The organism is Bradyrhizobium brasilense, assembly GCF_029714345.1.
In the GTDB taxonomy this organism is placed as follows: Bacteria; Pseudomonadota; Alphaproteobacteria; order Rhizobiales; family Xanthobacteraceae; genus Bradyrhizobium; species Bradyrhizobium australafricanum.
Window position 1 is genome coordinate 8,294,397 of the sequence record NZ_CP121669.1, and the last position, 56,296, is coordinate 8,350,692.

The window sequence follows — 56,296 nt, forward strand, 5'->3', positions numbered from 1 at the left end:
GCGTCAGGATCAAGCGGACGATGTTGACAAAACTGCTGCGTGGGAAACCGTAGACGATCGGATCGGACATCCGTTTTCTCCTTTCTGATTGGTCTCAGCGCCAGAACGGCTTGGAGGCCTCGCGCAGCGCCTGCTCGCGCGTCAGGCCGAGATCGCGAAGCAGATGCGGGTCGTCGGCAATCGCGCGTAGCGCCATGCGCTGAAACGGCCGGTCGAGCAAGCTCCACCATCCGGGGCGCGGAGCACCTGGCGACGTTCCTGAGCTGAATTGATGAAGTGGTGTGGCCGGGTCCGCGGCGGGCACCGGCGGGATCGACCGAGTATCGGTTAAAAGGACGGACACGACAGGCTCCAAATTGCTTGAAATGCTTCACTGGAGCTGTTCAATAATCGTGCGGGGCGGTTTCCCGCAAAGCATCGTTTCTCGTGCCTGCCCTAATTTTTCTCATGAAGTCGTGCGATGCGCCCACGCCTGCCGCCACTCAATGCCCTGAAGGTCTTCGAGGCCGCCGCGCGCCACGAGAGTTTTACGCGCGCGGCCGAAGAGCTTTGTGTCACGCAGGGTGCCGTCAGCCATCAGGTGAAAGCACTGGAAGCGGAGCTCGCGATAAAGCTCTTCAACCGCGAGCGCCAGCGCCTGATCATCACCGAGGCCGGGCGCGACTATCTCGCTGTCGTGCGCGACGCGCTCGACCGCATCGCCATCGGCACCGAGCGGCTGTTGCAACGGCAGAATACCGGCGTGCTGACCGTATCGACGTCGCCGGATTTTGCGGCGAAATGGCTGGTGCACCGGCTCGGCCACTTTGTTGAGGCGCATAGCGGCATCGACCTGCGCGTCTCCGCCACGCTGCACCACGTCGACTTCGCGCGCGAGGAAGTGGATCTCGCGGTGCGCCATGGCGACGGCAACTGGCCGGGGCTTGACGCGGTGCGGCTGAGCCCGGAGCGGCTATTTGCGGTGTGCAGCCCAAAGCTATTGTCCGGCAAGCGACGCCTGAGCAACCCCGCTGACATCCTGAAATTTCCGCTGATCCATATGGACAGTCGCGCCGACTGGAAGAACTGGCTTGAGGAAGCGGGACTTGACGATGCTGCCGCCACGCATGGCCCGGTCCTCAATCGCGCCAGCATGGTGATTGATGCCGCCATCAATGGGCAAGGCATTGCGCTCGCGCGCACCACGCTGGCGGCGTGGGACCTCATCAACGGCCATCTGGCGCGGCCGTTTCCGCAGTCGCTGCCATTGTCGAAGACCTACTGGATCCTCTGCCCGAAGGCGACCGCAAGCCTGCCGAAGATCGTGACGTTTCGCGATTGGTTGCTCTCGGAGGCCGCAAGCGACCTGCGCAGGCTTAGAAAGCTCGGCGGAACCTCTCATCGACTGAAGTGAGTGCCGGCAGGCTTCCAAACACAGGGAACGGCCCCGCGGCCCTCGGGATTGTCGTGGGACGCACCACCCACCATGCATGGAGCCCGATCATTGCTGCAGCTGTACAGGTCGGCGACCTCCGATTGGCGGAGCATCGGCGCCGAAGTGCCGTCCGAGGTCATCTGGATCGATCTGCTCGATCCTACGGAGGACGAAAAGCAGTTCGTCGAGCGCGCGCTCGACATCCGCGTCCCGTCCGAGCGATCGTTGAGCGAGATCGAGGCGTCGAGCCGCCTGATCACCGATCATGACCGGCTCTATCTGAGCTCGCCGGCGGTGCGGCTCGACGACAACAACGAAGCCGAGATCACCAACATCGGTTTCGTGATCGGCCCAAAGGTGCTGGTCACGGTGCGGTTCGCGCAGCTGACCACGTTCGACGACGTCATGAAGCGGATCGGCACTGACAAGAGCCTGCAAAACGGCATGTGCGTGTTCACCGCGCTGCTCGAGGCCATGATCGATCGCGGCGCCGACGTGCTGGAGCACCTCGGCGCCAAGACCGACAGGCTGTCGCGGGGCGTCTTCAAGGGCGGCCTGGTGCGGAGCAAGCGTCCGGTGCGCTCCAGCCGCAGGTTGCGCGAGGCGCTGGAGAACATCGGCGAGCTCGCCGATCGCCTGGCGAAGGCGCGCGACGTGCTGCTCGGCGTCGGCCGGGTCGCGAGCTTCGCCGATGACGTCGGCAATGAATGGATCACGTCGGCATCGAAGCGCCGGCTCGAGGCTGTCACCAAGGACGTCGCCTCGCTCGGCGACTACGAGACCCGGCTGTCGGACAAGATCCAGCTGCTGCTGGACGCCGTGCTCGGCTTCATCAACATCCAGCAGAACGACCTGTTCAAGATCTTGACCATCGTGTCGGTGGTCGGCGTTCCCCCGACCATCCTGGTCGGGGTCTGGGGCATGAATTTCAAGGAGATGCCGGAGCTGAGCTGGACCTTCGGCTATCCCTTGGCCTGGGCCGCGATCATCGCCAGCGGCATCCTGCCGGTGCTCTGGTTCAAGCGGCACGGCTGGTTCGATTAAAACAAGCGAAGTTGAAACGCCGCCGCGTTATCCGCGTTGAGAACCTGCCTGCGCGTCTATAAATCTGAAGCTGCCCCACCCGCCCCTGTGGCGCGGTCATCCCCCACCGAAGAGTTCAGCCTATGCGCCCCCACATCATCTGCCACATGGGCACGTCGATCGACGGCCGGCTTCATCTCAGCCGCTTCACCAAGGCCGCCGCCGGGATTCCGGCCGACGTGCTGCGTTCGCACTACGAACGGATCCATGACGGCTTCGATGCCGATGGATGGATCATCGGCCGCGTCACCATGAACGAGATGGCCAAGGGAACGGAGCGGCATATCGCCAACCCACTGAGGCTACCGCGCGAGGCGCATCTCGGCAACCGTAACGGCCGCAAGCTTGCTGTCGGCATCGATCCGTCGGGCCGCGTGCATTTCGGCAAGGACAATGTCGGCGGCGATCACGCCGTCGCGGTGCTCGGCGAACAGGTGTCCGACGCGCATCTCGCCGAGCTGCGCGAGGACGGTGCGTCCTACATCTTTGCAGGCACGAAGGGCGACGACCTGCCGGGCGCCATGGCGCAGCTCGCGTCGCTGTTCGGCGCCAGGACACTACTGCTCGAAGGCGGCGGCGGGATCAACGGCGCCTTCCTGAAGCATGGGCTGATCGACGAGTTCAGCACGCTGATCTTTCCGGCGGTCGACGGCGTCGCCGGCTCGCAAAGCATCGTCGACTATCACGGCTCCGACGGCGACCGCCCCGGCGCCGGACAATCGCTCCGGCTCACTCATTGCGAGACACTGGAAGGCGGCATGGTCTGGCTGCGTCACGCGGTGGAGCGCGCGCCGGATTAAGCGCGCCTACGGCTTGGGATTCTCCACCCAGCCGGTCCGGCATGCAGCAACGAAAAACGCGACGCCGCGCGCGACATGGGCGTCGATCTCGGGATCGAGCGCCTTCAGGTCGACCTCAAACAGCGCCCGGAGCAGCATCGGCACCGCGATGATGTCGAGGAACATCCGCGCCGTCGTCGGCAGGTGTTCGGGCGCGAAGGCCGGCAGCTTGCCGAGCTGGTCGGATTGCGTCAGGTCGCGCAGCAGGTGAATGCCGAGCTCGGTGCTGAGCGCGCGCGCCCTGCGGTTGACGTTGGCGGCGAGATCCGGGAAGCGGTGCGCCTCCGCGATGGCGAGCCGCATCAAGCCGATCCGGTCGGCATCGAAGCCCCAATGCAGCAGGGTCGAGGCAACGCTGGTGAGGCGCTCCTCGATGGTCGCGCCGACCGGCGGATCGGCCTTGAACTCGGCGATGCGTGCCAGGATGTCCCGCGTCACCACTTCCGTGAACAGCGCCCGCTTGTCGCAGAAGCGCGCATAAATCGTCCGCTTGCCGGAGCGCGCGACTTCCGCGATCTCATCGATGCTCGCGCCCTCGAACCCGCGCTGCAGAAACACCCGGCGCGCGGCGTCGAGGATGCGTGCATCGACCTCGCCGGCGAGCTCCTTCGGCGGCCGGCCGGCGCGCACCTCGACCGGCCTGGTTTTCGGTACGCGCGGCTTCTTCAGGGTGCTGGTGGTCATCGCATCGACCCGGGTTCGATGGGCCGGTCAGGCCGGCAGTATTAGGCAATATAGCCTTATCACATCTAGTTGTAAATAGAACGATACAGTTCCGTTTCTATTGACGACGCGCTGCGGCAGGACTATTTGCCGCATAGAACGGAACGGTTCCGTTCCTTTTTGCGAAGGCCTTGCAGACCTCGCCTGACAGCAGGAGCCGCCATCATGTTTGAAGACACTGTTTTGGAGCGCGACCAACCGGGGCATGAGGGTATCGAGGGGGCGTCCTCGGCTCCGGCCTCCCATGAGCCTGACCGGCCCTCGGTCACCGCACGGGCTCCGGCGCAGGAGCATCCCGCGGGCAAGCAACCCGCCCCGCCGGCAACAATCCCGCCCGAGGTCATCGGCAAGACAACACGGCGCAGCTTTCTCCGCCGCCGTCCGGTCGTCTCCGCGATCGGCGCCGTGCTGCTCGCCGCAGCCATTGGCGGCGGCTATCTCTACATGGACTACAGCGCGCATTTCGAATCCACCGACGACGCCTTCATCGCCGCGCGTCAGTCGGCGCTGGCGCCGAAGATCTCCGGCTACATCACAGCCGTCCCGGTCACCGACAACCAGCATGTCGCGGCCGGCGACGTGATCGCCCGGCTCGACGACCGCGACTATCGCGTCGCGCTGGCGCAGGCCGAGGCGCAGGTCGCGGCCGCGCGCGCCAGCATCGAGAATGTCGATGCGCAGCTCGACGTGCAGCAGGCGCAGATTGCTGCCAACCAGGCGCAGGTCGACCAAGCGCAGGCGGCGCTGGTTTTCGCCCAGCAGCAGGCGACGCGCTACCAGCATCTGGAGCAATCCGGCTACGGCACCGTGCAGAATTCCGAGCAGTTCACCTCGCAGCTGCATCAGCAGCAGGCTGCGCTGCTGAGCGCGCAGGCGACGCTCAACCTCGCACAGCGCCAGGTCGAGTCGCTGAAGGCGCAGCGCAAGAGCGCGGTCGCCAACCTCGCCCAGGCCGAGGCGCAGCGCGACCAGGCCAAGCTCAATCTGTCCTATACGACGGTCACCGCCGCCCAGCCGGGCCGCGTCGTCAACCTGTCGGCCGCGGTCGGCCAGTTCGCCCAGGCCGGCACCAACCTCACGATGTTCGTGCCCGACCAGACCTGGGTCACCGCGAACTTCAAGGAGATCCAGCTCGACAAGATGCGGCCGGGCGAGAAGGTGACGATGAAGATCGACGCCTATCCCGGACGCACCATCCAGGGCCATGTCGAGAGCGTGCAGCCGGGCTCCGGCACCGCGTTCTCGCTGCTGCCGGCGCAGAACGCCACCGGCAACTACGTCAAGATCGTGCAGCGCGTGCCGGTGAAGATCGTGATGGACAACCCACCGGCCGACGTCGCGCTCGGCCCGGGCATGTCCGTCGTGCCGACGGTGCGGATCAATCCCGCGCCGTCCCTGTTCGAGCGCCTTGAGAAGTCGAGCCTCGGGAGGCTGTGATGAGTGCCGCCGCCATCGACGCCAAAGGCTTTTCGACTCCGAAGGTCACCGTCAATCCCTGGCTGATCGCCATCGTGGTCGCGCTCGCGAGCTTCATGGAGGTGCTCGACACCACCATCGCCAACGTCGCGCTGCCCTATATCGCCGGCGGCATGGGCGTGAGCGAGGACGAGGCCTCCTGGGTGGTCACCACCTATCTGGTGTCCAACGCCATCATCCTGACCGCCTCCGGCTTTCTCGCCCGCACGCTCGGGCGCAAGACGTTCTTCGTGATCTGCCTCGGCATCTTCACGGTCAGCTCGATCCTGTGCGGTTTTGCGCCCAATCTGAACGCGCTGCTGCTGTTCCGTATCCTGCAGGGTCTTGGCGGCGGCGGCATGGTGCCGGTTGCGCAATCGATTCTCGCCGACGCCTTCCCGCCGGCCAAGCGCGGGCAGGCGTTCGCGGTGTTCGGCATTGCCGTCGTGGTGGCGCCGGTGGTCGGGCCGACGCTCGGCGGCTGGCTGTCCGACAACCTCTCCTGGCACTGGTGCTTCCTGATCAACGCGCCGGTCGGCGTGTTCGCGATCGCGCTGATCGCGGCCGTGCTGCAGGAGCCCGCGACCGCGAAAGCCAAGGGGGCGCAGCCCCAGGACAACAGGTTCGACTTCATCGGCTTCGCGCTGGTCGCGACATTCCTCGGCGCGCTCGAGGTGGTGCTCGACCGCGGCCTCGAGGACGACTGGTTCGCCTCGCCCTTCATCATCACTTTTGCAGTGATCTGCGCCGCGGCGTTCGTGCTGATGATCCCGTGGGAGATGACCCGGCGCAATCCGATGATCGACCTGCGCATGGTCGCAACCCGGCAGTTCGGCGCCTGCTTCCTGGTGATGCTGGCGACCGGCGCCATCCTGCTCGCGACCACGCAATTCTTGCCGCAGCTGGTGCAGCAGGATTTCGGCTACACCGCGACCTGGGCCGGCCTCGTGCTCTCGCCCGGCGGCGTCGTCACCATGATGATGATGTTCGTGGTCGGCCGGCTCGCCGCCAGGGTGCAGCCGAAATACCTGATCGTTGCCGGCGCGCTGGTGATCGCCGCCTCGATGTACAGCATGACCAACGTCTACGGCGATCTCGGCTTCTGGTTCATGGCGCGCTCGCGCATGCTGATCGGCGTCGGCCTGCCGCTGATCTTCGTGCCGATCATGGCGGCGTCCTATGACGGCATTCCCGCTGGGAAGACCGACCAGGCCTCCGCGCTGATCAACGCGGCGCGCAACACCGGTGGCTCGATCGGCGTCTCGATCGTGTCCAACGTGCTGACGCATCGCCAGCAATTCCACCAGAGCCGGCTGGTCGAGCAGGTGACGCCGTCCAGTCCGCAATACCAGGACACGCTGCACCAGATCACCGACTTCTTCGTCGCCCAGGGCAGTTCGCTGGCGCAGGCGCACAGTCAGGCGATCCAGTGGATCGGGCAGCAGGTGCAGACTCAGGCCTCGTTCCTGTCCTACATGGATGCGTTCTGGGTCCTGATGCTGATCTCGCTCTCCGCCATCCCGCTGGCGCTGACCTTGCGCAAGGTCAAGCTCGGCGGCCCCGCTCCCATGGGTCATTGATCCCGGCGCGGGCATGGATGCGCTACGGCAGAATGCAGGCGTGGCGCGGCCGCGCTATCGACCGGACAGGTCCGCGCGCCACGCGCGGGCCTTCGCGGTCGTCTCCTCGACGAAACGCGTCTTGCCGTTGCGATAGGCCGCGATGTCCTCTCTCGAGGAGGCAGCAAGGGACTGCTTGATATCCGCGTAGGCGCGGGCCGCCTCGGGGTGCGCGCGAAGATAGTCGCGAAACACCAGCAGCGTTTCCCAGCGCGGATTGGATGGCTCCATCAGGTGCAGATGATGGGTCCACGGGCCCGGAGGACCCTTGCGGAAGAACAACTCGCCGGGCAGCCACGCCGCGTATTCCGGTATGTAGTTGTAGCCGAGCGCCTCGATCGGCTTGATGCAGCATTCCCGCGCCTCCGCGAGGCCGGGGACACCGACCATCAGGTCGATGATCGGCTTCGACGGCAAGCCCGCAACCGCGGTGCTGCCGACATGCTCGATGGCCAGGGCCTGCGAGCCGAGCGCGTGCTCGATCCTCGCGCGCTCCGTCTCGAACATGGCTGGCCAGTTGGGGTCATAGTCCAGGACAACGATTGGCCCGGCGCCGTATTTCTCCATGGCACACCCTGATTGCTTGCCGCGAAGTCCCCTTCGCGAGTCAATCAAACCATGATGGGGCTAGGTTCGACCAGAGGCCCGCCGCCGGTGGCCGCGCCACCACAGGCCGAAGGCGATGGTGACCGCAGCGGCCAGCGAGAACCAGGTGATGGCGTACTGCATGTGGTCGTCCTTCAGCCGCACCTTGAGCGGTCCGGGCTTCGGCGTGCCGCTGTCGGGCACCGGCGCCTCGAGGTCGATATAGAACGGTGCGACCTGGCCCCAGCCGAGCGCCTGCGCCATCGCGCGATGGTCGCGCACGAACCACAGCCGCTTCGCCGGATCTTCCTTCGGCGTCAGCCGGCCCGGCGGCTCGGGAAAGCGGATATAGCCCGTCAGCTCAACCGGCGCGCCGGTGACGAGGCGGCCGACGACGCGGTCCTCGAAGGCGCGATCCTGCATCGTGTTCTGAACAAAGCCGGTATTGATCACGACGGTCTCGCCGCTGGCGAGCTTCGCCGGCAGCAACGCCCAGGTGCCGGGACCCGAAATGTCGTCCCGCACCGCGGAGCCGGAGCTAAACACCATCGCGTCGGGCTGCTTCGCATAGGTCGCGGTCAGGGTGACGCGGCGGAATTCATCCTTGGCGGAGGTCAGCGTCGGCCATGCCGACGGCGGCGGCAGCGCCTCGGTCGGCGAGGCCAGCCGCGCCTCGAGCGCTGCGATCAGCGCGTGCTTGTCGACCCGGCGCTGCAATTGCCAGAAACCGAGGGCGATAAACACCGCGATCAGGATCAACGTGAAAATGCCGAAGCCGGCCGCGCTCGGCCGGCGCGTCGTCACATCATTCATTTCGGGTCGCGCTCGATCAATTGGCCTTCGGCGGCCTTGTGGTGGAATTGCAGCGCGATCAGAAGTGCCTTCATCGATCGTAGCGGCAGGATCGTGGTGACCAGGATCAACGGCAGCCACAGCGCGGCATGCACCCAGAACGGCGGCTGGTACTTCACCTCGACGATCAGCGCCGCCGCGACCACGATGGCGCCGGCCAGCATGATGACGAAGATCGCCGGCCCGTCGCCGGAATCGATGAAGGCGAAGTCGAGGCCGCAGGCCTGGCAGCGCGGCGCCAGCGTCAGGAAGCCGGAATAGAGCTTGCCCTTGCCGCAGCGCGGGCAGCGGCAGGCGATGCCGCGCAGTGCGCTCTCAGTGACGGTCGGCGGGGTATCGGTCATTTGGCTCCTTCCCCTCTCCCCTTGTGGGAGAGGGTGGCGAAATCGAGCGGAGCGAGATGTAGCCGGGTGAGGGGTCTGTCTCCGCGGATGGAGACCCCTCATCCGGCGCGGATTACATCCGCGCCACCTTCTCCCACAAGGGGAGAAGGAAAACAAAAAGGGCGGCCATTCGGCCGCCCCCTCTTAGCACGTCGGCCGGCAATTAGTGTGCGCCGTGGGCCATCGTCTCGGCGCCGTGGCCCCAGACGTAGATGCAGATGAACAGGAACAGCCAGACCACGTCGACGAAGTGCCAGTACCAGGCGGCAAACTCGAAGCCGAGGTGCTGCTTCGGCGTGAAGTGGCCGGCATAGGCGCGGATCAGGCAGACCAGCAGGAAGATGGTGCCGACCAGCACGTGGAAGCCGTGGAACCCGGTCGCCATGAAGAAGGTCGCGCCATAGACGTTGCCGCCGAACGAGAACGTCGCATGGGCGTACTCATAGGCCTGCACGCAGGTGAAGAGGGCACCGAGGATCACGGTGAGGATCAGGCCCTGCTTGAGACCCTGGCGGTCGTTCTCCAGCAGCGCATGGTGCGCCCAAGTGACCGTGGTGCCGGAGGTCAGGAGCAGCAGCGTGTTGAGCAGCGGCAGATGCCAGGGATCGAAGGTCTCGATGCCGTGCGGCGGCCAGGTACCGGGAACGGAGCAGGCGCCCATCGCCGTGCCGGCGCCGCAGCCGAACACCGCATCGCGCGTGGCATGCACCGCGTCGGCCGGGAACAGCGCCGCATTGAAGAAGGCCCAGAACCAGGCGACGAAGAACATCACCTCGGAGGCGATGAACAGGATCATGCCGTAGCGGTGGCTGATCTGCACCACGCGGGTGTGGTCGCCCTTGTACTGGGCTTCCTTGATCACGTCGCCCCACCAACTCGCCATCGTGTAGAGCACGCCGATGGTGCCGACGCCGAACACGATCGGGGCCGCGGAGAACATGTGGTGCATCCAGCCGATCGCGCCGAACGCCATGATGAAGGCCGAGATCGAGCCGACCACCGGCCACGGGCTCGGGTCGACGAGATGATAGTCGTGATGCTTGACTTGCGCCTCAGCCATTGCCGTCTCTCCATTCGCGTGCCGCAAGGCACGTCTTAAATCTTAAATTCCAAAACTAGCCGCCCTTGCGCTGCTCCGCCTCGCCCGCCGCCACGGGCTTTGGCGCGGCGTCGCGCACGGGGAAGAAGGTGTAGGACAGGGTGATCGTCTTCAGCGTGTCGTTCTCGCTGTCCTTGGCCAGCGCCGGATCGACATAGAACACCACGGCCATCTCGCGCTTTTCGCCCGGCGCCATGGTCTGTTCGGTGAAGCAGAAGCAGTTGATCTTCTGGAAATAGGCGCCGACCGTCAGCGGCGCGACATTGTAGGACGCCTGGCCGGTGGTGGTGCGCGCCGACTGGTTGGTGACGGTGTAGTAGACCGTGACCACCTGGCCGATCTTGACGTCGATCGTGTTCTGCTCCGGCTCGAACTTCCAGGGCAGGCCCGGCGCGACGTTGGAATCGAAGCTGACCGAAATGGTGCGCGCGAGCGGCGCATCCGAAGGCACCGAGGTCGCGACCTGAGTGGTGCCGTTGAAGCCGGTGGTGCGGCAGAACCAGTTGTAGAACGGCACGGCGGCGTAGGATGCGCCGACCATCAGCACCACGACGAAGCCGCAGATCGAGGCAACCACGGCGTCGCGCGTCAGCGTGCGGCGCGTGACCTTGGCGCCCTCACCCTGCTGCGGTCCCTGGTTGGCCATCTCACTCACAGCGGCCGCACCAGCACGGCCGGCCCCTTGACCAGGGTGACGGCGAAGAACAGCACGACCAGGATGCCGAGCGCGAGCGCGATGGCGATCGAGCGCTGGCGGCGGCTCTTGAGCTGCGCCTCGGTGAGGACGATGCCTTCTGGTTCGCGTTTCTCGTCCATTGATATCCCATGCGCCCCCATCTCGCCCCCGGCTCCCTATCCGATGAAGACAGGCGCAATCGCGCGGACCACGACCTCGGCGAGGAGGACGGCAAACAGCGCGAACAGATAGAGGATCGAGAAGGCAAACAGCCGGCGCGTGGCGCGGTTGGCAGCCGTACCCTCGCGGCGGCGATAGACTTCGATGGCCAGCCACAGCATGCCGGCGCCGAGCACCAGCGAGGTGACGCCGTAGATCGCGTCGAAATAGCCGAGCGGCCACGGCGCCAGCGCGATCGCGACCAGCACGATGGTGTAGAGCAGAATCTGCAGCCGGGTCGCGTCGGGACCGGCGACCACCGGCAGCATCGGGATGCCGGCGCGGGCATAGTCGTCGCTGCGAAACAGCGCCAGCGCCCAGAAGTGCGGCGGAGTCCAGAAGAAGATGATCAGGAACAGCAGGATCGGCTCGACCGAGAGCGATCCGGTCGCGGCGGCCCAAGCCACCACCGGCGGCAAGGCACCGGCGGCGCCGCCGATCACGATGTTCTGCGCGGTCCAGCGCTTCAGCCACATCGTGTAGACCACGGCATAGAAGAAGATGGTGAAGGCAAGCAGCGCGCCCGCCACCCAGTTGACCAGGATGCCGAGCGTCATCACCGAGAAGAAGGCGAGCGTGATGCCGAACGCGGCCGCCTCGGTCTGCGTGATGCGGCCGCGCGGGATCGGCCGGTTGGCGGTGCGCGTCATCAGCGCGTCGACGTCGCCCTCATAGGCCATGTTGAGCGCGCCGGAGGCGCCGGCGCCAACCGCGATGCACAGGATCGAGGTGAATGCCAGCACCGGATGCACGTGCACTGGCGCGATCATCAGCCCGACCAGCGCGGTGAAGATCACCAGCGACATCACGCGCGGCTTCAACAGCGCGATGTAGTCGCCCACTTCGGCCTCGGAAATCCGGGGCAGCTCGATGGCGTTGTGATCGACAACCGACAAGATCAGGTCTCGCTTCTCTCAAAAGGCGCGGCGCACCCTTAAAGTGCGCCGCGTTGTCGTGGACTTACTGCACGCGGGGCAGCACTTCGAACTGGTGGAATGGCGGCGGCGAGGTCAGCGTCCACTCCAGCGTGGTCGCACCGGCGCCCCACGGATTGTTCGCGGCCTGCTCCTTGCGGACGAAGGCATCGATCACGCCGTAGATGAAGATCAAGACGCCGATGCCGGAGATGTACGAGCCCCAGGAGGAGATCAGGTTCCAGCCGGCGAACGCATCCGGATAGTCGACATAACGGCGCGGCATGCCCGACAGGCCGAGGAAGTGCTGCGGGAAGAACACCAGGTTGACGCCGACGAAGGTGAACCAGAAGTGCAGCTTGGCGACACGCTCCGAGTACATGTAGCCGAACATCTTCGGGAACCAGTAGTACCAGCCGGCGAAGATGCCGAACACGGCGCCGAGCGACAGCACGTAGTGGAAGTGCGCCACCACGTAGTAGGTGTCCTGCAGCACGCGGTCGACGCCGGCATTGGCTAGCACGACGCCCGTGACGCCGCCGACGGTGAACAAGAAGATGAAGCCGATCGCCCAGATCATCGGCGCCTTGAACTCGATCGAGCCGCCCCACATCGTGGCGATCCACGAGAAGATCTTCACGCCGGTCGGCACCGCGATCACCATCGTGGCGGCGACGAAATAGGCCTGCGTCGCCGAGGACATGCCGACGGTGTACATGTGGTGCGCCCACACCACGAAGCCGATGCCGCCGATCGCGACCATGGCGTAGGCCATGCCGAGATAGCCGAACACGGGCTTGCGCGAGAAGGTGGAGACGATTTGGCTGATCATGCCGAAGGCGGGCAGGATCAGGATGTACACTTCGGGGTGGCCGAAGAACCAGAACAGATGCTGGAACAGCACCGGGTCGCCGCCGCCGTCAGCCGCAAAGAAGGTGGTGCCGAAATTGCGGTCGGTCAGCAGCATGGTGATCGCACCGGCGAGCACCGGCAGCGACAGCAGCAGCAGGAACACGGTAACCAGGATCGACCACACGAACAGCGGCATCTTGTGCAGGGTCATGCCCGGCGCGCGCATGTTGAAGATCGTGGTGATGAAGTTGATGGCGCCGAGGATCGACGAGGCACCCGCGAGATGGAGCGAGAGAATCGCGAAATCGACCGCCGGTCCCGGATGGCCCGAGGTCGACAGTGGCGCATACATGGTCCAGCCCGCGCCGACGCCGTTGGCGCCCGGCTCACCCTCGACGAAGGTGGACATCACCAGCAGCGCGAACGAGGCCGGCAGCAGCCAGAACGAGATGTTGTTCATGCGCGGGAACGCCATGTCCGGCGCGCCGATCATCAGCGGCACCATCCAGTTGCCGAAGCCGCCGATCATCGCCGGCATGACCATGAAGAAGATCATGATCAGGCCGTGCGAGGTCACGAACACGTTATAGGTGTGCGTCTCGTGGAATATCTGGACGCCCGGATACATCAACTCGGCACGGATCGCGATCGACATCGCCGCGCCGATGATGCCCGCGATCACCGCAAAGATCAGGTACATCGTACCGATGTCCTTGTGGTTCGTGGAGTAGAGATAACGCCGCCATCCGGTCGGATGGTGGGCGTGATCATCATGGGCGTGATCGTCGTGTGTCGCTGCGCCTGTCGCCATGTTCAAAATCCTGCCTTGCAGTCCCTCTTGGACCTTGCGGTCCCGTCGCCCTTATTCCATCCGCGCTGTAAGCCGTGAGGCTTACTGCGCCGCCTGACCAGCCGAGGCATAGGAATTCGCCGGGTTGGTCGCAAACTTCTTCTTCGCGCCTTCAACCCAGGTCGCGAATTCCTGGTCGCTGACGACCCTGACCGCGATCGGCATGAAGGCATGGTCCTTGCCGCACAGTTCCGAGCACTGGCCGTAGAACACGCCGGTCTTGGTGGCCTTGAACCAGCTCTCGTTGAGGCGGCCGGGGATCGAGTCGATCTTCACGCCGAAGGCCGGCACCGCGAAGGAGTGGATCACGTCGGCGCCGGTGGTCTGGATCCGCACCACCTTGTTGACCGGGACCACCATCTCGTTGTCGACGCCGAGCAGGCGCGGCTGCTTGTCCTTGTCGAGCAGCGAGTCGAACTCGAACTTGCCGTTATCCGGGTAGGCGTAGGACCAGTACCACTGCTTGCCGGTGACCTTCACCGTGAGGTCCGGCTTCGGCACGTCGAGCTCCAGGAACAGCAGGCGGAACGACGGCACCGCGATGCCGACCAGGATCAGCACCGGGATCAGCGTCCAGGCCACCTCGATCAACGTGTTGTGGGTGGTCCTGGAGGGGACCGGGTTGGCCCTGGCGTTGAACTTCACCACCACGATGATGAGCAGCGCGAGCACGAACAGCGTGATCAGGGTGATCAGCACCAGCAGGAAATTGTGAAACCAGATGATGTTTTCCATCACCGGGGTCACGCCTTCCTGCAGCGTATGCTCCCACGGCGCCGGCTGCCCCATTTCGGCGAAGGCCGATCCCGCGGCGACAGACGCCACACCCGCCACCGCCAACCCCAGCAATTGCCTGCCCAACCGGCCAATCGACATCTTCATGCCGCTCGCGCTCCCTTGCATTATTCCCCAAAGCACCCCCGGCATGTGGCCGAAAATGCAGCACGATCCGCCCTGACAAACGGCCTTCCGGACATACCCGTCTCTGAGTCAAGGTGGGTACGGGAGCCAGATCGCTAGAACGCGTCGAAATCCAGCCTCTCAAACCATAATTCTCCGGCGCTCGCAATGCAGTAGTGGGGCCGAAAGCCATGCGCCTGCGATGAAGCTGCCGCTTGCGATTTTTCCCGCAAAATCAAGCGAAAGCACTTGGACCAATTGTCCATGCCGCTTGACAGGGGGATTACCGGATGTACCCACAGACAGGGCAGCGCACAGGAACCTGATTCGCTGCGGGCTGCCCCAATCCGGCGCGAGAATGGCTTCACGATCGCCTTCAAGGCGCCGTCATTGCGGTATCAGTCGACGCCTGAGCATGATCCAGAAAAGTGGAAACCGGTTTTCCGAAAGATCATGCTCAAACAAGAAGATGAGATCATGATTCGCTTCCGGGAAGCGCATCGTGGCGCGCGTGCTACCGGCGGCCGGACGGCCGGACCGACCGAACATCTATAAGGATCGACCCGGATGGGCGCTTCGAACATTCGTTTGACGATGGCCAGCTGGCTCGGCGGCCACGCGATTCTGGCCCTCTGCCTCGGCCTTTCTGTTGGCCTTTCTCTTAGCCTGACCCAGCCTGCGAACGCGCAAGGCGCGGTGCGCTCGGTCCATGGCGACTGGCAGATTCGCTGCGACACTCCGCCCGGCGCCCAGGCCGAGCAATGCGCGCTGATCCAGAGCGTGGTAGCGGAGGACCGCTCCAACGCCGGCCTCACCGTGATCGTGCTGAAGACCGCCGACCAGAAGAGCCGCCTGATGCGCGTGGTTGCCCCGCTCGGCGTGCTGCTGCCCTCCGGCCTCGGCCTCAAGCTCGACAATCAGGACGTCGGCCGCGCCGGTTTTGTCAGATGCCTGCCCAATGGCTGCGTCGCCGAGGTCGTGATGGACGACAAGCTGCTCGGCCAGCTCAAGAACGCCAAGACCGCGACCTTCATCATCTTCGAGACGCCCGAGGAAGGGATCGGCTTTCCGCTCAGCCTGAATGGCCTGGCGGAGGGGTATGACAAATTGCCCTAGGGGCGCCGAGCGGGACAGGAAAGCGTAGCCCGGATGAAGCGCAGCGCAATCCGGGGCCGCTCTCATCGCGGATTGACCAGTCCCGGATTTCGCTGCGCTTCATCCGGGCTACGCATCTCAGCGGACGCCCGCATAGTAGTCGAACAACCCGCTCGCCTCCGCGGACAGCCAGTCCGCCTCTCCCGTCATGTAGCCTTCGACTTGCCCGGTGATGCCGATCAAAAATGAGATCGGCATGCCGTAGAGCGCGAACGGCGTGTCGACCTCGGCGGCGTCGACGCGCGAGACGAGACCACCGGGATCGAAGCCGATCGCGAGGTGGCGCAGCTTGAGCTGCTTGACGTAGGGCGCGACCGGCGCGCGGTTGCGATCGGTGCTGATAGCGACGACCACGAGATCGCGACGGCCGCTGGCGGCAAGACGGTCCAGCATCGGCAGCTCGGTCCGGCACGCCGCGCACCAGGTGGCCCAGAAGTTCACCAGCACCATCCTGCCTTTGAACTCCGTGAGATCGAGCGCGCCGCCGGCGAGCGCCGGGATCGCGACCGGCGGCACCGGGCGGGCGCCTTCGACCTGCGTGAACTGATGCCGGATGGTGCCGAATTGCGGCGGTCCCGACGCTGCGCGCACAGCTCCGGTGGGCATTGCGAGCGAGGCGCCGGCGCCGATCATTCCGGCAACGACCGCGCGGCGCGTCGGTGCGTGAGCTGACGTCATGACAAGTTCTCCGCTTGGCTTGATGGCCACATCGCTCAGGACCGGATGTAGGACCAGCCGGCTTCCTGCAATTCGATGATGCGCCCGGGCCCGTTCGGCACCAGGTCGACATGATCGAGCAGCACCAGCGGATGTCCCGCGGCGCGCTCCATGCCGAGCTTGGTGGCTTCGCAGACAACCAAGCGGATGTCGGGCGTGAGCCCCCGCACCACCCGCAGCAGATCCTTCACCGGCGAGGTATCGGCGCGCAGCATGTGGACGCCAGCATTGTAGGCGACGACCTCGATCTCGAACGGCTCGTTGCGCTCCCGATAATATTTCGGGAGGTTGAGCGCGGTCGAGATCAGCGCCCGCATCGTGGTCGGGTCGTCGCTGTTGATCGGCAGCACCAGGCGGTGCATGCGCGGCTCCGGCTTGCTGGACTCAGGTTTCTTGGGCTCGGGTTTCGAGACCGCCGCGACCGAACCGGTGAGCAGCATTGTCGCGGCGAACGGCACCGCGAAGGCCAGCACCAGCCCGGTCACGACCATCAGCTTGCGGAGAGAGACGCGCATCGCGCTCACCTCACGGCGCGCTCGCGAGCAGGGCGAACTGGCTACGCTTGGCGTAGGCGACGATCACACTCAATGTCAGCAGCACGAGGGCGGGCACCGGCGAGCCGCCGATCACGAAAAGATGGCTGATGGTGGCGCCGACCATGATGCAGCTCAGCAGCACGCCGCCGAACGCCGCGACCGGGGGCAGCAGGATCAGGATCGCGCCGAGCAACTCCAGCGATCCGGTGAAATAGCGGAACCACTGACCGAGCCCGATATGCTCGAATTCCTCGACCAGCATCGGCACACCGTAGAGCTTGGCGGCGCCAGCGGCGGCAAAGGCCAAAGCGAGCAGTCCCCTGACGACCCAGAGGCTGACGGATTTCCAGCGCGACGGCGCCGCGGCAACTGCAACTGACATTGATGACTCCCGAGTTGTTCGTAAGGCCGGACCGCGGCCACCCGACCGATCGGCGGCTGGCCCGCGGCTTTCGGTGGTCTAAATTCGGGAGTAAGATGAAAAGAACAAGTAGGATGCTTTTTGTGAGGTAGTATGAAAAAACTGACTATTGAGCCTGCCGAGCCTCCGGCGGCGTCCGAGCCGTGCAACGGCGACCTGTCGGCGCAATTTCATCGCGCGCTGTCGGTGCTGGCCGGAAAATGGAAGGGCGACATCCTCTGGCAACTGGTCGAGCGCAAGCGGCGGTTCGGCGAGCTGCGCCAGTCGATCCCCGGCGTGACCCAGCACATGCTGACCACGCAGCTGCGCGATCTCGAGGCCAACGGCCTCGTCAAGCGCACGGTCTATCCCGAGGTGCCGCCCCGGGTTGAGTACGAGATGACGCCGTCCGCCAAGGCGCTCAAGCCGGTGTTCGACGAACTGTACCGCTGGGCACAGGAGCATGGCTTTCCGACCTCGGCGCAGGGCACCGCACAGCCGAAGCCGCAATCGGGCGATGCAGCCGAGCGCGAAGGCCAGCCGTCGAAGGCGGATCGGCGCTCAAGGTGATGACGACAAGGTGAGGACGCCGACGGGGCACTGTGATCGACCGCATAGCCGCAGGCACTCCCGGTTTGCCATCCCAACCACTATCTTTGGTGATCGCCGTCCGGGCCTGAACCGGGACCGGTACAGGTTTCCGGGTTGTAAGATGAGTTTTCCGCTCGTCTCTGCTTCAATCCCCCGAAATCCCTGCTGCGGGTTCCCCACTGGCAATCAGTAGCGCTTCAGGCAAGGATGACGAGGAATCGCCAAGCAATCGCATTGCGTCGGAGTGACCATGACCAATCCCGCCACGACCTCCCTGCTCGACCGCGCCAATCTGGACCGCGATGCTGTCCGCCGCGAGGTGTCGCGCGGCCTTGAAGGCGCCGACGACGGCGAGCTGTTCCTGGAGTTCGGGCAGACCGAGGCGCTGGTGTTCGACAACGGAAGGCTGAAGCAGGCGACCTATGACACCTCGCAGGGCTTTGGCCTGCGCGCGGTCAAGGACGACGCGGTCGGCTATGCGCATTCCTCCGACGTCTCGATCCCGGCGCTGATCCGCGCCGCGGATGCGGTCGCGGCCGTGCGCGGCGGCTATGCCGGCACTTTCGCCGCGGCGCCGGCCCACACCAACATCAAGCTCTATGGCGACGAGAACCCGCTGGATGGCCCCGCGTTCGAGGCAAAAGTAAAACTGCTCGGCGAGATCGACGCCTATGTCAGGGACAAGGACCCGCGGGTGCGTCAGGTCTCGGCCAGCCTCACCGCGACCTGGCAGGTGGTCGAGATCCTGCGGCCCGACGGCGAGAGCTATCGCGACATCCGCCCGCTGGTGCGCGTCAACATCTCCGTCGTCGCCGGCCAGGGCGACCGCCAGGAGAGCGGCAGCAAGGGCTATGGCGGCCGCGAGGGCTATGCGCGCTTCATCGAGACCAAGGCCTGGCGCGACGCCGCCGACGGCGCGCTGCGCGAGGCGCTGGTCAATCTCGAATCGGTGCCGGCGCCCGCCGGCGAGATGGACGTGGTGCTCGGCGCCGGCTGGCCCGGCGTGATGCTGCATGAGGCCGTCGGCCACGGGCTCGAGGGCGACTTCAACCGCAAGCAGACCTCCGCCTTTGCCGGCCTGATGGGCCAGCAGGTCGCGGCCAAGGGCGTCACCGTGGTCGACGACGGCACCATGGCCTCGCGCCGCGGCTCGCTGTCGATCGACGACGAGGGCACGCCGACCAACCGCACCGTGCTGATCGAGGACGGCATTCTGGTCGGCTACATGCAGGACCGCCAGAACGCCCGGCTGATGGGCATGAAGCCGACCGGCAACGGTCGGCGGCAGAGCTATGCCCACGTGCCGATGCCGCGCATGACCAACACCTACATGCTGTCGGGCGACCGCGACCCGGCCGAGATCATCGCCTCGGTGAAGAACGGCATGTACGCCGCCAATTTCGGCGGCGGCCAGGTCGACATCACCTCGGGCAAGTACGTGTTCCAGTGCACCGAGGCCTACAAGATCGAGAACGGCAAGCTCGGCGCGCCGCTGAAGGGCGCCATGCTGATCGGCAACGGACCGACCGATCTCCACAGGATCACCATGATCGGCAACGATCTTGCGCTGGATACGGGAATCGGCACCTGCGGCAAGAACGGCCAGGGCGTGCCGGTCGGCGTCGGCCAGCCGACGCTCAGGATGGAACGGATTACGGTCGGAGGAACGGGCTAGTGAGCAGCGGAAACGAAGTCGTGACGGCCAAGCCGACCAGCTGGCGCGGGCAGGCCGTGCAACTGGCCGCGATCGTGGCCGTCGTGTTCCTCGCCAAGGGCGCGATCGCCGAGCCGTTCTACGTGCCGTCGGGATCGATGGAGCCGACGCTGCTGATCGGCGACGCGCTGGTCGCCTCGAAATATCCCTATGGCTACGGCGCGGCTTCACTGCCGATCCAGATCACGCTGCCGGAAACCGGCCGCGTGTTCGGCGAGACGCCGAAGCGCGGCGACGTCGTCGTGTTCCGCTGGCCGGGCGACCGCTCGCAGGCCTGGGTCAAGCGCGTGGTCGGGCTGCCCGGCGACCGCATCCAGATGCGGCAGGGTCAGCTCTTCATCAACGATCATGCGGCGACGCTGAAGCCCGACGGCACCGGCTTCGCCGAAGACGATCGCGGCGGCGGCGAGGAGGCGTATCGCTATATCGAGACGCTGCCGAACGGCGTCAACCACGCGATCTTCAAGATCCGCGACAACGGCCGGCTCGACAACACCCAAGAGGTGACGGTGCCGCCGGGCAAACTGTTCGTGCTCGGCGACAACCGGGACAATTCCGCCGATAGCCGCGTGCCGGTGCGCGACGGCGGCGTCGGCCTGTTGCCGATCGACAATCTGATCGGCCGCGCCGACGCCGTGGTCGGCTCCTGGGACCTCGGCATCCGCAGCCAGCCAGTCTGGACCTGGCTCTCAGGCTTCCGCCTCGCGCGCTTCTTCACCTCGGTGCAGTAGACGCGTAGCCTGGATGGAGCGCAGCGCAATCCGGGATCTCCCACTCGGCAAGATGTCCCGGATTTCGCTTCGCTCCATCCGGGCTACATTCCTTGCGGGATGATAGTCGTGACCTTCGACGACATCAGGCACATCGCGCTGGCGTGGCCGGAGGTCGAGGATGGCTCTTCCTACGGCACGCCGGCGCTGAAGATGCGCAACAAGATGCTGGTGCGGCTCAAGGAGGACGGCGACAGCCTGGTGATGCCGGGCGTCCCGCCGGAGGAGCGCGACATGCTGGTCGAGCATCAGCCCAAAGTGTTCTACTTCACCGATCACTACCGCGACTACCCGACGGTCCTGATCCGCCTGTCGAAGGCCAAACGTCAGACCGTCGAGCCCTTGCTGCGCCGGCACTGGCGCACGCTGGCGTCGAAGAAGGCGGTCCGGGACTACGACGCGACCGCCTCGTCGTGACGCAGGACGAATTCCTCGCAGCCGCGCTGCGCAACCCGGCCAATCAAGCCATCACCGACGAGCTGTACCGCCTCGGTCTGCCCGATGCGTGGCTGGTCGCCGGCTGCCTGGTGCAGACCGTGTGGAACGTGCTGACCAGCCGGCCGCTCGATCATGGCATCAGCGACCACGACATCTTCTATTTCGATCCGGATACCTCATGGGAGGCCGAGGACGCCGTGATTCGCGAACTCAAGGCACGGCTTGGCCATCTCGGTGTCGCGATCGAGGTGCGCAACCAGGCCCGCGTCCATCTCTGGTATCCCGACAAGCACGGCCTGCCCTACCCGGCGCTGTCGCGTTCGACCGACGGCATCGATCGCTTCCTCACCGAAAACACGCAGATCGGCATCCGCCACACCACGCGCGGCCACGACGTCTATGCGCCGAACGGTTTCGATGATGTCGCCGGCATGATCGTGCGGCCGAACCGGACCGCGAACTTTTCGCCGGCGAACTATGCGACGAAGGCGGCGCGCTGGAAGGCGCTCTGGCCCGAAATCACGGTGCTGGCGGCGGAGTAGCCTGTCGTCGCGTAGCCCGGATGAAGCGCAGCGAAATCCGGGGCAGGCCCATCCGCGGTGAGCGCGGTCCCGGATTGCGCCTCGCTCCATCCGGGCTACAGAATCAACGCACCACGCCCGACGTGAACCCCGCCTTGCGGCGCGGCGGCTTGATCTCTTTCTTCAGGAAGCAATGCGCGTCGCGGCCGGCATAGCCGGGCCGGGCGTAAGTCCATGCGCGGCACTTGTTGTCGGCGGTGCAGGCGGCCTGACAGGCCTCGTCGCCGTCGCTGCTCTTCAGCTCGAAATTCTTGTAGTCGCCGCCGAGGCGGTCGATCGAAGTTTCGATTGCGCCGTTGCGCGGTTCGACCACGCCCGCGCCGCGCACCCCGGAGACGCAGCAGACGTTCTGCACCCGTGGCGGCACGGTGCTCTTCAGCCAGCACACCGCCCCATTATTGGCGTCGGTCGGATAGTTGAAGCTCCAGGCGCGGCAACGGCGGTCACGCTCGCAGGTCAGCGCGCAATCGGCCGGATCGCCCGTCGTCACCGGCGCGTTGAGATAGTCGCCGCCGGGGCGGTCGAAATTGGTCTGCGCCAATGCCGGGCGTGCGACGACCGCGGCCGCAAGAGCCGCAAACACCACCACACACGCCCTAAAGAGGCGGCCTATCTCCATGAGATTGCTTTCAAATTCGCGCAGCCCCGCGCGTTTCGCGGGGCGTCATTTGAACGCCATGAACCTGTACGGCTGATGAACGGCGGGTGCGACACCACCGCCGTTCGCGCGCGCCTCACGCCCGGATTGGGACCGAGCGGGGATTAGAAGGCGTATTCCTGGTAGGCCGGTTCCACCGAGCCCTTCCAGGGACCGTTGAACTTCTCCAGCATCTCCTCCGCCGGCGAGCGGCCGGCCTCGATGATGCGCTCGAGCGGTTCGAGGAAGCGGCTCTCGTCGCGTCCGAGATGATCGATCCGGCCGCGCCGCCGCAATCCGGCATGCGACAGGATCAGGCACTCCTTGGCGATCTCGAACAGATAGCGGTCCTTGATCCGCGACTTGAAGCCGAAACGCGGCACGTCGTCACGCAGCGCCTGCCGCTCCGGCGCGGTCCAGTGGCGGACGATGTCCCAGGCGGCATCGAGGCTGTCATTGTCGTAGAGCAGCCCGACCCAGAACGCCGGCAGCGCCGGCAGCCGGCCCCACGGCACGCCGTCGGCGCCGCGCATTTCGAGGTAACGCTTCAACCGCACCTCGGGGAAGATCGTCGAGAGGTGATTGGCCCAGTCCGACAAGGTCGGGCGCTCGCCCGGGAAGGCGGCATTCTTGCCGGCGAAGAAATCCCGGAACGAGGAGCCGGAGACGTCGATATATTCCTCGCCGCGCTTGACGAAATACATCGGAACGTCGAGCGCGTAGTCGACATAGCGCTCGAACCCCATGCCGTCCTCGAACGCGAACGGCACCATGCCGCTGCGCGCATTGTCGGTGTCGCGCCAGATCTCGGAACGGAACGACAGGAAGCCGTTGGGCTTACCTTCGGTGAACGGCGAGTTGGCGAACAATGCGGTCGCGATTGGCTGCAACGCCAGCGACACGCGCAGCTTCTTCACCATGTCGGCTTCGGAGGAGAAGTCGAGGTTGGTCTGCACCGTGCAGGTCCGGAACATCATGTCGAGGCCGTATTTGCCGACCTTCGGCATGTAGTTTCGCATGATCTTGTAACGCCCCTTGGGCATCACGGGGATCTGCGCGCGCGACCAGGACGGCGTCATGCCGAGGCCGAGGAAGCCGATCCCGAGCGGGGTTGCGATCTCCCGCACCTGCGCCAGATGCGCCATCAATTCCGACTGCGTCTGATGCACGGTTTCGACCGGCGCGCCCGACAATTCGAACTGCCCGCCCGGCTCGAGCGAGATCGCGCCGCCGCCGGTGACGTCATAGAGGCCGATGATGTTGCCGCGCTCCATGATCGGCTCCCAGCCGAGCAAGAGCTTCATGCCCTCGAGCAGCGCGCCGATGCCCTTGGCGCCTTCATAGGGCACGGGCTGATGGCCCTCGAGCGTGAACGGAGTCTTCTCGTGCTCGGTGCCGATCCGGAATTCGGACTCAGGCTTCACGCCGGCTTCAAGCCACGCCACGAGTTCGTCGCGCGACTGCAGCGGCGTCATGTCGATCTGGTCACGCGCCATGGATAATCCAACTCAAGGGCGCTTCGATCGAAGGCGCGCGGTGGCAGGGACATCCGCGCGCCACTACGGCTGCGGATGATGGAATCAGCAATATCATCGGGCAGGCACGCCGTCTCGCGCAGGCGCAGCCTTGCTGTCAGCCTTTGTCTCGTTCTTGACGTCGCCTTTGGCGTCGCCGCAGGCGCAGCCGAGCCGGTCGAGCAGACCGCACAGCCTGGTCGCGTCGGCGTCGGACAATTTGGAGCCGACATGCTTGTCGATCGCGGCGGAATAGGCGTTCCACATCTTCTTCTGCAGCTCGCGTCCAGCCTCGGTGATCTCGACGAACTGGCCGCGCTTGTCGATCTTGCATTCGCGGCGGGCGGCGAGCCCCTCGTCGACCAGCTTGTCGATCAGCCGCGAGGTCGAATATTGCGGGATCAGCATCTGGCGCTCGAGCTCGACCGGGCGCAACTCGCCCGACGGCGCGCGGGACAGCTCGAGCAAGGCGTCATACCAGGCGAGCGGCGGAAAACCGGCCTTCTTCAAATCCTGCTCGACGCAGTCCAGCACCCGGCTCGGCACCCGCATCAGGCGGATCCAGGCGGCCGTCGCCTCGCTCGATAGCTTGCGTTTCATGGTCTAGCTCATAGGGTCCCGGCACCGACTGTACCGCACTGAATGCATCTGCATCAATCTTGACTATTTCATGCAGGCGCATGTAGGCAATCCCTCTCCGGACGCCAAGAACAAGGGAAGGAATACCCCTATGAAGCTTTATTACACCCCCGGTGCCTGCTCCCTCTCCCCCCATATCGCCCTGCTCGAGGCCGGGCTGCCCTACGACCTGGTCAAGGTCGATCTCCGCGCCAAGAAGCTCGAAAACGGCGACGATTTCCTCCAGGTGAACCCCAAGGGCCAGGTGCCGGCGCTGGCGCTGGATACCGGCGAGATGGTCACCGAGGGGCCGATCATCATCCAGATGATCGCCGACAAGGCCGCCGACAAGAAGCTGGCGCCGGCGAGGGACTCCAACGAGCGCTACAAGCTGCTCGAATGGCTGAACTACACCACGACCGAGCTGCACAAGAATCTCGGCCCGATGTTCTCGCCCGTGCTCGCCGACGACGCCAAGGCCTTCTTCAAGGACCGCGCCATGGGCAAGTTCAAATATGTCGAGAGCCAGCTCGCCGGACGCGACTATTTGATGGGCAACCAGTTCACGGTAGCCGACGGCTACCTCTTCACCATGATCATGTGGGCGCAGGACCGGCTCGGCTTCGACCTCTCCGGCCTGCCGAACGTGACGGCCTACAAGGCCCGCGTCGCGGCGCGCCCGAAGGTGCAGGAGGCGCTGAAGAAGGAAGGCCTGCTCAAGGCGGCCTGAGCTCGCGCCGAACAAGGCCGGCCTCGTGGCACCACGCGGCCGGCCCCTTGCCGACAATTTTCGACAGGAAGAAGCTGGCCACGACCCATCTGCTGCCGGGCATGCCGGTCGAGGTGTTTGTCCCAACCACCGAGCGGACGGTGCTCTCCTGTCTGATGAAGCCGCTAGCCAACCGGGTCCATCGCGCCTTCAGCGAGAAATGAACGGTGCAAACCTTCAGGACGTGTTGGAACAAAATCAATTTAATCGGCATTCTACCGATTAAGACTACTTTCGGCTGAGGGCGTGGCCGTCCTTGTTCGAGCGATCCAACTAACCGACTATGACCTGCGGCGCGCCCTCCGCTCCAACTGGTCTAAAAATGTGACGATCGCCTTTACCGTTTTATTGACCAGCACCCTGGTTGGGCTGGCAACCAGTTTGTACTTTCGGGTTTGGACATTGATGCTGGAGTCGCCGCTGGTCGCGGTGCTCGCGGCGATCGTGCTCCAATCCGACGGCTTTTCCTTTGCCACCGGCGCGCCGATCGTCGTCGCCTGTCTCGCTTTCAACCAGTTCGCCTATCTCGCCGGCGCCTTGCTCGCGCCGGAGACTGACGGCTCAATGGCGGAAGAAATTGACGGCCTGCCAGACCGTGGCGGCGAGCACAATATCCGCGGCCAGAACGAGTAGCGCGAGGCCGGCCCATGACGGGCCCTTGCCCCGCAGACGCAGCGGCTTCCGCCACCGCGACGACCGCAGGGAAGACAAGGAATCCTTCACCGCGATCTCCGCGGCACCTTCCTTGAACGCAGAACTCATCGCACGACACCCTCACGCTCATCGTCGCCCCGGCGATCGACGAGCAAGAGTGATGCCAGCAGCGTGGTGCCAGTGGGGAACGAGCGTGGCGGGACTTTGACGCGCATGACCGTCGCGCAACAGGATCAAGTCGGATCGATGACCGACTTGATCCTGCGCGAGTTCGCCCCGGAAGTTTACGCCGCCTGCTTCTTCGGCGGGAAGCGACCGTAGAAGGTTTCGCCCTTGGCGGCCATCTCCTCGAGCAGCTTCGGCGGCGTGAAGCGCGAGCCGTACTTCTTCTCGAAGTCGTGGCAGAGCGCGACGAAGTTCTTGGTGCCCATGAAGTCGATGTAGGACAGCGCACCGCCGGTGAACGGCGCGAAGCCGAAGCCGAGGATCGAGCCGACATCGGCCTCGCGCACGTCGGTGATGACGTGATCCTCGACGGTGCGCGCGGCTTCCACCGCCTGCACCACCAGGAAGCGCTGCTTCAATTCCTCGACGCTGAGCGTGTCGGGATCGAGCTGCTTCGGCTGCAGATTGGCGAGCCCCGGCCACAGGCTCTTCTGGCCCTTGCCCTTCTCGGGATAGTCGTAGAAGCCCTTGCCGTTCTTGCGGCCGAAGCGGCCCTGCTTCTCGACCATCTCGACCATCAGCTTCTTCTGCGCCTGGTCGATCGCGTTGGGGCCGAGATCGGCCTCGGTCGCCTTGGTGATCTTCAGGCCGAGATCGAGCGCGACCTCGTCCTGCAGCGACAGCGGCCCGACCGGCATGCCGGCCATCCTGGCGGTGTTCTCGATCATCGCCGGCGGCACGCCCTCGAGCAGCATCTCGTTGCCCTCGGAGATGTAACGCATCACGCAACGGTTGGCGAAGAAGCCACGGGAGTCGTTCACCACAATGGGCGTCTTGCCGATCGCGCGCACATAGTCGAGCGCGGTCGCCAGCGCGACGTCGCCGGTGTTCTTGCCGAGGATGATCTCGACCAGCATCATCTTCTCGACCGGCGAGAAGAAGTGGATGCCGATGAACTTGCCCTGATCCTTGAACTCCTCGGCCAGCGAATTGATCGGCAGGGTCGAGGTGTTGGAGGCGAAGATCGCGCCCGGCTTCAGCAGCGGCTGCGCCTTGGCATAGGTATCCGCCTTGACCTTGCGATCCTCGAACACCGCCTCGATGACGAGGTCGCAGTCCGAGATCACGTTGTAGTCTGATGTGGCCGAGATCCGCGCCAGGATGGCATCGGCCGCGTCCTGCTTCATCCGTCCCTTGGCGATCAGGCCGTCGACCACGGTCTTAGCGTGGCCCTTGCCCTTGTCGGCGCTTTCCTGGTCGCGATCGACCAGCACGACGTCGATGCCGGCCTGCGCCGAGACATAGCCGACACTGGCGCCCATGAAGCCGGCGCCGATCACGGCGAGCTTCTTGACCTTGGTCGGCGGCACGCCCGCCGGGCGGCGGGCGCCCTTGTTCAGTTCCTGCATCGACAGGAACAGCGAGCGGATCATCGCCGCCGCTTCCTTCGAGCGCAGCACCTTGGTGAAGTAGCGCGACTCGACCCGCAGCGCGGCGTCGATCGGCAGCTGCAGGCCCTCATAGACGCAGCTCATGATGGCGCGCGCGGCCGGATAATTGTCGTAGGTCTCGCGGCGATAGATCGCGTTGCCGGCCGGGAACATCTGCATGCCCATCTTGGAGAAGACGGGGCCGCCGGGCAGCTTGAAGCCCTTCTCGTCCCACGGCGCGACCGCCTTGCCGCCGCCCTTGATCCAGTCCTTGGCGGCCTTGATCAAGTCGGCTGCGGGCACCACGGCGTGAATCAGGTTGAGTGCCTTGGCGCGGGTGAGATTGACCGCCTCACCCTTGAGCAGCAATTGCATCGCGTCCGCCGGCTGCACAAGACGCGGCACGCGCTGGGTGCCGCCGGCGCCGGGGAACAGGCCAACCTTGATCTCGGGCAGGCCGAGCCGGGTCTTCGGGTTCTCGGCCGCGACGCGGTAGTGGCAGGCCAGCGTGATCTCGAAGCCACCGCCGAGCGCAAGCCCGTTGATCGCGGCGACCCACGGCTTGCCCGAGGTCTCGATCGCGCGGAACGACTGCGACATCCGGCGGCTCTGCTCGAACAGCATCTGGTTCGCGGCTTCCTCGCCCTTCTCCTTGAAGAGCTGGGCGTAAGAGCGGTTCATGCCCTCGAGCATCGAGAGGTCGGCGCCGGCGCAGAACGCCTCCTTGGCCGAGGTGATCACGACGCCCTTGATCGCGGCATCGCTGGTCGTCTGCTTGATGATCTCGCCGATCTCCTGGGTCGAGATCTCGTCGAACACGTTCATCGAACGATCAGGGATGTCCCAGGTGACGAGCGCAATGCCGTCGGCGTCGACGTCGAACTTGAAATTCTTGTAAGCCATGTTGCTCGCTCCCCTCGCCTCAGACGCGCTCGATGATGGTGGCGGTGCCCATGCCGCCGCCGATGCACAGCGTCACCAGCGCCGTCTCCTTGTTGGTGCGCTCGAGCTCGTCGAGCACGGTGCCGAGGATCATCGCGCCGGTCGCCCCTAGCGGATGGCCGAGCGCGATCGCGCCGCCGTTGACGTTGATCTTGGCGTTGTCGATATCGAACGCCTGGATGTAGCGCAGCACCACCGAGGCGAAGGCCTCGTTGAGCTCGAACAGGTCGATGTCCGACTTCTTCATGCCGGAGCGCTCGAACAGCTTCTCGGTGACGTCGACCGGGCCGGTCAGCATCATCGCGGGCTCCGAGCCGATATTGGCGAAGGCGCGGATTTTCGCCCGCGGCTTCAACCCGTGCTTGGCGCCCGCCTCCTTGCTGCCGAGCAGCACGGCGCCGGCACCGTCGACGATGCCGGAGGAGTTGCCGGCGTGATGCACGTAGTTGACCTTCTCGACCTCGGGATGCGACTGGATCGCCACCGCGTCGAAGCCGGCCATCGCCGCCATCGCCGCGAAGGACGGCTGCAGCTGCGCCAGCGACTGCATCGTCGTGGTCGGGCGCATGTGCTCGTCCTTGGCGAGGATGGTCAGGCCGTTGACGTCCTTGACCGGCACCACCGACTTGCCGAAGCGGCCCTCGTCCCAGGCCTTGGCCGCGCGCTGCTGGCTCTGCACCGCGTAAGCGTCGACGTCGTCACGCGAGAAACCGTATTTGGTCGCGATCAGATCGGCCGAGATGCCCTGCGGCATGAAATAGGCCGGCACCGCCATCGAGGGATCCATCGGCCAGGCGCCGCCGGAGGCGCCGATGCCGACGCGGCTCATCGATTCCGCGCCGCCACCGATCACGAGCTCATGCTGGCCGCTCATGATCTGGGCTGCGGCGAAGTTCACGGCATCGAGGCCGGAGGCGCAGAAGCGGCTGATCTGCACGCCCGGCACCTTCTCGCCGAGGCCGGCGTTCAGCGCCGCGAAACGGGCGATGTCGGAGCCGGCCTCGCCGACCGGATCGACCACGCCGAGCACGACGTCGTCGACGGAATCCTCGGGAAGATTGTTGCGCTCCTTGAGCGACTTCAGCGGCACCGTGGCAAGCGCCAGCGCGGTGACCTCGTGCAGTGCGCCGTCGGCCTTGCCGCGGCCGCGCGGGGTACGAACGTGATCGTAGATGTATGCCTCAGGCATGACGCCCTCCTTGATATGAGGATCATAATATATACGGAAGGACACGCCGCCGCAGCAGTGCGGCGGCAATTTTTCAAGGCTTTCTTGTTTGACGCGTTTTCTTCACGCGAACCGGTCTCCACTTCGCTGGAAAACGCTTCAGAACGCTTCCGCGGCCAATTCCATCGTGGTGGCGCTGCCGCTCTGGATCCGGGCCAGATGCACGGCGGTCTCCGGCAGCAGCTTCTCCATGAAGAAGCGGCCGGTCACAAGCTTGGTGTTGAGGTAGGGCGTGGTGCCGGCGGCGGCCTTGTCCTGCGCCACCTTGGCCATCTTCGCCCACATATAGCCGAGCGCGACGAGGCCGAACAATTTCATGTAGTCGGTCGCGGCGGCGCCGGCATTGTCGGGCTTGGCCAGCGCGTTCTGCATCAGCCAGCCGGTGGCCTGCTGCAGATGGCCGAGCGCGGTGGAGAGCGGGGTGATGAACGGCTTCATCGCCTCGTCGGCGCCATGCTCCTTGGCAAAAGCGCCGACCTCGCCGAAGAACGCCATCGCGGCACGGCCGCCGTCGCGCGGCAGCTTGCGGCCGACCAGGTCGAGCGCCTGGATGCCGTTGGCGCCCTCATAGATCATCGCGATGCGCGCATCGCGCACGAACTGCTCCATGCCGTGCTCGGCGATGTAGCCATGGCCACCGAACATCTGCTGCGCCGAGACCGTGTTGGCGAACCCGGTGTCGGTCAGGACGCCCTTCAGCACCGGCGTCATCAGGCCCATGTGATCGTCGGCAGCCTGGCGATCCCCAGCGTCGTTGGAGCGGTGCGCGACGTCGCTCTTCAGCGCGGTCCATACCACCATGGCGCGCGCCGCCTCGTTGAAGGCGCGGATGGTGAGCAGCGTGCGGCGCACGTCCGGATGCACGATGATCGGATCGGCCTGCTTCTCGGGTTCCTTCACGCCGGTCAGCGAGCGGCCCTGCAGGCGCTCGCGGGCATAAGCGACCGCGTTCTGATAGGCGACCTCGGACTGCGCGAGGCCCTGCACGGCGACGCCGAGGCGAGCCTCGTTCATCATCACGAACATGCCCTGCATGCCCTTGTTCTCTTCGCCGATCAGCCAGCCGGTGGCGTTGTCGTAGTTCATCACACATGTGGAATTGCCGTGGATGCCCATCTTGTGCTCGATCGAGCCGCAGCTGACGCCGTTGCGCTGCCCGAGCGAGCCGTCGGCATTGACCAGCACCTTCGGCACCACGAACAGCGAGACGCCCTTGATGCCGGCCGGCGCGCCTTCGATGCGCGCCAGCACCAGATGGATGATGTTCTCAGTGAGGTCGTGCTCGCCGGCGGAGATGAATATCTTGGTGCCCGTGATCTTGAAGCTGCCGTCGGCCTGGCGCACCGCCTTGGTGCGGAGCAGGCCGAGATCGGTGCCGCACTGCGGCTCGGTCAGGTTCATGGTGCCGGTCCACTGGCCGGCGACCATCTTCGGCACATAGGTCTGCTTCTGCTCGGGGGTGCCGTGCACCAGGAGCGCCGCGGTCGCGCCCATGGTCAGCCCGCCATACATCGAGAACGCCATGTTGGCGGAGATCTGGAATTCGTTGACCGCCTGCGAGAGCGTCACCGGCAGGCCCTGGCCGCCGAATTCCGTCGGCGCCGAGAGGCCGAGCCAGCCGCCTTCGGCGACCTGCTTGAAGGCATCCTTGAAGCCCTTCGGCGTGGCGACGCTGCCGTCGTCATTGCGCTTGCAGCCTTCGAGATCGCCTGTGCGATTGAGCGGCTGCAGCACCTCTTCGCTGAGCTTGGCGGCCTCGCCGAGGATCGCCTCGCGTACATCGGCCGAGGCATCGGTGAAGCCGGGAAGATTGCCGTAGCGGTCGATCTGGAAAACGTCGTTGAGCAGGAAGCTGACGTCTTCGACGGGGGCTTTGTAGGTTGGCATGCTGGTCTCCCGGCTGGCACGTGGCCGCATGTGCGACGGACGCTGCGCAGCGTGTCCTTGGGTTGTTGGAGCGGACCTTATCCGGTTCCGGAGGTCCGCGGCAGATGCTATCGCGACTGTGATTGCGACGTTGCGCCGCTTTGCTTCATCAACTCCTCGCCCATCATCCGATGCAGCAGGTTGATCGCCTTGAGCGGACGCACCATCACCTTGAAATGCGTGATCCGGCCGTCACCATCGAATGTGATGATGTCGACGCCGTTGAGCTTGATGCCGTCGATCTCGTTCTCGAATTCGAGCACCGCGCCGGTGTCATTGCGCCACTCGCCGAGATACTTGAAGGTCGGGCCGCCGAGCACCTTGGCGGCGCTGGTGAGATATTTGAAGGTGATGTCGCGGCCACGCTGCGGCGTGTGCACGACCGGACTTTCGAACACCGCGTCGGGATGCAGCAGGTCCCACAGAGCGGCGGTGTCGTGGGACTTCATGTAGGCGTACCACTTGTCGAGGCCCGGCTTGCTCATTCGGACGTCTCCTGCGGCGGGGTTAAGAAGCCTGGACATCGGCGCGCGCGACAGGGCGGCACGCCGATCACCATATGCATATTGACGCATATGCACACTAACGCATAAAGTCAAGCGAACTTCAGAATGGCCTTTTGGGGAACTGAGATGGAGGTGGGCGTTGGCACTCGGTGACGCAATCCTTGCCTGCCTCACGGAACGTCCGATGACGGGCTATGAGCTCGCCAAGACGTTCGATGCGTCGATCGGCTTCTTCTGGAAGGCCGACCATCAGCAGATCTACCGGGAGCTCTCGCGGCTGCGCGACAAGGGGCACGTCCAGGGCCGCGAGGTGGTGCAGTCCGGCAAGCCCAACAAGCTGGTCTATACCCTGACCGCCGAAGGCCGCGCGGCGCTGAAGCACTGGGCAGCGCGCCCGAGCGTGCCGCCCTCGATCAAGGATGACCTTCTGGTCCGGCTCTATGCGCTCGACTGCGTCGATATCGAGCCGCTGCGCAACGACCTGATGGCGCGGCTGGAGCATCACCGCGACCGCTATGAGCGCTATGAGCGCCTGCTCAACAAGCGCTTCCCCGACGGCACCGCGCCGCCGGCCGATGTCGGCAAGATGCTCAGTCTGCGCCTCGGCATGCGCCATGAGCGCATGGTGGTGGAATGGTGCGAGGAGGCGCTCGACGCGCTCTCGGCCATGTCCGGCCGCAGCAATGTGCTGCCGCTCGACGACGGCAAGCGCGAAAGCAACGGCTAGAAACAAATCTCCAACCTCCCCTTGAAAAGGGGAGGTCGCTTTGCTCGAAGAGCAAAGCGGGTGGGGATCATCTCTCTCCACACGCAGCAGTGTGTGCGGCTGACCCCCATCCCGACCTTCCCCCTTTCAGGGGGAAGGAGAAGCTTGGCGGCGACACAAGTCGCTGTCCTGATCCGGCGCAACAGGTTCCCGGATTCCCTAACTTTAGCGCCCGTCGGCCGCATTCCTTAACCCGTTATTTACCGTGACGGGAAAAAGTCAGCAGCTGAGGCAGACGCCCGGCGCAGAATTCGATTGTCTCTTAACGGGAATGCGCGGGGAGGCTGCGGGCGCAGGGTGTAGCGCCGGAGTCGGGACCGGACGGAATCATGAATTCGCGCGTATCGTGGAGTGTTGACGGCATCGATCCCTCCGTCCGCGACAGGGCCGAGGCGGCTGCGCGCCGCGCCGGGATGTCGCTGAACGACTGGCTCAACTCCACCGTCGGTGAACCGAGCCCGCCGGATTGGCGCATGGAGCAACGGCAGCCGATGCCGAGCCGGGAAAGCCGCGAGGTCGCCGATATCCACCAGCGGCTCGACGCCATCACCCGGCAGATCGAACAGATTGCAAAGCCATTGACGCGCGCCGAAGCGGTGCGCGCCGAAGTGCCGCGCGGCCAGCCCGCCGTCGCGCGGCAGCTGAACGACGCGATCTCGCGCCTCGATGCCCGGCTGTCGCAGATTTCGCGGCCACAGCCGGCGCGCGAGCCGCAGCCCCAGCCGATGCGTGAATCGCAGATGCAGCGCGAGCCGCAGATGCATGACCGGCAGCTGGAGGAGAGGCTGCGCCAGGCGGAGGCGGTCGAGCGCGCTGCAGCCCAGGTCTATCGCCCCTCGCCGCCACTGAGCCCGGCCTCGTTCGATTTCGCGATCGCGGAGATCGCCGCGCGCCAGAACGAGCTCGACGTATCAGCGCAACGGCAGATGCCGCCGCGCGGCGCGCCGCCGATGCCGCAATCGGCGCCGCCGATGGCCGCCTATGCGCCACCGCCGCCGGCCGGGCCCGACTTCTCCTCGCTCGAGCGTCAGCTGCTCAAGATCACGAGCCAGATCGAGGCGCTGCAGCGGCCCGACCATATTGAACAATCGATCGCGGCCTTCCGCGGCGAGCTTGCGGAGATCCGCCAAGCGATCACCGAGGCGATGCCGCGCCGGGCGATCGAGTCGATCGAGAACGAGATCCGCTCGCTGCATCACCGGATCGATGAGCTCCGCCAGGAGGGCCGCAACGGCCAGGGCCAGGCGATCGCCGGCATCGAACGCGCGCTGTCGGAGATCCGCGAAGCGCTGCGCACGCTCACGCCCGCCGAGCAGCTCACCGGCTACGACGAGGCGATCCGCAATCTCGGCGCCAAGCTCGACATGATCCTGCGCGCCAACGACGATCCGTCGACGGTGCATCAGCTCGAGAGCGCGATCGCCGCGCTGCGCGCGATCGTCTCCAACGTCGCCTCCAACGACGCGCTGCTCCAGCTCTCCGGGGACGTGCATGCGCTGGCCGCGAAGGTCGACCAGCTGTCGCAGATGTCGCGCGCCGAGACCCATGGCGATGCCTTCGCCGGGATCGAGCAGCGCATTGCCGCACTGGCCTCGACGCTGGAGACCCGCGAGCGGCCGGCCGGCTACGACAACACCGATGCCATCGAAGGCGCCCTGCGCTCGCTGTCGGAGCGGATCGACCGCCTGCAGGTCGGCAACGACAGTTCGTCGGCATTCACCCATCTCGAGCAGCGCGTCTCCTATCTGCTCGAGCGCCTGGAGTCCGCCGACCAGCGCTCCGGCAATCTCGGCCGGGTCGAGGAAGCGCTGCATGACATCATGCGGCACCTCGAGGCGCAGCACGCCCACATCGCCTCGCTCGCCGACGCCGCCCGCAACGTCGACACCTCCTCGCCGCAGCCGATGATGGACAGCGGCATCGTCGACATGGTGAAGCGCGAGCTGTCCGACATCCGCTTCAGCCAGTCGGAGACCGACCGCCGCACCCAGGATTCGCTGGAGACCGTTCACAACACGCTCGGCCATGTCGTCGATCGTCTCGCGATGATCGAGAACGATCTGCGTACGGTGCGCACCGCGCCGCCTGCTCCCGCGCCGGCCGAACCGCGGATGGAAGCTCCGCGGATGGAAATGCCGCGCGCGGCGATGTCGCAGCCGATCGCGCAGCCCAAACCTGAAGCGTACAAGCCTGAATCGTACAGGCCCGAATTGCCCAATCCTGCGCTGGCGCAGGAGCACTTCATGTCCGCGCCGCGCGAATTCCATGCCGCGCAGCCGGTCGAGAGCGCGCCGCCGCCGCCGCTGCCGCCGCGCGCGATCAGCGAGATCCTCGAGCCGCATGCGGCGTCCGCACGCGCCGCGATCGCGCCGGACCTGCCGCCGGATCATCCGCTCGAACCGGGCACACGCCCCTCCGGCCGCGTCGCTTCGCCGTCGGAGCGGATCGCGGATTCCGAGCGCGCGATCTCTGATCTTCCCGCCGGCAAGAAGGAGCCGGTCTCGACATCGAGCTTCATCGCCGCCGCGCGCCGCGCCGCGCAGGCCGCTGCCGCGCAACCCGTCAGCGAGAAGGCGGCGCGCGCCGCGAGCAAGGCTGCAGCCAAGGCCAAGGAGAAGGCCGACAAGGCCGCGAAGGCGGCTGCCGCCAAGGCCGGCACGGCCGCGGCCGGCGCGACGGCGACTGGCGCGCCGGAGGCGCAGCCTTCGACCATCACCTCCAAGATCCGTTCGCTGCTGGTCGGCGCGAGCGTGGTCGTGATCCTGCTCTCGACCGCCAAGATGGCGATGAACCTGCTCGACACCAGCTCCGCGCCGCAGGTGCCGGCGATCGAGCACAGCGAGCCGGCCACGCCGCCCATGCAGCCGCCTGCCGAGAATTCCGTCGCGCCCGCCCCGGCTGCGCCGTCCGGCGGACCCGGACCATCAGTGCCCGGGCCGTCGATGACCTCGCCGACCCCGCTCGGCCGCCAGTCCAACAATACTCCGGCGCCGAACACGCTCGACAGCGCGCAGGTGACGATCCCGCCGGCAATCGCGCCCGCACCCGCCGCCGCGCCCGAGCCGACCGCGGCACCAACAGCCGCCGCCAACGACGTCACCGGCACGATTCCGACCGCACCGCCGCTCGGCGGCAAGCTCGCCATGGTCCAGATCCCGGCGGGCGAGAAACTGCCCGACGCGATCGGTGGTCCGGCGCTGCGCAGCGCCGCGATCAAGGGCGATGCGGCCGCGGCCTATGAAGTCGGCGTCCGCTTTGCCGAGGGCAAGGGCGTGACCACCAATGTCGACGAAGCCGCCAAATGGTATGCCCGCGCAGCGCAGGCCGGCGTGGTGCCCGCGATGTTCCGGCTCGGCACTTTCTACGAGAAGGGCCTCAGCGTGAAGCGCGACTTCGATGTGGCGCGACGCTACTACGTGCAGGCCGCCGAGCGCGGCAACGCCAAGGCGATGCACAATCTCGCCGTGCTCGACGCCGATGGCGGCGGCAAGGGCGCCGACTACAAGAGCGCCGCGCAATGGTTCCGCAAGGCGGCCGATCGCGGCGTTGCCGACAGCCAGGTCAATCTCGGCATCCTCTATGCCCGCGGCATCGGTGTCGAACAGAACCTCGCCGAGTCGTTCAAGTGGTTCAGCCTCGCGGCCGCGCAGGGCGACGCCGACGCCGGCCACAAGCGCGACGACATTGCCAAGCGGCTCGACCCGCAGTCGCTGGCCGCAGCGAAGCTGGCGATCCAGACCTTCACCGCCGAGCCGCAGCCGAGCGATGCGGTCAACGTGCCGGCGCCTGCCGGCGGCTGGGACGGCGCGGCCGCGCAGCCCGCCGCGGCGAAGCCGGTCAAGCAACCCTCGAAGCGGACCGCGGCGCTCGCCGCTCCAGCTCACTAGGTTCGAGACGGCTGCGGCGCCTTGACGGCGCCGCTGTCCTATACCTCCGGCCTTCGGCCGTGTAGACAGGCGCGCAGCTCCGCGCCGTCGGCGCACGCGTTCCGGAGGGTCAGGCTTGTCCGTCGACGATCGCCAGGATGATGGAACGGGCCACCGTTCGTCGCCGACAGGTCCCCGCGTTGCGCCGCCGCGGCAGGCGCCGTCTCCATTTGCCCGGCGCCCCGCAGCCCCGCCTCCGCCGACGCCGCAAGGGAACGCGGCATCGCCGCCCCGTGCGTTCCGGTTCTCGCTCTGGTCCATCATCATCTTCGTGCTGCTGTTGTCGAGTGTCGCCATCCAGGCTTACCGGGACCTTTCGACGCCGGGCGCCTGGGACTTCTGGCGCGAGACCTACATCGCGGCCAGCATGACGTCGGCCGTGATTCCCGATGTCGACATCGACGGATCGGGCCGCGGCCGGCGGGCGCTTGCGATCAGCGGCAAGATCGGCTCGGCCAGCGCGAGTTGGTTCCGCGACCGGCTCAGCGAGGCGCGTCTCGCACCAGGCGACGTCGTGCTGCTGTCGTCGCCCGGCGGCGCGCTGAACCAGGCCGCCATCATGGGCGAGGTCATCCGCACGCGCGGGCTCGTCACCGCGGTCGCCACATCAGACGCCTCGGGCAAGCTCCGCCCCGCGTCCTGCGCCAGCGCTTGCGTCCTGGTCTATGCCGGCGGCCAGACCCGCTATGGCATCGCGGGCTCGCGGCTCGGCGTGCATCGCTTCACGACGAGCACGCCCGTCAGCGATCCCCTCGCCGAGGCCCAACGCATCCAGGGCATGGTGCTGGGCTACATGACCAAGATGGGCGTCTCTTCCGGGATCGTCGAGGCGATGTCGCAAACGTCCGATATCCGCTGGCTGAACCCGAAAGAAGCGCTCGCGCTGAACCTGATCACCAAGCCTGTCGATCGGCCGTGAGGCGGCACGGGCGCCATTAATCTGAATTATCAACCACGTCCGCAGACGGCGGCCGAGTGCGGCGAAAAATGCCCCCGGGAGCGGATTCTTTAGTCCCTCCCCCCGCCGAATTCGGTTATGCAAGAACGCGGCAATCGACCCGCGTTCGCCTGCGTCTTGCGCGCCGACCGGATTCGTTCAGCCGGAGAATGCCCGACCAGAACGACATCACGCCGTGATGCGGCCTTGTGCCGAACTCGCGGCGAACCGACAAGAAGCGACGCGCGTGCAGCTCTACCTCCCGATCGCCGACATTCCGGTCAATGTCTTCCTCATCCTGGCGATGGGCGCGGCGGTTGGATTCGTCTCCGGCATGTTCGGGATCGGCGGCGGCTTCCTGATGACGCCGCTGCTGATCTTCGTCGGCATCGCGCCCGCGGTCGCGGTTGCCTCCGTCGCCAGCCACATCGCGGCCTCCTCGTTCTCCGGCGCCATTTCCTATTGGCGCAGACGCGCGATCGATCCGCTGCTGGCGGCGGTGCTGCTGGTCGGAGGCACGCTCGGCACCACGTTCGGGGTGTGGACCTTCACCTTCCTGCGCTCGCTCGGCCAGCTCGACCTGATGATCGCGCTGTCCTACGTCATCCTGCTGACGACGGTCGGTGGGCTGATGTTCTGGGAAGGTTTGCGCGCGATGCTGCGCGTCCGCCGCGGCGGTCCGATCGCGCTGCGCAAGCCCGGCAGCCATGGCTGGATCCACGGCCTGCCGCTGAAAGTCCGCTTCAAGCGCTCCAAGATCTACCTCTCCGTCATCCCGGTGGTCGTGGTCGGACTCGCGATCGGCTTCATCGGCGCCGTGATGGGAATCGGTGGCGGCTTCATCCTGGTGCCGCTGATGATCTATGTGCTGCGGGTACCGACCTCGACCGTGATCGGCACCTCGATGGTGCTGACCCTCGTCACCATGGTGTTCGCAACCATGCTGCACGCAGTGACCAACCATCTGGTCGACGCCGTGCTGGCGCTGATCCTGATGGTCGGCGGCGTCACCGGCGCGCAGTTCGGCGCCCGCGCCGGCCAGAAGATCCGTGGCGAGCATCTGCGCCTGCTGCTCGGCCTGCTCGTGCTCGCGGTCGGCATCCGCTTTGCGGTCGAACTGGTGATCCGGCCGCAGGACCTCTACAGCATCCGCGAAACCGGCGGAGCCCCGCCATGAGGCTGCGCGCGGCGCTCGCGATCATCGGTCTCGCCGCCGCCGGCCTGGCGGCCGCGCCCGCTCATGCCGAGCGGCTGATCGTGTCGGTCTCCAACCACCGCGTCACGGTGACGCCGAACTATTCCGGCGGCGAACTCGTGTTGTTCGGCTCGGTCGAGAAGGACGACAAGACGCCGGCCAATCGCAACAATTACGATCTCGTCGTCACGGTGTCCGGCCCGCGCGCCGACATGGTGACGCGGCGCAAGGAGCGCAAATTCGGCATCTGGATCAACACCGACTCGCGCCAATTCCTGCAGGTGCCGGGCTATCTCGCGCTGTTCTCGAATCGCCCGTTCGACCAGATCGCCTCGCCCGAGGTGCAGCGGCGGCAGCAGCTCGGGCTCAACAACGTGCTGCTGATGCAGCGGGTCGGGCCCGACTATGCCGACGTGGTACCGAACGACCCGTTCCGCAGCGCCTTCGTGCGGCTGCGCTCCGAGCACGGGCTGTACCGTGAGGCGACCTCGGCGGTGACCTTCCTGACCCCAACCCTGTTCCGCACCGGCATTCCGCTGCCGGCGGAGGTGCCGATCGGCACCTATAATGTCGAGATCAAGCTGTTTTCCGACGGCGCGCTGGTGACCAAGGCCGAGACCGCGTTCGAGATCGTCAAGGTCGGCTTCGAGCAATTCGTCGCCACCACCGCGCGGCATAACGGCCTTGTCTACGGCCTGATCACCGCGTTCATGGCGCTGATGACCGGCTGGATGGCCTCGATCGTGTTCCGCAAGGATTGATTTAGCCAGCCCTGCTTTGCAATGCGCTTTCGAACGCGTCGCTGAGGATCGAGAGGCCAAGATCGATCTCGTCGTCGCTGATCGTCAGCGGCGGGGCGATGCGGAATACGCTGCCCATGCCGGGCAACTGAACGATGTTGGTGCTCAGTCCAAGCTGCATGCAGCGCTGAGAGACACGCGTTCCGAGCGCTTCGTCAGGCTCCTTGCTGTAACGGTCGCGCACGATCTCGATGCCTTGCATCAGCCCCCTGCCGCGCACGTCACCGATGCATTCGAACCGGTTCTGGAGTGCGAGGAGCCCATCCCTCAGCCGCGCGCCCGCTATCCTGGCGCGCTCGACCAATCTGTCGCGAAGGATGATCTCGATGACCTTCAGCCCGACCGCGGCCGGCATCGGGTCCGACACATGGGTCGTGTAGAACAGGAAACCACGTTCGTGACAGCGCTCTTCGATCTCGGCGGAGGTGATGACCGCAGCCAGAGGCAGGCCGGCGCCGAGGGTCTTCGACAAGGTCAGGACGTCAGGCACGACGCCGTCGCGCTCGAAAGCGAACATGGCGCCGGTTCTGCCGAGGCCGGTCTGCGCCTCGTCGATGATCAGCAGCATGCCGCGTGCCCGGCACATCTCCTTCAACTCGGCAAGGTAGCCTTCAGGCAGATCGATCAGCCCGCCGGAGCTGAGGATCGGCTCGGCGATCATGCAGGCAAGCGAGCCGGTCGATTGGCGATCGATCAGATCGAAGGCGTAGGCCAGCTCGGCCCGCCAATCGGCCGCGTTGCCGAAGCGCGGGCGATAGGGGTTCGGCGTCGGGATCGCGAGCGAGCCGACCGGCGCCGGACCATAACCCTTGCGGCCGGCCGAATAGGTCGTTCCGGCCGCGCCAGACGTCATGCCGTGCCAGGACTGCGCGAACGCGACGGTCTCGAAGCCGCCGGTGGCGAGCTTGGCCATCTTGATCGCAGCTTCATTCGACTCGCCGCCGGTGCTGAGCAGCATGACGCGATCAAGCCCCGGCGGCAGCAGACCCGCGAGCTGTTCGGCCAGCGCGACGACCGGGCGCGTCAGCATGCCGCTGAAGAGATGGTCGAGCCGTTCGGCATGCTCGCTGATGGTCTGGACGATCTCCGGGTGACCGTGACCGAGCACGGCGCTCATCTGCCCGGACGTGAAATCCAGGATGGCCCGGCCGTCGGCGTCATAGACGAAGGACCCGGAGGCGCGCTCGATGATGACGGGAGCGAACGTCCCGCCATAGCGAATGAGGTGCCGCCGCGCGCGATCCCAAAAGGATTTGTCGTCATTTCCGGCCATGCCCGCTCCTTGCTGCTCGGTTGCAGCGATCAAAGAACCCTCGCACCACATCTTATGCGCGCGCGAGGGCAATGACATTGCGATTTGAGATGCATTTCAGCCCTTCTTCTGCAAACAATTGCGCAAAAGATGGAGAATGCGAAAGAAATGGGAACCGCGATCGTGATTGACGAGATCGACCGAAAAATCCTCGACGTGCTGCAGGTCGAGGGGCGGATCACGAATCTCGAGCTGGCCGAGCGGATCGGCCTCTCGTCCGCCCCCTGCATGCGACGCGTTCGCACGCTCGAAGAGGCCGGCGTCATCAATTCCTATGTGGCGCTGGTGGACCCGACGCGGGTTGGACTCGGATTCGACGTGATCGTCGAGGTCCGTCTCAAGCAACAGAACAGGGAATCCTTCACGCGCTTCGAGCGGAAGGTGATCGACCTTCCGGAGGTCGTCGAATGTTGCATGATTGCCGGCGATTGGGATTACTCGCTAAGAATCGTGTCCTCGGACCTCGCGCGCTATCAATCCTTCATCCTCGACCGCCTCATGCATCCGGACAGCGACATCGCGAGCTACCGCACGACGATCATCCTGCGAAAGGTCAAATCGACGACCAAGATCGATAGCTCGCTGTTCGGCGAGGGTTGAGGAGTTCGAACAAGCTACAGCAGGAAGCCGATCCCCATCGCGATCACGCTGAGCGCCATCGCGCCGGTCGAGAGCCAGCCGAGCCAGTACAGCCATCCGCGGACCACAAAGCGGTCCATGACGTCCCGGCGGCGGGCCATGAACATCAGCAGCACCATCACGGGCACCGCGAGCACGCCGTTGACGACCGCACTCCAGTACAACGCCGCGATCGGATCGATCGGCGTGAAGTTGAGCGCGATGCCGATGCCGCCCGACAGCGCCAGCACCGAATAGAACGCGATCGCCTCCTTCGGCCTGCGCGTCAGCCCGACCCGCCATCGCCGGCCCTCGCCGACCGCATAAGCCGTCGCACCCGCGAGCACCGGAATCGCCAGAAGGCCGGTGCCGACGATGCCGAGCGCGAAGATCACCTCGGCAAACGGCCCGGCGATCGGGCGCAGCGCCTCGGCGGCCTGCGCCGAGGTCTGGATGTCGGTCTTGCCGGTGGCATGCAGCGATGCGGCGGCGGTGACGATGATCGACAATGCGATCAGGTTCGAAAACGCCATGCCGGTGATGGTATCGGCGCGGATGCGCGAGAATTCGTGCTGGGCGCCGTAATGCCGCTCGATCAGCGGATGCTTGGTGACATCGACCCGCTGCTCCTCCGCCTCCTGCGAGGCCTGCCAGAAGAACAGATAGGGCGAGATCGTGGTGCCGAGGATCGCAACGATGGTCGTGAAATAGTCGGCGCTCCAGCTGATGCGCGGCAGCAGCACGCCGGCCAGGGCCTCCATCCACGACACCTTGGCAAAGGCGAGCGCCGCGACATAGGCGAACAGGCTGAGCGTCAGCCATTTCAGGATCGCGACGTAGCGCCGGTAGTTCATGAAGATCTGCGCGGCCACCGAGGTCACGCCGAACAGCACCACATAGAGAATGGCCGGACCGCCGATCAGGAGCTTTGCCGCATCGGCCATGGCCGAGAGGTCGGCCGCGATGTTGATGGTGTTGGCAATCGACAGCAGCGCCACCACGACGGCGAGCAGCCAGCCCGGATAATGCCGGCATACATTGCCCGCGATGCCATGCCCGGTGACACGGCCGACCCGCGCCGAGATCTCCTGGATCGCGCTCATCAGCGGAAACGTCAGCAGCATGGTCCAGCCAATGCCGTAGCCGAGTTGCGCGCCGGCCTGGCTGTAGGTGCCGATCCCCGAAGGGTCGTCGTCGGAAGCGCCGGTGATCAGCCCGGGTCCGAGCGTCTTCAGGACACGGCTGAAACTGAACGGCTGGCGCCGAGGCTTCGCCGCCGGCGCATTGTCATGTTTGTCGTGTGGTGGGATCGTCCCTTGCCGCGTCATGTCCGGTTCCAGCCATCTGACAACGAGCCGGATACCGGCAAGGTTCCTGGGACGAAACCTACGGCTCGATGACCGTGGCGACGCCGGGCTCGAGGATGCGCAGACGGCGGCCGAAGCCGAGCGTATCGAAGCTCGCGCGCAGATCGCTCGCGCTCTGCCGGAAATGCGCCCAGCCGTCGGTATGAACCGGCACGATCACCGCGTCCGCAAAGGCGTGCGCGGTCTCGATCGCGTCATTGGTGTCCATGGTGAGATGGAAGGGGCCGCGGGTTTGCGCGGCGCCGGCGAACGGCAGCACCACGCCGCAGTCGAAGCGTCGCGCGACCTCGGCGACGCCGTCGAACCAGGTGGTGTCGCCGCTGACATAGACCGGACGGCCCGGTTTTGCCGGCTGCACGACGAAGCCGATGACGTCGCCGGACAACGGCTCGATCCCCGCCGGTCCGTGCCGCGCCGGCGTCGCGGTGATGGTGAGGGTCCGGCCGCCCTTTTGCAACTCGGTCGAGGCCCAGGGCGCAAAGCCCTCGGCGTTGCCGCCGAGCCGCCTGGCGCCGGCCTCCGTCGTCAGCACGCGCTTCGCGCGTTTAAGGAAATCCCGGCCGGAATGGTCGAGATTGTCGGAATGCTGGTCGTGGCTCAGCAGCACCGCATCGATCGCGCCGACATCGCGCGCGCCGAGCGCGGGACCCGTCAGCTTCTCCAGTTTCACATGCGGCAATTGATACTCGCCGGGCGCATCGAAGGTCGGATCGGTGAGCAGGCGGAACCCGTCGATCTCGATCAGGGCGGTGGGGCCTCCGATCAGCGTGATGGTGATGCTCACGTCATACTCCTGTTGGGCGCGGCGGCTGCGGGGCGGGTCACCAGGTAAATGCCGAGCGCCACCGGAACGATCCCAAGCAGGTCGCGAAATTCGACATGCTCGCCGAGCACGAGATAGGCGAACAGCATGCCGAGCGGCGGCATCAGGAAGTGATAGGCGCTTGCGGCGGTCGCACCACACATTTTCAGGAGATGAAACCAGAGCAGATAGGCGAGGATCGAGCCGCCGAGCACGAGGAAGGCGAAGGCGCCAGCGAGACGCATGCTGGGCACGATGTCGCTGACGCTGGAGAGCGTGAAGGCGAACGGCATCACCGCAAGGCCGCCGGCCATGTTCTGGATGCCGTTGCCGATCCACAGGCTGCCCTTCGGTGCCAGCAGCTTGAACAGCACGGTGCCGGCGACGATCGAGGCGAGCGAGGCCAGCGTGAACAAGATGCCATGCGGGCTGTCCGATCCGACCGACATGCGATGCCAGACGATGAAGGCGACGCCGACGATGCCGAGCACGAGACCAATCACCTTGCGCAAGGTCATGCTCTCACCGAGGAACAGCGCCGCCAGCATGGCGGTGAACACCGGATTGGCCGAGACGATCAGCGCGCCAAGTCCGGCGGAGACCGTCTTCAGGCCGGTATAGCCGAGGCCGAGATAGAGCGCGTTGTTGGCGACGCCGAGCACGGCGAACACCGCCGCATCGCGCCAGGTGAGATCCCATTGGTCGCGGCGCAGCCAGGAGATGGCGAGGATCAGAACCCCGGCGAGCGAAAACCGCGCGGCGAGCAGGATCAGCGGCGGGCAATCGGTGACGCCGATCTTGCCGGCCACGAAGGCGTAGCTCCAGAGCAGGCAGAACAGGGCAATCAGCAGCGGCAGGGTGTTGAAGCGGGCGCGGGGGGCGGCCATCGAGGTAGCGGCGGACATGGGCGAATTCTCCTTCGGCCATGATCTAGGCCCGCGCCTTGATATTTGGAAATTAAATGATAGACTGGCGTGCAGTGGATTTATAAATGGAGGCTGCGATGCTCGACCTGGAGCTGTTGCGCAGTTTCGTCTCGGTGGTCGATGTCGGCGGCTTCACCCGCGCCGGAGAGCGCGTCCACCGCACGCAGTCGACGGTGAGCCAGCAGATCAAGCGCCTGGAGGAGGATGTCGGCCAGCCGCTGTTGATCCGTAGCGGCAAGGACGTCACCCCGACGGAAGCCGGCGAGCGGCTGTTGACCTATGCGCGGCGGCTATTGTCACTCGCCGAAGAGGCCCGCGACGTGCTCTCGCGCCCCGGCAGCGAAGGCGCGATCCGGATCGGCATCACCGAGGATTTTGCCGCCTACCGGCTGACAAAGCTGCTCGCGACCTTCGCGCGCAGCCATCCGAACTTGCGGCTCGACGTGCGCTCGGGCCAGAGCCTGTTCCTGTACCGCGATCTCGAACGCGGCGATCTCGATCTCGCGCTGATCAAGCGCGCCGCCAATGAGAAGGGCGGTATCGCGGTATGGCCTGAACGCGTGCACTGGGTCACCAGCAAGGGCCACCCGCGCGATACGACGGCCGGCTCGGTTCCGCTGATCGGTTTCGCCTCGGGCTGTCTCTACCGCGCCCGCGCCATCCATGCGCTGGAGAGCGCCGGCCGCAACTGGCACATGGCCTACACCTCCTCCAGCCTCGCCGGCATCCAGGCCGCGGTCGCCGCCGGCCTCGGGCTCAGCATTCTGTCGGAAATGTCGATCCAGGCGGAGCATCGCGTGCTGACCGCAAAGGACGGCTTTGCGCCGATCGACCGCACCGAGGTCGCCCTCGTCGCCGCCCCCGAAGCCAGCCCGGCGACATTGCGGCTGGCGGACAGGCTCGCGGAGTACTGCGAAAGCGTGCAGGCGAAGGCGGCGTAGGGCAAGGTCGCGCAACAATCTCTGCTGCCGTCCCTGCGAAACACGAAAGCAGGGACCCATAACCACCGCATGCAGTAGTGATGCCGCGCTGGGGCCACAGCTTTGCGCAATCTCGAAGAGCGGTAGTTATGGGTCCCGGGTCGCGCGGAGCCTGTCATCGGGCGGCGCTTCGCGCCGACCCGTTGGCTTGCCCGGGACGACACCGAGTGTGTGGTACGCGCCCCTCAATAACACCGCGACGCGACGAACGCGTGGACGCGGTTGTCGCCGAGCACATGGGCCATGAAGCCGGGCGATCCGAATATCCGTGTGAACGCGGCATCGCGGATGCTCAAGCCGCCGGTGTAGGCGCCGAACGCCGGCATCACCGCGCGCTCGCCGTCACAGGCGAAGCAGCGGCGCTCGATCGAGCGGCCGCGGGTCGGCACCCGCGCCTTGGGGTGGAGATGCCCGGCGATCTCGCCGGCTGCGCCGGTCGGCTCATGGCGGAACACGATCGGACCGATCGCGACTTCGGTCGCGACCACGCCGCCGAGATCGGACGGCAGCGCCGGATCGTGATTGCCCGAGATCCAGATCCAGTTGCGCCGCAGCTGCAACGCCGCGAGCGCCTCGCGGTCCGGATCCGACAGCCGCGCATGCGCATCGCGATCGTGAAAGCTGTCGCCGAGCGCGATCACCTGCCGCGGATCGTGCCGCGCGATGACAGCAGCGAGCCGGCTCAGTGTCGCGACCGTGTCGTAGGGCGGCAGCAGCACGCCGCGGCTGGCGAAGCTCGAGCCTTTTTCCAGATGCAGGTCGGAGACCACGAGCAGGCTCTGCTGTTCCCAGAACAGCGCGCCGGAGAAATCCGCGACGAAGCCGACATCCGCCACCGTGACCCTCGAAACGCGCATGTCGTCACCGTCTCGCAAAGCTAGCGCGCTTGCCGTCACGTCCTGTTCCCCAGAGTACCAGCGTTACGTCGTCGCCTCCCGCACGAGTTCCTCGGCCGCCTCGGCCAGAAGCTCGTCGGATGCTTCGCCATAAACTGACTCGCGGCCGATTTCCAGCAGCGCGGGGACGGCAAGCGGAGAAACGTGGTCGAGGTCCTTGTGGGTGATTCGGCCGTGGATGCGCGAAAGCATGTCGCTGAGACGGCGAAGATCGAGCAATCCCGTGGCGGCATCGCCGCGCGCGGCACGCAGCAGCACGTGATCGGCCTGATGTTTTCGCAAAACGTCATAGATCAGGTCGGTCGAGAACAGCACCTGGCGGCGCGACTTTTCCTCGTCGGTGAAGCGGCGCGCAATCAGCCCGGAGATGATGGCGCAGTTGCGGAAGGTCCGCTTCATCAGCGCGGATTCCGCAAGCCACGCCTCGAGGTCATCGCCGAGCATGTCGGGATCGAACAGCGCGTTGAGATCGAGCTTGCCGTGCCGGATCATGAAGGAGAGATCGCCGACGCCCCAGACCGCGAGCGCGTATTCATTGGCGACGAAGCCGAGCGGACGGGCGCGGGCGCGCTCCAGCCGGCGGGTCAGCAGCATGCCGAGCGTCTGATGCGCGAGCCGGCCCTCGAAGGGATAGCAAACCAGATAATGGCTGCCGCCGCGCGGAAAGGTCTCGACCAAGAGCTCGCGCACCGCAGGGACACGCGAGAATTTCCGCTGCAGCGACAGCCAGTCGTGCACCTGATCCGGCAATCCGTTCCAGGCGCGGCTGTTGTCCAGTAGCTTGCGGACGCGTTCGGCAAGATAGGTCGACAGCGGAAACTTGCCGCCCATATAGGACGGCACTTTTGCATCTTTATCATTGGCGCGAGAGACATAGACCTGGTCTTCAACCAAGGCCTCGTAGCGCACCACCTCACCGCCAAACACGAAAGTGTCGCCGGGCACGAGGCCCTCGATGAAGACCTCCTCGATCTCGCCCAGCATCCGGCCGCCGCGCGCGATCGCGCCGGTCGATCCGCCGCTTTTCCCTCGGCCGCCGGCGCGCGAGCGCACCAGCCGCACCTTCAGCATGGTCTCCTCGACGATGGTGCCGACGTTGAGGCGATAGCTCTGCCGCACCTTCGGATTGGTGACGCGCCAGCGGCCCTGCTTGTCCTGCTTGATGCGCGCGAAACGCTCATAGGTCTTCAGCGCGTAGCCGCCGGTGGCGACGAAATCGACGACATCGTCGAAATCGGTGCGTGCGAGCGATGCATAGGGCGCGGCGGTCCTCACCTCATCATAGAGTTCATCGGACAGGAACGGCTTGCCGCAGGCGCAGCCCAGCACGTGCTGGGCCAGCACGTCGAGCGCGCCCGAGCGCAGCGGCGGCGTGTCCTGCGCATTCTCGGCGATGGCGTCGATCGCGACACGGCATTCCAGCACCTCGAAGCGGTTCGCCGGCACCAGCACCGCGCGCGAGGCCTCGTCGAAGCGGTGGTTGGCGCGGCCGATCCGCTGCATCAGCCGCGAGGAGCCTTTCGGCGCGCCGATATTGATGACGAGGTCGACATCGCCCCAATCGACGCCGAGATCGAGCGAGGAGGTGCAGACCACGCCGCGCAGCTTTCCGGCGGCCATCGCGTCCTCGACCTTGCGGCGCTGCGCGACGTCGAGCGAGCCGTGATGCAGCGCGATCGCAAGGCCATCGTCATTCATGCGCCAGAGATCCTGGAACAGCATCTCGGCCTGGCTGCGCGTGTTGACGAACACCAGCGTGGTCTTGTTGCGCTTGATCAGCTCGTAGACCTCGGGCAGCGCGTGGCGCGCGCTGTGGCCCGACCACGGCAGCCGTTCGCGCGTGTCGAGCATCTCGACCACCGGCGGTGCGGCGCCGCCGGCGGTGACGACGTCGGCGGATGCATTCTCGCCCCCCGGCTGCGGCACCAGGAATCGCGCGAGCTGCTCCGGCTCGGCGACGGTCGCCGAGAGACCAATGGCGCGGATCTGCGGCGCGATGGTCCAAAGCCGCGCAAGTCCGAGCGACAGCAGATCGCCGCGCTTGGAGGTGACGAGCGCATGCAGCTCGTCGAGCACGATGCGCTTCAGCGAAGAGAACAGGAACGGCGCGTCGTCGGACGCCAGCAGCAGCGCCAGCTGCTCCGGCGTGGTGAGCAGGATGTCCGGCGGATAGCGCCGCTGCCGCTGCCGCCGCGACACCGGCGTGTCGCCGGTGCGGGTCTCGATCCTGATCGGCAGCCCCATCTCGGCGACCGGCGTCTCCAGATTGCGCGCGATATCGACCGCGAGCGCCTTCAGCGGCGAGATGTAAAGCGTGTGCAGCCCGCCGCTGCGGCGAACACCGCGGCCGGTGGAGATGAGGGCTGGGCGAACCGTCTTCGATTCAATTTCGTCGCTTGCGAGATCGTCGGGCTCCCTCCCCCTGAAAGGGGAGGGTTGGGGTGGGGGTCAGCCGCTCGCTCCGTGCCCGCGGCTGACCCCCACCCGTCCCGCTCGGTTGCGCTAGTGTGCCCCCGAGCGTGCCGACCTCCCCCTTTCAGGGGGAGATGAGCGGACCTATCGCGGTTGAATCCTTCTCCACTCAACTCCACCAGCGTCGGCAAGAACCCCGCCAGCGTCTTGCCCGCTCCGGTGGGTGCGATCAGCAGCGCGGAGCGTTGCTCGCGCGCTTTCGCCAGCAGCGCGAGCTGATGCTCGCGCGGCGACCAGCCGCGTGAAGCAAACCAGTCGCGAAACCGGCGCGGCAGGAGATCGGCCGTTTCCGACGGCGGAACGGAGAAGAGATCGAGCGTCGACACGCCCAAGAGGTAGGTGGTTCAGGCGGCTTCGTCGAGGGCGGACGGAAATGGCGGCAGGTGGCAGGACTACCAGCGCGCTCCGTGCGCTGCGAAGCGCCTGGAAGTCACCTCGCCCCGCCTGCGGGGAGAGGCATAGGCCGCCCTTGGCGGCCGTTCAAAGAAACGCCGAAGCGAAGCTTCGGCTATGTCGCATCGCCAGATGCGATCCGGGTGAGGGGGTACAGGTCTTACAACTCGCACCGCCTCGCGGAGGGAAGCCCCTCACCCCGCCCTCTCCCCGCAAGAGCGGGGCGAGGGGGACGAGAGAGCGAGGCTTACCCAACTACTCCGTCATTGGCTGGCCGGAGAGGTCCCAATCCTTGCCGTTGAAGATCGAGACATAGAGCGTCTTCATCGGCGTGTAGTCGTCGGGCGTGTAGCTGTAATTGATGCCGTCAAGGAAATAGGGCGAGTGGAAGCCGGCGAGCGTGGTGGCGTGCTTCAGCACGTTGGCGCGGGTCAGGTCGTCGCCGCAGCGGCGCAGGATTTCGCCCATCGTCGCCGCCTGGCCGTAGCCGGCGAAGGCGATGGTGTTATCGGGGTCGATGTTCGGCAGGTACTTCTTGCGCAGCTCCTCGAACGCGATCACGTCCGGATCCTTCTCGTAGCGCGGCACGCCGACTTCCTTGTTGTAGCGGATCGCGACGATGTCCTTGGCGTTCTCGAGGCCCGCGGCGCTCAGGATCGAGCGACCGGTCGAGCCCGCCGACAGCAATTGCAGCGGCTTCCAGCCGAGCTCGGTCACCTTGCGGATCGACTGCGACGTCGCCTTGCCGGTGGTGATGTTGTAGAAGACGTCGGCGCCCGACTTCGAGAGATTGATGAGCTGCGAATCGACCGTCGGATCGGTGAGATCATAGGTCTGCTCCATGATCACCTGTGCCTTGCCGCCGGCATCGGCCAGCACCTTCTTGAACGGCCCGAGGAAGTCGCGGCCGAAATCATCGTTCTGGTAGAGGATGCCTACCTTGGCGTTCGGCTTCACGCTGACGACGTGCTTGGCGAGAACGCGTGCCTCGGTCGGATAGAGCGGCAGGCCCGCCATGGTCCATTTGAAATTCTTCGGATCGTTCCACTTCGAGGCGCCGGTGTTCAACAGCAGTTGGGGAACGCCCTTGGAATTGAGATATTTGTGCACGGAGGTCTGCGGCGCGGTGCCGAGCGAGCCATAGAGCGCCAGCACCTCCTCCTGCTCGACCAGACGGCGCGTCGCCTCGACGCATTTCGGCGCGCTGTAGGCGTCGTCCATGGTGAGGAATTTCACCTTGCGGCCGTTGATGCCGCCCTTGTCGTTCAGCATCTGGAAATAGGCTTCGCCGACGCGGCCGAGCACACCATAGAGCGAGCCGGGGCCGGAATGCGGCACGGTCTGGCCGAGCTTGATCTCGGTGTCGCTCGCACCCGGATCGTACTTCTTGTCGGCGGCCCGGACGAAAGGCGCGGGCAGCACGGACGCGGCGATCACAGACAATGCGGTGGCGCCGAACTCGCGCCGTGTATGCTTTTTCATTATTTCTCTCCCTGAGGCGAAAAGCTCTCGCATTCCGCCCTGCGCCGGGCAAGCGCGAAGTCATGACTTTGCGGCGCAATGCCGCGCCACGGCAAATGCGTAGCGTGTAGACTCAAGTTCGGGTGCGTAACGTGAATGACTTCCCTTCTCCCCTTGTGGGAGAAGGTGGCTCGCATCGAAGATGCGAGCCGGATGAGGGGTCTCTATCGGCGGAGGCAGACCCCTCACCCCGCTTCGCTGCGCGAAGCGACCCTCTCCCACAGGGGGAGAGGGTGCGTCACGGCTTCACGGCGACGGCGACGAGCCCGGGTGCCGGGATATTGTCTTCATTGCGCGCCGAGAGATCGTCGAGCAGGGCCAGCGTCAGCCTCGCGGCGGCGACGGAGGCGCGCACATAGGCTGCGCTATGGGCGTAGCGCAGTCCCTCGCCGACGATGACGCCTTCGCCGTCATGGGTCTCGGCCGTGAAGGCGAGCACGCCGCCCGCTACCAGCACACGGCTGGCCTCGGCGAGCACGGGCGCGAGATCGGCGACATAGACCATTGCATCGGCGGCCAGGATCAATTCGGCGCTGGCCTCGCGCCTGGCCGAAACGGCCTTCAACATGTCGTCGACCTCGAGCTCGGCATAGAGGCCGGTGGCGCGCGCCTTGTCGATCATGCGCGGCGACAGGTCGATGCCGATGAAGCGATCGACATGCCGGGCAAATGCACCGGCCGCCAGCCCGGTGCCGCAGCCGAGATCGATCGCACGCTTGAAGAAGGCCGGCTGCTTTGCGCCTGCACGCACCGACAGCACCGCCTTGAACAGCAGCGCCGGGCCGCGATAGCCGAGATCGCCGACCAGCGCGGCCTCGAAGCGTGGCGCATATTGATCGAACAGCGTCTGGACATAGCCCGGCGGCATCGCGCTAACGGCCTCGGCGCCGAGCTGCATCAGATGAAGGCCGGCGCCATGACGGTCTTCGGGATCGGCGTCGCGCGCGCCGCGGAACGCTGCGATCGCGGCCTCGCGCTGGTCAAGCTCCAGGCGGATCTTGCCCAGCGTGTACCAGGCCGACGGGAATTTCGGCACAAGCTCGATCGCCTGTTCGAGCAGTTCGGCGGCAGCCGGCAGATCGCCCTTCAATTGCAGGTCGCGCGCGAACTCGTAGCGGCGGTCGGCGACGAGGTCGCCGGAGGACAGAAACAGGCGGGGGGCCATTCGCTTTAAGGAACCAATCTCGGCCGGGTCCGGCCATCCATCAAAGCACGGACTTTTTCCGGAGATGGATGCACGGGTCAAGCCCGCGGATCCCGCTAAACATCGCGGATCGAGCGCCTATATAGGGACGATGCGCCCGCAAGACATCCTGATGCCCGTCCCGGCCGGGCTTTGCTGCAAGCCCGGCGGCTTCCACATCGATCCTGTCAGGCCGGTCGAGCGGGCACTGATCACCCATGGCCATTCCGACCATGCGCGGGCGGGTCACGGCGCGGTGCTCGCGACCCAGGAAACGCTCGACATGATGCGGCTGCGCTACGGCGAGAATTTCGCCGGCTCGACGCAGGCGGTCGCCTATGGCGAGGAGATCAGGCTCGGCGACGTCACGGTGACGTTTCATCCCGCCGGTCACGTATTGGGCTCCGCCCAGATTTCCGTCACCTGCAAGGACACCCGCATCGTCGCCTCCGGCGACTACAAGGATGCGCGCGATCCGACCTGCGCGCCGTTCGAGCTGGTGCCCTGCGACGTCTTCATCTCAGAGGCGACGTTTGGATTGCCGGTGTTCCGCCATGGCGATGCCGCCGGCGAAGTGAACAAGCTGCTGGCGTCGGTCAAACTGTTCCCGGAGCGCGCGCATCTGGTCGGCGCCTACTCGCTCGGCAAGGCGCAGCGCGTGATCGCGCTGCTGCGAGAGGCCGGCTACGACGCGCCGATCTATCTGCACGGCGCGATGGAGAAGATCACCTATTACTATCAGGAGCGCGGCATTGCGCTCGGCGAGCTCCGGCCCGCGCGCGGCATGAAGAAGGCCGAGCTTGCCGGCACCATCACGCTGGCGCCGCCAAGCGCGACATCCGATGTCTGGACGCGCCGCTTCCCCGATCCAGTCACCGCATTCGCCTCGGGCTGGATGCGCGTGCGCGCCCGGGCCCGGCAGGGCGGCGTCGAGCTGCCGCTGGTGATATCAGATCATGCGGACTGGGATGGCCTGACGGCGACGATCGCCGCCACTGGTGCAGGCGAGATCTGGGTCACCCACGGCCAGGAAGACGCGCTGGTGCATTGGTGCAAGACCCAAGGCCTTGCCGCGCGGCCGCTCGATCTGGTCGGCTATGGCGACGAGGATGAAGGCGAGACGGCCGCACTGACCGGCGAGGCCCAGCCCGCCGGCGAGGCAGAAACATGAACCGCTTTGCCGAGCTGCTCGACCGCCTCGCCTACGAGCCCGGCCGCAACAACAAGATCAAGCTGCTGGTCGCCTATTTCCGCGAGACCGAGGACCCCGACCGCGGCTACGCGCTGGCGGCGCTGACCGGCGCGCTGTCGTTCAAGCACGCCAAGCCTGGGCTGATCCGCGACCTGATCACCGAACGCGCCGACCCGGTGCTGTTCGGCTACTCCTATGATTACGTCGGCGACCTCTCGGAAACGGTCGCGCTGATGTGGCCGAGGGCGGAGCTGCCGGGCCATAACAACCCGCCTCCTCCCACCCTCACTGACGTCGTCACCACGTTGCGCACGCTCGGCAAGGCCGAGCTGCCGGCGCAGCTGGCGCGCTGGCTGGACGAGCTCGACGAGACCGGGCGCTGGGCGCTCTTGAAGCTCGTCACCGGCGCGATGCGGATCGGGATCTCGGCGCGGCTGGCGAAGACCGCGGCGGCGGCGCTCGGGACTAAGGACCCGCACGAGATCGAGCTGCTGTGGCCGGGCCTGTCGCCGCCCTATCTCGACCTGTTCGCCTGGCTCGAGGGCCGCGGCGACAAACCGGTCAACCGCGACCCGGCGCCGTTCCGCCCGGTGATGCTGGCGCACGCGATCGAGGATGGCGATTTCGCCAATCTCGACGCCGCCGATTTCAGCGCGGAATGGAAATGGGACGGCATCCGGGTGCAGGCGGTGTCCGGCCGCGATGCGCGCGGCCACGTCCAGGCGCGGCTCTATTCGCGAACCGGCGAGGATATCACCGGCAGCTTTCCGGATCTCGTGCCGTCGCTGCATCTGCCCGGCGCGATCGACGGCGAGTTGCTGGTGCTGCGCGACCGCCGCGTGCAGACCTTCAACGTGTTGCAGCAGCGGCTGAACCGCAAGGTCGTTTCGCCGAAGCTGATCAAGGAATTTCCGATCCACCTGCGCGCCTACGACCTGCTCGGCGACGACGAGAACGATCTGCGCGAGCTGCCCTTCACCGAACGCCGCGCGCATCTCGAAGCCTTCGTCGCCAAGCTGAATGATCCGCGCATCGATCTGTCGCCAACCGTCCCGTTCGCGAGCTGGGAAGAGCTGGCCGCGGCGCGCGCCGATCCCAAGAGTGCGGGCGCCGGCGACGATGCCGACGCGGTCGAAGGCGTGATGCTGAAGCGGCGCGACGCGCCCTATCTGCCTGGACGGCCGAAAGGCCCGTGGTGGAAGTGGAAGCGCGATCCGCACATCATCGACGCCGTGCTGATGTATGCCCAGCGCGGCCACGGCAAGCGCTCGTCCTATTACTCCGACTATACGTTCGGGGTCTGGACCCGTGGTGATGCCGGCGACGAGCTGGTGCCGGTCGGCAAGGCCTATTTCGGCTTCACCGACGAGGAGCTGTTGCAGATCGACCGCTTCGTCCGCCGCAACACCACCGAGAAGTTCGGCCCGGTACGGCATGTCGTGCATGAGCCGGATCAGGGGCTGGTGCTGGAGGTCGCCTTCGAGGGATTGCAGCGCTCGCCGCGCCACAAGTCCGGCGTTGCGATGCGCTTCCCCCGGATCAGCCGCCTGCGCTGGGACAAGCCGCCGCGCGAAGCCGACCGGCTGGAGACGCTTGAACGGATGTTAATCTCCATGACAGGAAGTTAAATCCCAAGCGTGCATGGCAGCCATTGATCACGGCCCACGGGTTTCCCATGTGCTCCGCCGTGACCTATAATGCGGGCGATTCCGTTAGACCTCGGTTCTGATGGGATCAGAATCGAGGTCTAGGTTTTGTTTTGACGCGTTTTCTTCACGCGAACCGGTGCCCACTTCGCGCGAAAACGCTATTGGAGACAGCAATGCCAAACGACATCCGGGACTTGCCGGCCGGCCGGAGTGACGGCCTGTACCGCTTTCTCGGCGGATCGCCGCTCTCTGTGGCGTTCCGGTTGATTTTGCTGTCGATTCTGGTCGGTGTCGTGCTCGCCGCGATCGGCCTCGATCCATGGAACATCCTCAACAGCATCCGCAGGCTGTTCCAGAGCATCTGGGATTTCGGCTTCGACGCGATCAACTGGGCCTGGCGCTACTTCCTGCTCGGCGCCGTCATCGTGATTCCGATCTGGCTGTTGTCGCGGCTGTTCGGCGCGCCGCGCGGCCGCTGATCCCAACGAGGGTTCGCAGCCGATGCAATTGCGATTTGTCGGCTGCGGCGATGCATTCGGCTCCGGCGGCCGCTTCAACACCTGTTTCCACGTCAGCGGCGCGCGCAGCAATTTCCTGATCGATTGCGGCGCCTCGTCGCTGCCGGCGATGAAGCGGCTCGAGATCGACCGCGATGCGATCGACCTGATCCTGATCACGCATTTCCACGGCGACCATTTTGCCGGCCTGCCGTTCTTCCTGCTCGACGCGCAATTCTCCCGCCGCACCCGGCCGCTGGTGATCGCCGGGCCGCAAGGCATCGAAACGAAACTGCCTGCGGTGATGGAGGTGATGTTCGAGCATTCCTCCAAAACCAAACAACGCTTCGATCTGTCCGTCGTCACGCTGGCGCCGCGCGAAACGCGCAGCTTCGGCGAGGTGACCGTGACGCCCTACCCTGTCGTGCATGGCGAATCCGGCGGGCCATTCCTGGCCTACCGCGTCGAGGCGGAAGGCCGCATCCTCAGCTACAGCGCCGACACCGAATGGACCGACGCGCTGATCCCGGCGGCGCAGGACGCCGACCTCTTCATCGCCGAAGCCTACATGTACGACAAAATGGTCAAGAACCATCTCAGCCTGAAGACACTGGAAGCGCATCTGCCCGCCATCAACGCCAGGCGCGTGGTGCTGACCCATATGAGCGACGACATGCTCGGCCGCGTCGACCACCTGCCCTACACGGCGGCAAGCGACGGCATGGTCGTGGTGTTCTGACCATGCACGCCTTGTCGGCTGCCCCTCCGCCACCGCATTGCTCTGAGAACAATTCCAGCATGGCCGCGCGACGGTCGACGCGATAGAAGCGTATATTCCTTGCAATTGTAGCCATGCACGCACCCGTCCACCCGAAGATCACGACGCGCCAGGTGTTCGCCATCGCCGGCCCCGCGATGGTCGCCAACCTGACCACGCCGCTGATCGGCATCGTCTCGACCACCGCGATCGGCCGCCTCGACGATGCCGCGCTGCTCGGCGGCGTGGCGATGGCCTCGGTGATCTTCGACTGCCTGTTCTGGCTGTTCGCCTTCCTGCGCATGAGCACGCTGGCTTTCACCGCGCAGGCGCAGGGCGCCGGCGAGATCAAG

Annotated in this window: 56 protein-coding genes and 1 pseudogene (2 of these 57 only partly in view); 27 read left to right on the forward strand and 30 right to left on the reverse strand. The window is 65.8% G+C overall.

Annotation, left to right across the window (positions count from 1 at the left end; all coding sequences use genetic code 11):
- Together QA635_RS38400 and QA635_RS38405 are read right to left on the reverse strand one after the other, a co-directional pair.
- On the reverse strand, positions 1-70 hold the 5' portion of the coding sequence (locus tag QA635_RS38400; protein WP_283065043.1) for a glutathione S-transferase family protein. Its footprint begins 620 nt before the window's first position; the window shows 70 of its 690 coding nt (coding positions 1-70); it begins with the start codon at positions 68-70; its stop codon lies beyond the left edge, outside the window.
- 24 nt (positions 71-94) lie between these two features.
- Positions 95-220 (reverse strand): DUF1127 domain-containing protein, encoded by a 126-nt coding sequence (locus QA635_RS38405; RefSeq protein WP_256558579.1) that lies wholly within the window; start codon positions 218-220, stop codon positions 95-97.
- 240 nt (positions 221-460) lie between these two features.
- Between QA635_RS38405 and QA635_RS38410 the strand changes: the two genes are divergently transcribed.
- From QA635_RS38410 to QA635_RS38420, 3 genes are all read left to right on the forward strand, one after another.
- Positions 461-1,393: a transcriptional regulator GcvA gene (locus QA635_RS38410; protein WP_283065044.1), complete on the forward strand. Its 933-nt coding sequence runs from the start codon at positions 461-463 to the stop codon at positions 1,391-1,393.
- Positions 1,394-1,483: 90 nt separating this feature from the next.
- Positions 1,484-2,458, forward strand: coding sequence for a magnesium transporter CorA family protein (locus QA635_RS38415; RefSeq protein WP_283065045.1), 975 nt, complete (start codon positions 1,484-1,486; stop codon positions 2,456-2,458).
- Positions 2,459-2,580: 122 nt separating this feature from the next.
- Entirely contained in the window at positions 2,581-3,297 is a 717-nt protein-coding gene (locus QA635_RS38420) for a dihydrofolate reductase family protein (protein ID WP_283065046.1), read from the forward strand.
- A gap of 6 nt (positions 3,298-3,303) precedes the next feature.
- Here the strand turns inward: QA635_RS38420 and QA635_RS38425 are convergent, their stop codons facing one another.
- Positions 3,304-4,020, reverse strand: a complete 717-nt coding sequence (locus QA635_RS38425; RefSeq protein ID WP_283065047.1) for a TetR/AcrR family transcriptional regulator — start codon at positions 4,018-4,020, stop codon at positions 3,304-3,306.
- Between the two features lie 204 nt (positions 4,021-4,224).
- Here QA635_RS38425 and QA635_RS38430 point away from each other — a divergent pair, with 204 nt between their 5' ends.
- Together QA635_RS38430 and QA635_RS38435 are read left to right on the forward strand one after the other, a co-directional pair.
- A complete protein-coding gene (locus QA635_RS38430; protein ID WP_425249101.1) occupies positions 4,225-5,496 on the forward strand; it encodes an HlyD family secretion protein in 1,272 nt (423 codons plus the stop codon).
- Complete coding sequence (locus QA635_RS38435) at positions 5,496-7,094, forward strand: DHA2 family efflux MFS transporter permease subunit (RefSeq protein WP_283065048.1); 1,599 nt, start codon at positions 5,496-5,498, stop codon at positions 7,092-7,094. Before QA635_RS38430 ends, QA635_RS38435 begins: the two co-directional genes overlap by 1 nt.
- A gap of 54 nt (positions 7,095-7,148) precedes the next feature.
- Here QA635_RS38435 and QA635_RS38440 read toward each other — a convergent pair whose 3' ends face one another.
- The 9 genes from QA635_RS38440 to coxB all read right to left on the reverse strand — a co-directional run bounded on the left by QA635_RS38440 (position 7,149) and on the right by coxB (position 14,445).
- Positions 7,149-7,700: a GrpB family protein gene (locus QA635_RS38440; protein WP_283065049.1), complete on the reverse strand. Its 552-nt coding sequence runs from the start codon at positions 7,698-7,700 to the stop codon at positions 7,149-7,151.
- Positions 7,701-7,760: 60 nt separating this feature from the next.
- The gene (locus QA635_RS38445) at positions 7,761-8,531 is read right to left on the reverse strand and encodes an SURF1 family protein (protein ID WP_283065050.1); all 771 of its coding nucleotides are present in this window, start codon (positions 8,529-8,531) and stop codon (positions 7,761-7,763) included.
- Positions 8,528-8,914: a DUF983 domain-containing protein gene (locus QA635_RS38450; protein WP_026191934.1), complete on the reverse strand. Its 387-nt coding sequence runs from the start codon at positions 8,912-8,914 to the stop codon at positions 8,528-8,530. The genes QA635_RS38445 and QA635_RS38450 overlap by 4 nt, the downstream gene beginning before the upstream one ends.
- 202 nt (positions 8,915-9,116) lie before the next feature.
- Positions 9,117-10,013 carry a cytochrome c oxidase subunit 3 gene (locus tag QA635_RS38455; protein WP_057016083.1) on the reverse strand — a complete coding sequence of 299 codons (897 nt, stop codon included), beginning with the start codon at positions 10,011-10,013 and terminating at the stop codon, positions 9,117-9,119.
- A 55-nt stretch (positions 10,014-10,068) separates the two neighbouring features.
- On the reverse strand, positions 10,069-10,698 hold the full coding sequence (locus QA635_RS38460) for a cytochrome c oxidase assembly protein (RefSeq protein WP_057016082.1): 630 nt from the start codon (positions 10,696-10,698) through the stop codon (positions 10,069-10,071).
- Positions 10,699-10,703: 5 nt separating this feature from the next.
- Complete coding sequence (locus QA635_RS38465; RefSeq protein ID WP_028334632.1) at positions 10,704-10,868, reverse strand: hypothetical protein; 165 nt, start codon at positions 10,866-10,868, stop codon at positions 10,704-10,706.
- A gap of 36 nt (positions 10,869-10,904) precedes the next feature.
- Positions 10,905-11,843 carry a heme o synthase gene (locus tag QA635_RS38470; RefSeq protein ID WP_028334631.1) on the reverse strand — a complete coding sequence of 313 codons (939 nt, stop codon included), beginning with the start codon at positions 11,841-11,843 and terminating at the stop codon, positions 10,905-10,907.
- Positions 11,844-11,907: 64 nt separating this feature from the next.
- Complete coding sequence (gene ctaD, locus QA635_RS38475) at positions 11,908-13,524, reverse strand: cytochrome c oxidase subunit I (protein ID WP_283065054.1); 1,617 nt, start codon at positions 13,522-13,524, stop codon at positions 11,908-11,910.
- 81 nt (positions 13,525-13,605) lie between these two features.
- Positions 13,606-14,445 (reverse strand): cytochrome c oxidase subunit II, encoded by an 840-nt coding sequence (coxB, locus tag QA635_RS38480; RefSeq protein ID WP_026191935.1) that lies wholly within the window; start codon positions 14,443-14,445, stop codon positions 13,606-13,608.
- Between the two features lie 282 nt (positions 14,446-14,727).
- Here coxB and QA635_RS38485 point away from each other — a divergent pair, with 282 nt between their 5' ends.
- Together QA635_RS38485 and QA635_RS38490 are read left to right on the forward strand one after the other, a co-directional pair.
- On the forward strand, positions 14,728-15,018 hold the full coding sequence (locus tag QA635_RS38485) for a hypothetical protein (RefSeq protein ID WP_156436115.1): 291 nt from the start codon (positions 14,728-14,730) through the stop codon (positions 15,016-15,018).
- A 12-nt stretch (positions 15,019-15,030) separates the two neighbouring features.
- Positions 15,031-15,579: an invasion associated locus B family protein gene (locus QA635_RS38490; RefSeq protein WP_283065055.1), complete on the forward strand. Its 549-nt coding sequence runs from the start codon at positions 15,031-15,033 to the stop codon at positions 15,577-15,579.
- A 117-nt stretch (positions 15,580-15,696) separates the two neighbouring features.
- Here QA635_RS38490 and QA635_RS38495 read toward each other — a convergent pair whose 3' ends face one another.
- The 3 genes from QA635_RS38495 to QA635_RS38505 are packed head-to-tail and all read right to left on the reverse strand — an operon-like array spanning position 15,697 to position 17,253.
- Positions 15,697-16,296 carry a TlpA family protein disulfide reductase gene (locus tag QA635_RS38495; RefSeq protein ID WP_283065056.1) on the reverse strand — a complete coding sequence of 200 codons (600 nt, stop codon included), beginning with the start codon at positions 16,294-16,296 and terminating at the stop codon, positions 15,697-15,699.
- 35 nt (positions 16,297-16,331) lie between these two features.
- Positions 16,332-16,850 (reverse strand): DsrE family protein, encoded by a 519-nt coding sequence (locus QA635_RS38500; protein ID WP_283065057.1) that lies wholly within the window; start codon positions 16,848-16,850, stop codon positions 16,332-16,334.
- Positions 16,851-16,860: 10 nt separating this feature from the next.
- A complete protein-coding gene (locus tag QA635_RS38505; RefSeq protein WP_253604757.1) occupies positions 16,861-17,253 on the reverse strand; it encodes a DoxX family protein in 393 nt (130 codons plus the stop codon).
- A 132-nt stretch (positions 17,254-17,385) separates the two neighbouring features.
- Here QA635_RS38505 and QA635_RS38510 point away from each other — a divergent pair, with 132 nt between their 5' ends.
- The 5 genes from QA635_RS38510 to QA635_RS38530 all read left to right on the forward strand — a co-directional run bounded on the left by QA635_RS38510 (position 17,386) and on the right by QA635_RS38530 (position 21,326).
- A complete protein-coding gene (locus QA635_RS38510; RefSeq protein WP_283065058.1) occupies positions 17,386-17,841 on the forward strand; it encodes a winged helix-turn-helix transcriptional regulator in 456 nt (151 codons plus the stop codon).
- A 271-nt stretch (positions 17,842-18,112) separates the two neighbouring features.
- Positions 18,113-19,537 (forward strand): metalloprotease TldD, encoded by a 1,425-nt coding sequence (tldD, locus tag QA635_RS38515; protein ID WP_028334625.1) that lies wholly within the window; start codon positions 18,113-18,115, stop codon positions 19,535-19,537.
- On the forward strand, positions 19,537-20,307 hold the full coding sequence (lepB, locus tag QA635_RS38520; RefSeq protein WP_016847099.1) for a signal peptidase I: 771 nt from the start codon (positions 19,537-19,539) through the stop codon (positions 20,305-20,307). Before tldD ends, lepB begins: the two co-directional genes overlap by 1 nt.
- A gap of 108 nt (positions 20,308-20,415) precedes the next feature.
- A complete protein-coding gene (locus QA635_RS38525) occupies positions 20,416-20,763 on the forward strand; it encodes an MmcQ/YjbR family DNA-binding protein (RefSeq protein WP_283065061.1) in 348 nt (115 codons plus the stop codon).
- The gene (locus QA635_RS38530) at positions 20,760-21,326 is read left to right on the forward strand and encodes a nucleotidyltransferase family protein (RefSeq protein WP_283065063.1); all 567 of its coding nucleotides are present in this window, start codon (positions 20,760-20,762) and stop codon (positions 21,324-21,326) included. Before QA635_RS38525 ends, QA635_RS38530 begins: the two co-directional genes overlap by 4 nt.
- A gap of 103 nt (positions 21,327-21,429) precedes the next feature.
- Here QA635_RS38530 and QA635_RS38535 read toward each other — a convergent pair whose 3' ends face one another.
- The 3 genes from QA635_RS38535 to QA635_RS38545 form a co-directional block, all read right to left on the reverse strand.
- Positions 21,430-21,984, reverse strand: coding sequence for a PAN domain-containing protein (locus tag QA635_RS38535; RefSeq protein ID WP_225642118.1), 555 nt, complete (start codon positions 21,982-21,984; stop codon positions 21,430-21,432).
- Positions 21,985-22,127: 143 nt separating this feature from the next.
- Positions 22,128-23,498: a glutamate--cysteine ligase gene (locus QA635_RS38540; RefSeq protein WP_092088053.1), complete on the reverse strand. Its 1,371-nt coding sequence runs from the start codon at positions 23,496-23,498 to the stop codon at positions 22,128-22,130.
- 93 nt (positions 23,499-23,591) lie between these two features.
- Entirely contained in the window at positions 23,592-24,116 is a 525-nt protein-coding gene (locus tag QA635_RS38545; RefSeq protein WP_028338998.1) for a MarR family winged helix-turn-helix transcriptional regulator, read from the reverse strand.
- Positions 24,117-24,246: 130 nt separating this feature from the next.
- Here QA635_RS38545 and gstA point away from each other — a divergent pair, with 130 nt between their 5' ends.
- From gstA to QA635_RS38560, 3 genes are all read left to right on the forward strand, one after another.
- Complete coding sequence (gene gstA, locus QA635_RS38550; RefSeq protein ID WP_253604765.1) at positions 24,247-24,864, forward strand: glutathione transferase GstA; 618 nt, start codon at positions 24,247-24,249, stop codon at positions 24,862-24,864.
- Between the two features lie 47 nt (positions 24,865-24,911).
- A complete protein-coding gene (locus tag QA635_RS38555) occupies positions 24,912-25,067 on the forward strand; it encodes a hypothetical protein (RefSeq protein ID WP_283065071.1) in 156 nt (51 codons plus the stop codon).
- An 82-nt stretch (positions 25,068-25,149) separates the two neighbouring features.
- Positions 25,150-25,536 (forward strand): hypothetical protein, encoded by a 387-nt coding sequence (locus QA635_RS38560; protein WP_283065072.1) that lies wholly within the window; start codon positions 25,150-25,152, stop codon positions 25,534-25,536.
- Between the two features lie 305 nt (positions 25,537-25,841).
- Here the strand turns inward: QA635_RS38560 and QA635_RS38565 are convergent, their stop codons facing one another.
- The 4 genes from QA635_RS38565 to QA635_RS38580 all read right to left on the reverse strand — a co-directional run bounded on the left by QA635_RS38565 (position 25,842) and on the right by QA635_RS38580 (position 31,733).
- A complete protein-coding gene (locus QA635_RS38565) occupies positions 25,842-28,055 on the reverse strand; it encodes a 3-hydroxyacyl-CoA dehydrogenase NAD-binding domain-containing protein (protein WP_283065074.1) in 2,214 nt (737 codons plus the stop codon).
- 19 nt (positions 28,056-28,074) lie between these two features.
- Positions 28,075-29,283, reverse strand: coding sequence for an acetyl-CoA C-acetyltransferase (locus QA635_RS38570; protein ID WP_283065077.1), 1,209 nt, complete (start codon positions 29,281-29,283; stop codon positions 28,075-28,077).
- A gap of 138 nt (positions 29,284-29,421) precedes the next feature.
- Positions 29,422-31,209 carry an acyl-CoA dehydrogenase C-terminal domain-containing protein gene (locus tag QA635_RS38575; RefSeq protein WP_283065078.1) on the reverse strand — a complete coding sequence of 596 codons (1,788 nt, stop codon included), beginning with the start codon at positions 31,207-31,209 and terminating at the stop codon, positions 29,422-29,424.
- 107 nt (positions 31,210-31,316) lie between these two features.
- Positions 31,317-31,733 carry a nuclear transport factor 2 family protein gene (locus tag QA635_RS38580; protein ID WP_229191371.1) on the reverse strand — a complete coding sequence of 139 codons (417 nt, stop codon included), beginning with the start codon at positions 31,731-31,733 and terminating at the stop codon, positions 31,317-31,319.
- A gap of 160 nt (positions 31,734-31,893) precedes the next feature.
- On the opposite strand from QA635_RS38580, the gene QA635_RS38585 reads away from it, so the two are divergent.
- The 5 genes from QA635_RS38585 to QA635_RS38605 all read left to right on the forward strand — a co-directional run bounded on the left by QA635_RS38585 (position 31,894) and on the right by QA635_RS38605 (position 39,339).
- Positions 31,894-32,481: a PadR family transcriptional regulator gene (locus tag QA635_RS38585; RefSeq protein WP_057016062.1), complete on the forward strand. Its 588-nt coding sequence runs from the start codon at positions 31,894-31,896 to the stop codon at positions 32,479-32,481.
- 368 nt (positions 32,482-32,849) lie between these two features.
- Entirely contained in the window at positions 32,850-36,407 is a 3,558-nt protein-coding gene (locus QA635_RS38590; RefSeq protein WP_283065085.1) for a hypothetical protein, read from the forward strand.
- Between the two features lie 115 nt (positions 36,408-36,522).
- Entirely contained in the window at positions 36,523-37,365 is an 843-nt protein-coding gene (locus tag QA635_RS38595; protein WP_283065087.1) for a COG3904 family protein, read from the forward strand.
- Between the two features lie 265 nt (positions 37,366-37,630).
- A complete protein-coding gene (locus QA635_RS38600) occupies positions 37,631-38,560 on the forward strand; it encodes a sulfite exporter TauE/SafE family protein (RefSeq protein ID WP_092088120.1) in 930 nt (309 codons plus the stop codon).
- Entirely contained in the window at positions 38,557-39,339 is a 783-nt protein-coding gene (locus QA635_RS38605; RefSeq protein WP_283065089.1) for a TIGR02186 family protein, read from the forward strand. The genes QA635_RS38600 and QA635_RS38605 overlap by 4 nt, the downstream gene beginning before the upstream one ends.
- Position 39,340: 1 nt before the next feature.
- On the opposite strand, the gene QA635_RS38610 is transcribed toward QA635_RS38605, so the two are convergent.
- Entirely contained in the window at positions 39,341-40,651 is a 1,311-nt protein-coding gene (locus QA635_RS38610) for an aspartate aminotransferase family protein (RefSeq protein ID WP_283065092.1), read from the reverse strand.
- Positions 40,652-40,798: 147 nt separating this feature from the next.
- Here QA635_RS38610 and QA635_RS38615 point away from each other — a divergent pair, with 147 nt between their 5' ends.
- On the forward strand, positions 40,799-41,290 hold the full coding sequence (locus tag QA635_RS38615; protein WP_092088035.1) for an Lrp/AsnC family transcriptional regulator: 492 nt from the start codon (positions 40,799-40,801) through the stop codon (positions 41,288-41,290).
- Positions 41,291-41,304: 14 nt separating this feature from the next.
- On the opposite strand, the gene QA635_RS38620 is transcribed toward QA635_RS38615, so the two are convergent.
- The 3 genes from QA635_RS38620 to QA635_RS38630 are packed head-to-tail and all read right to left on the reverse strand — an operon-like array spanning position 41,305 to position 44,382.
- The gene (locus tag QA635_RS38620) at positions 41,305-42,636 is read right to left on the reverse strand and encodes an NRAMP family divalent metal transporter (protein ID WP_283065094.1); all 1,332 of its coding nucleotides are present in this window, start codon (positions 42,634-42,636) and stop codon (positions 41,305-41,307) included.
- Between the two features lie 58 nt (positions 42,637-42,694).
- The gene (locus QA635_RS38625; protein ID WP_283065095.1) at positions 42,695-43,459 is read right to left on the reverse strand and encodes an MBL fold metallo-hydrolase; all 765 of its coding nucleotides are present in this window, start codon (positions 43,457-43,459) and stop codon (positions 42,695-42,697) included.
- Positions 43,456-44,382, reverse strand: coding sequence for a DMT family transporter (locus QA635_RS38630; RefSeq protein WP_283065096.1), 927 nt, complete (start codon positions 44,380-44,382; stop codon positions 43,456-43,458). The genes QA635_RS38625 and QA635_RS38630 overlap by 4 nt, the downstream gene beginning before the upstream one ends.
- A gap of 98 nt (positions 44,383-44,480) precedes the next feature.
- Between QA635_RS38630 and QA635_RS38635 the strand changes: the two genes are divergently transcribed.
- A complete protein-coding gene (locus QA635_RS38635; RefSeq protein WP_283065098.1) occupies positions 44,481-45,344 on the forward strand; it encodes a LysR family transcriptional regulator in 864 nt (287 codons plus the stop codon).
- 224 nt (positions 45,345-45,568) lie between these two features.
- Here the strand turns inward: QA635_RS38635 and pdeM are convergent, their stop codons facing one another.
- The 4 genes and pseudogenes from pdeM to QA635_RS38655 form a co-directional block, all read right to left on the reverse strand.
- Positions 45,569-46,240: a ligase-associated DNA damage response endonuclease PdeM gene (gene pdeM / locus QA635_RS38640; RefSeq protein WP_283065099.1), complete on the reverse strand. Its 672-nt coding sequence runs from the start codon at positions 46,238-46,240 to the stop codon at positions 45,569-45,571.
- 63 nt (positions 46,241-46,303) lie between these two features.
- A pseudogene (locus tag QA635_RS38645) lies at positions 46,304-49,077 on the reverse strand (ligase-associated DNA damage response DEXH box helicase).
- A gap of 322 nt (positions 49,078-49,399) precedes the next feature.
- Positions 49,400-50,626 (reverse strand): ABC transporter substrate-binding protein, encoded by a 1,227-nt coding sequence (locus tag QA635_RS38650; RefSeq protein WP_076832391.1) that lies wholly within the window; start codon positions 50,624-50,626, stop codon positions 49,400-49,402.
- Positions 50,627-50,903: 277 nt separating this feature from the next.
- Positions 50,904-51,830, reverse strand: coding sequence for a class I SAM-dependent DNA methyltransferase (locus tag QA635_RS38655; RefSeq protein ID WP_283065102.1), 927 nt, complete (start codon positions 51,828-51,830; stop codon positions 50,904-50,906).
- 130 nt (positions 51,831-51,960) lie between these two features.
- On the opposite strand from QA635_RS38655, the gene QA635_RS38660 reads away from it, so the two are divergent.
- The 5 genes from QA635_RS38660 to QA635_RS38680 all read left to right on the forward strand — a co-directional run.
- Positions 51,961-53,019, forward strand: a complete 1,059-nt coding sequence (locus tag QA635_RS38660; RefSeq protein WP_283065104.1) for a ligase-associated DNA damage response exonuclease — start codon at positions 51,961-51,963, stop codon at positions 53,017-53,019.
- Entirely contained in the window at positions 53,016-54,668 is a 1,653-nt protein-coding gene (locus QA635_RS38665; RefSeq protein WP_283065105.1) for a cisplatin damage response ATP-dependent DNA ligase, read from the forward strand. The genes QA635_RS38660 and QA635_RS38665 overlap by 4 nt, the downstream gene beginning before the upstream one ends.
- Before the next feature lie 194 nt (positions 54,669-54,862).
- Positions 54,863-55,168 (forward strand): DUF6460 domain-containing protein, encoded by a 306-nt coding sequence (locus QA635_RS38670; RefSeq protein ID WP_028334595.1) that lies wholly within the window; start codon positions 54,863-54,865, stop codon positions 55,166-55,168.
- A 22-nt stretch (positions 55,169-55,190) separates the two neighbouring features.
- Complete coding sequence (locus QA635_RS38675) at positions 55,191-55,925, forward strand: MBL fold metallo-hydrolase (protein WP_283065108.1); 735 nt, start codon at positions 55,191-55,193, stop codon at positions 55,923-55,925.
- 113 nt (positions 55,926-56,038) lie between these two features.
- Positions 56,039-56,296: the start of an MATE family efflux transporter gene (locus QA635_RS38680; RefSeq protein WP_283065110.1), read on the forward strand. The gene runs 1,068 nt beyond the window's last position; 258 of the gene's 1,326 nt are visible here — the first part of the coding sequence; it begins with the start codon at positions 56,039-56,041; its stop codon lies beyond the right edge, outside the window.

Coding starts and splice junctions, on each gene's coding strand:
- QA635_RS38545 (WP_028338998.1), bottom strand. CDS start 24,116: ATGAAACGCAAGCTATCGAGCGAGGCGACGGCCGCCTGGATCCGCCTG.
- QA635_RS38605 (WP_283065089.1), top strand. CDS start 38,557: ATGAGGCTGCGCGCGGCGCTCGCGATCATCGGTCTCGCCGCCGCCGGC.
- QA635_RS38635 (WP_283065098.1), top strand. CDS start 44,481: ATGCTCGACCTGGAGCTGTTGCGCAGTTTCGTCTCGGTGGTCGATGTC.
- QA635_RS38505 (WP_253604757.1), bottom strand. CDS start 17,253: ATGTCAGTTGCAGTTGCCGCGGCGCCGTCGCGCTGGAAATCCGTCAGC.
- QA635_RS38570 (WP_283065077.1), bottom strand. CDS start 29,283: ATGCCTGAGGCATACATCTACGATCACGTTCGTACCCCGCGCGGCCGC.
- QA635_RS38430 (WP_425249101.1), top strand. CDS start 4,225: ATGTTTGAAGACACTGTTTTGGAGCGCGACCAACCGGGGCATGAGGGT.
- QA635_RS38540 (WP_092088053.1), bottom strand. CDS start 23,498: ATGGCGCGTGACCAGATCGACATGACGCCGCTGCAGTCGCGCGACGAA.
- QA635_RS38675 (WP_283065108.1), top strand. CDS start 55,191: ATGCAATTGCGATTTGTCGGCTGCGGCGATGCATTCGGCTCCGGCGGC.
- QA635_RS38465 (WP_028334632.1), bottom strand. CDS start 10,868: ATGGACGAGAAACGCGAACCAGAAGGCATCGTCCTCACCGAGGCGCAG.
- QA635_RS38435 (WP_283065048.1), top strand. CDS start 5,496: ATGAGTGCCGCCGCCATCGACGCCAAAGGCTTTTCGACTCCGAAGGTC.
- QA635_RS38655 (WP_283065102.1), bottom strand. CDS start 51,830: ATGGCCCCCCGCCTGTTTCTGTCCTCCGGCGACCTCGTCGCCGACCGC.
- QA635_RS38580 (WP_229191371.1), bottom strand. CDS start 31,733: ATGAGCAAGCCGGGCCTCGACAAGTGGTACGCCTACATGAAGTCCCAC.
- QA635_RS38510 (WP_283065058.1), top strand. CDS start 17,386: ATGAAAAAACTGACTATTGAGCCTGCCGAGCCTCCGGCGGCGTCCGAG.
- gstA (WP_253604765.1), top strand. CDS start 24,247: ATGAAGCTTTATTACACCCCCGGTGCCTGCTCCCTCTCCCCCCATATC.
- QA635_RS38450 (WP_026191934.1), bottom strand. CDS start 8,914: ATGACCGATACCCCGCCGACCGTCACTGAGAGCGCACTGCGCGGCATC.
- QA635_RS38670 (WP_028334595.1), top strand. CDS start 54,863: ATGCCAAACGACATCCGGGACTTGCCGGCCGGCCGGAGTGACGGCCTG.
- QA635_RS38445 (WP_283065050.1), bottom strand. CDS start 8,531: ATGAATGATGTGACGACGCGCCGGCCGAGCGCGGCCGGCTTCGGCATT.
- QA635_RS38455 (WP_057016083.1), bottom strand. CDS start 10,013: ATGGCTGAGGCGCAAGTCAAGCATCACGACTATCATCTCGTCGACCCG.
- QA635_RS38665 (WP_283065105.1), top strand. CDS start 53,016: ATGAACCGCTTTGCCGAGCTGCTCGACCGCCTCGCCTACGAGCCCGGC.
- QA635_RS38440 (WP_283065049.1), bottom strand. CDS start 7,700: ATGGAGAAATACGGCGCCGGGCCAATCGTTGTCCTGGACTATGACCCC.
- QA635_RS38650 (WP_076832391.1), bottom strand. CDS start 50,626: ATGAAAAAGCATACACGGCGCGAGTTCGGCGCCACCGCATTGTCTGTG.
- tldD (WP_028334625.1), top strand. CDS start 18,113: ATGACCAATCCCGCCACGACCTCCCTGCTCGACCGCGCCAATCTGGAC.
- coxB (WP_026191935.1), bottom strand. CDS start 14,445: ATGAAGATGTCGATTGGCCGGTTGGGCAGGCAATTGCTGGGGTTGGCG.
- QA635_RS38565 (WP_283065074.1), bottom strand. CDS start 28,055: ATGGCTTACAAGAATTTCAAGTTCGACGTCGACGCCGACGGCATTGCG.
- QA635_RS38420 (WP_283065046.1), top strand. CDS start 2,581: ATGCGCCCCCACATCATCTGCCACATGGGCACGTCGATCGACGGCCGG.
- QA635_RS38590 (WP_283065085.1), top strand. CDS start 32,850: ATGAATTCGCGCGTATCGTGGAGTGTTGACGGCATCGATCCCTCCGTC.
- QA635_RS38495 (WP_283065056.1), bottom strand. CDS start 16,296: ATGACGTCAGCTCACGCACCGACGCGCCGCGCGGTCGTTGCCGGAATG.
- QA635_RS38460 (WP_057016082.1), bottom strand. CDS start 10,698: ATGGCCAACCAGGGACCGCAGCAGGGTGAGGGCGCCAAGGTCACGCGC.
- QA635_RS38425 (WP_283065047.1), bottom strand. CDS start 4,020: ATGACCACCAGCACCCTGAAGAAGCCGCGCGTACCGAAAACCAGGCCG.
- QA635_RS38500 (WP_283065057.1), bottom strand. CDS start 16,850: ATGCGCGTCTCTCTCCGCAAGCTGATGGTCGTGACCGGGCTGGTGCTG.
- ctaD (WP_283065054.1), bottom strand. CDS start 13,524: ATGGCGACAGGCGCAGCGACACACGACGATCACGCCCATGATGATCAC.
- pdeM (WP_283065099.1), bottom strand. CDS start 46,240: ATGCGCGTTTCGAGGGTCACGGTGGCGGATGTCGGCTTCGTCGCGGAT.
- QA635_RS38535 (WP_225642118.1), bottom strand. CDS start 21,984: ATGGAGATAGGCCGCCTCTTTAGGGCGTGTGTGGTGGTGTTTGCGGCT.
- QA635_RS38630 (WP_283065096.1), bottom strand. CDS start 44,382: ATGTCCGCCGCTACCTCGATGGCCGCCCCCCGCGCCCGCTTCAACACC.
- QA635_RS38490 (WP_283065055.1), top strand. CDS start 15,031: ATGGGCGCTTCGAACATTCGTTTGACGATGGCCAGCTGGCTCGGCGGC.
- QA635_RS38610 (WP_283065092.1), bottom strand. CDS start 40,651: ATGGCCGGAAATGACGACAAATCCTTTTGGGATCGCGCGCGGCGGCAC.
- QA635_RS38575 (WP_283065078.1), bottom strand. CDS start 31,209: ATGCCAACCTACAAAGCCCCCGTCGAAGACGTCAGCTTCCTGCTCAAC.
- QA635_RS38410 (WP_283065044.1), top strand. CDS start 461: ATGCGCCCACGCCTGCCGCCACTCAATGCCCTGAAGGTCTTCGAGGCC.
- QA635_RS38615 (WP_092088035.1), top strand. CDS start 40,799: ATGGGAACCGCGATCGTGATTGACGAGATCGACCGAAAAATCCTCGAC.
- QA635_RS38620 (WP_283065094.1), bottom strand. CDS start 42,636: ATGACGCGGCAAGGGACGATCCCACCACACGACAAACATGACAATGCG.
- QA635_RS38485 (WP_156436115.1), top strand. CDS start 14,728: ATGCCGCTTGACAGGGGGATTACCGGATGTACCCACAGACAGGGCAGC.
- QA635_RS38660 (WP_283065104.1), top strand. CDS start 51,961: ATGCGCCCGCAAGACATCCTGATGCCCGTCCCGGCCGGGCTTTGCTGC.